This window comes from Streptomonospora mangrovi, assembly GCF_027604915.1.
Classification (GTDB): Bacteria; Actinomycetota; Actinomycetes; order Streptosporangiales; family Streptosporangiaceae; genus Streptomonospora; species Streptomonospora mangrovi.
Window position 1 is genome coordinate 1 of the sequence record NZ_JAJAQC010000052.1, and the last position, 54,612, is coordinate 54,612.

Genomic DNA, 54,612 nt, shown 5'->3' on the forward strand with positions numbered 1-54,612 from the left:
CTCCCCCGGCTCGGCGCCGGTCGCGGCGGAGCCGGGGCCGCCGCCCCCGGGCGGCGCGGCGGGCGCGGGCGAGCCGACCAGCTCGCCCAGGGCCACCACCAGCCGGGCCAGCGCGGGCAGGCAGCACGCCTGGGCGACCCACTCGCGCAGCGGCCCGCTCAGCAGCTCGGTGATGTCGTGGAAGGGGTAGTACAGCGCCAGGTAGGTGCCCGCGCCCAGGGAGAGCCCGGCGCAGGCCAGCGCCACCGCGACCGTCCAGGGGCCGGCCAGCAGGCCCAGCAGCCGCCCGCCGAGCGCGGGCCGCCCCGGCTGGGCGTGGCGCAGCGACCGCGACGGCGCGCGGCCCAGCCACCACACGAGCAGCAGCGCGGCGCCCACCACGGCGGCCCCGGCCGCGCCGCCCACCCACAGGCCGTAGAGCGGGCCGAGGCAGACCAGCAGCGGGCGCGGCGGCCGGGCGGGGCCGGCGGCGGGCAGCAGCGCGGCGCGCTCGGCCCGGGTGGGGCGCGGGGCGGGCGCGGCCCGGGGGCGCGCCGACCGGGGCTTGCGCGCCGACACCACGGCCGCCACCGCCACCGCCAGCGCGAACACCGCGCCCACGCCCAGGGCGGCGTGGTAGGCGGTGTCGGGGGTGTAGGTCAGCGTGACCTGGCCCGAGGCGCCGGCGGGCAGCCGCCACGCCTGCTTCCAGCCGTCCAGCCGCACCGGCTCCAGGGGCGCGTCGGCGCCCTCCAGTGTGGCCCGCCAGCCGTCGTTGAAGTTCTCGTTGACCACCAGGAAGCTGGCCTCGTCCACGGACACGTCGAACCGGCGCTCGCTGCGGCCCCAGCCGCCCATGGTGTCCACGGGTTCCGTGCGCACCGCCGCGCCGCCGTCGTCCCCGCCGCCGTTCGCGCCGTTCCCGTCGCCCTCGCCGGTCCCGAGCAGCGCGGAGTCGGCGCGGGCGAGCACCGCCGAGCGCACCTGGTACTGGTTGCCGGGGTCCACGGTGAGGCGGTTGCCGCCCTCGGCGACGGGCACCGGCGAGCAGCTCGCGAAGTCCAGCGGCTCGCCGCGCAGCCGGTCCTCCAGGGTGCCCGAGACGATGCGCGTCTCGACCCGCTCGCCGTTGACCCGCAGCACCGGCCCCAGGCCGCAGGCGGTGGCGGCGTCGCCGCCCTCCACGGGCGGCAGCGGGTCCACGTCGGGCAGGGTGATGCCGCGCACCTCCAGCGGCTGGCCCTCGGGCGGGTCGAAGGTGATGGTGAGGTCGCGCGCCGTCAGCGGGGCGAACCCGACCCAGCCGGTGCCGTCCAGCCAGCCCTCGCGCACGGCCCCGCCCGACTCCACGGTGATCCGGACCGGCCGGGTGACGCTGTCGGCGCGCGGGAACTCCACGCGCAGCCCGTCCAGCTCGGTGGCGCGGGGCAGGCCGACCTCCAGCCAGGGCCGCCGCTCGTCGGGGTCGGGGTACCAGACGGTGGCCGGGTCGTCGTCCAGGGCGTTGCGGCCCATGGCGGCGGGGTGCTCCACCGAGGTGGAGGAGGAGGTGACCGTGGGCTCGCCGGAGCCGGCGGCGCGGTTGGCGGCGTTCTCCGCGTCGTGGGGGTCGGTGAGCACCGCCTGCCCGGTGATGGTGTGGCGGCCCTCGGCGGCGGCGCCGCTGACCTCGAAGGAGCGGTCGAAGGTGTAGGCGTCCTCCCCCTGCACCGCCAGGCCGGGGTTGCACACCCACACCCGCGAGCCCTCCATGCAGCCGGGCACGGTGCCCACCGAGCCGGTGAACAGGAAGGCCCCGGCGTCGCCGGTGCCCGGGACGCGCAGGGTGCGCTCGGGCTGGAGGCCGGGCAGGGTGACGCCGGTGATGCCCACGCGGGTGCCGAACCGGTACTCCGGCTCCCAGGCCAGCTCGTCCACGCGGATGCGCAGGCGGGTGGTGGTGCCCTGGGGCGCGGTGAACTCCTGGGGGTCGGCGGTGGCGGCGACCGGCGCGGTGGTGCGGTCGTCGTCGGTGATGAGGCTGATGCGGGCGGGCGGCGGCTCGCCGGGGATCTGCTCGAAGGCGATGGTGAGGTCGCCGACCTCGCGCGGCTCGCTGAACTCCACCTCCAGCCACTGGCCGACGGCGCCGGTGAACCCGCTGGAGCGCCAGGAGGTGTCGGCGGCGTCGTCCAGGGCGGCGAACGGCATCCGGCCGGGGTCGCGGGTGGTGGGTCCGGCGTTGGCGCCGGACTCGGTGGAGGACGCGCGGACCCCGGCGATCCCGGTGTGCTCGGCGACTGCGGTGTAGTCGGCCCAGGCGGGGTCGACGATGTCGGGCGCGGGCGCGTCGCGCTCCAGCTCCTCCTCGGCGGTGAGCGTGTTGCTGATGTTGCGCCGGACGTCGGAGTAGACGATCTCGCGGCGCCGCGCGGTGTCGGTGACCACCGTGTCCTCGGGCGCGACCGCCTCGGCGCCGGGGTCGTCGCCGATGATGACGGGGCGGTCGTCGGTGAGCATGCCCTGCTCGGCGAGGCTGAGCAGCGCCTCGGGACCGCCGGTGACGCGCAGGGCGGTGTCGGCGGGCACGGTGCCCACGCGCGGCGCGGCGCCGTCGACGGTGTACACGTCGAGGGCGCGGTAGGGCTGGTCGTACCAGTCGGCGGCGCGCTGGACGTCGAGCGAGCCGACGTCGGGGCCGAAGGACACCGCGTGGGAGATCCCGGGCGAGGAGTTCAGCGCCTGGTGCACGCGCGCGGGCCAGCCGCCGTTGATGTTGTCGCGCTGGAGGTCGTTGCGGACCAGCAGGTGGGTGACGCCCATGCGGGCGAGGGTGTCGGCCAGCCCGGCGGAGCCGCGGCCCGAGGAGATGCGCTGGTCGATCTCCTGGTTGAGCCGGGACACCCCCGCCGAGCCCCACGGGATGATCTGGTGGTTGGTCCAGGCGCTCTCCATGAGCGGCTGCATGGGCTCGTCCATGGGCCGGCCCCACTCGTACTCGCCGCGCGCCGAGCCGGGCACGGCCATGGTGGTGCCCGAGCCGCTGTGCCGGTCCAGCCACTGGGCGGCCTCGTACCAGTAGCCGGGGACGCGCTCGAACCCGCCGGGGGTGGAGACCCCCACGGTGGCCAGCGGGGTCAGCGTGGCCAGCACCGCCAGGACGCAGGCGGCCGCGGCGACGCGGTGCGGCGCGGGCCACCGGGGAGCGGGCGCCCCGGTCGGCGCGGGCGGCGCGGCGGGCGGAGGGGGCGCGCCGCCGGGGGCGGAGGCGGCCTCGGAGGCGGGTGCGGCCCCGGGCGGGGGCGCGTCGCGGGCGGCGCGGCGCGCGCGGCGGTCGGCGGCGTCGCGGGCCACGGCGACGGGCAGCGCGGCCAGGCCCAGCACCACCGGCAGCCGGATCATCGCGTCGAACTTGTGGATGTTGCGGAAGGGGCTGAGCGGGCCGTCCAGCAGCGCGCGCATGGTCTCGGCGAAGGGGCCGGTGAGCGCGCCGGTGTAGCCGGCCGTCACGATCGCGGTCCCGGCGAGCAGGGTCGTGATGAGGAAGGCGCGCTCGGGGGTGCGCCGGTTGATGAGCCCGGCGATGCCCAGCCCGGCGACCAGGGCGGTGACCGCCACCAGCCACGGCTCGGTGGACAGCTCCGCGCCGGCGGGCAGCGCGGGCTGGCCGTGGCCGGGCACGTACCCCATCCAGTTGGAGGCGCCGCGCAGCGCGTTGGTGAGGGTGGTGACGCTGGTGGTGGTCGCGGCGTCCTCGGTGTAGGGCATGAACGAGAACACGTAGCGGCCCATGAGCAGCAGCGGGACCAGCCACCAGAAGGACACCAGGAACAGCGCGGTCAGCCACCACCCCAGCAGCCGCCACTTGCGCGGGCCGTTGGCGCGGGTGAGCAGGTACAGCAGCGGCACGACCAGCACCGCGAGTTCGGAGGCGGCGTTGGTGCCGCCGCACAGCAGGAACGCCAGGGCCGAGAGCAGGGCGGCACGCAGCGGCGGGCGGCCGGCGCGGGTGCCGTGGACCAGGGGGAGCACGATCCAGGGCAGCAGCATCATCGGCTGCAATTCGGCGGAGTTGTAGGAGAGCAGGGTGAGCACGCGCGGGGAGAGCGCGTAGGCGGCGCCCGCCAGCAGGCGGGTGTGCTCGGAGCCGATCCCCAGGGCCTCGGCCAGCTTGACGGTGCCCACGAACGCGGCGCACAGCAGCACGGCCATCCACACCCGCTGGACCAGCCATTCGGGCATGTCCAGGGCGATGAGCAGGGCGTGGAAGGGGCCGTTGGGGAAGAAGTAGCCGTAGGCCTGGTTCTGCAACTGGCCGAAGTAGGCGGGGTCCCAGAGGTAGAGCGCGCGGTAGAGGAACCCGAAGGGGTTGACCGTCAGGTCGATTTTTGTGTCGCCGACGATCATCGGCGGGTTGAGGCTGAGCGCCATCGCCCACAGCAGCAGGCAGACACCGAAGATCTTGAGCCGGCGCAGCAGGCGGCCGTCGGAGGCCGGGGCCGTGGCGGCGGCGGGCGCGGGGCGGGCGGGCGCGTGTGCGCGCTCGGCGGCGCCGTCGCCGTCCTCGTGCCCTGCGCGCCTGTCCCCGGCTTCGGGACGGGTCACGGGGCCGCCTTGGCGCGCGGCGGGCGGGCGCCGGCGTCGCGGGTGCGGGCCAGGGCCGGCGCGGCGGTGTCGGCGGCGGCCGGGGTGAGGGGCGCGGGTGCGGGGGCCGGGCGGGCCGGCCGCGGCGGGCGCACGGGGTCGGCGCCGGGCGCGGCACCCGGGGCGGCGGAGGCGGCCGGGGGCGCGGCGGCGGGCACGGGGCGGCCCGCGGCCTCGGCGACCAGCCGGGTCATGGCGGCGCCGCTGCGCTCCCAGGTGAAGCGCGCGGCCCACGCGCGGCAGTTGCGGCGGATCTGAGCGGCGCGGACGGGGTCGCTGAGTTCCGCCAGAGCCGCGGCGACGACGTCGGTCAGTTCCTCGCCCTCCCGTACCAGCCAGCCGGTCTCTCCGTGGCGCACCGAATCGCGGAGGCCGTCGACATCGTAGGCGACCGTGGGCACCCCCAGGCCCGCCGCCTCGATGACGGTCAGACCCCAGCCCTCGAACTCCGAGGCCGTGACGTGCAGGAGGGAGCTGGCCAGCACGGCGTTCTTGTCGGCCTCGGGCAGGAACCCGTGCAGGCGGACGTGGTCGGCGATCCCGTCGCGGCGGATCTGCGCGGTCAGGGTGGCGCTCTCGGGGCCGCGCCCCACGACGTGCACCCGCAGGTCGGGGTAGTCGACGCGCAGGTCGCGGGCGAGGTCGACGATGCGCGAGACGCGCTTTTGCACCACGAGGCGGCCGAGGCTGACGATGGCGGGCGCGCCCATCTCGGCCTCGTTGAGGCAGCGGTCGGGGGCGATGGGCTGGACGGGCGGGCTGCCGTTGTGGACGACGGTGATGGGGGCGCGCCAGCGCAGTTTCTCACGCATGGCGCGGCGGGAGGACTCCGAGACGGTGACCGTGGGGCAGGAGCGGTAGACGCGGCTGGCCACGGCGCTCTCGATGAAGCGGCCCAGCCAGGCCAGGGGGCGGTTGAAGTAGGCGTTGAACTGGAGGTCGTGGACGTGGTGCACGACGCTGATGACGCCGGTGCGGCGGGGCAGGACCAGGCGCGAGAAGAACGGGATGCCGTTCATGCAGTCCAGGGCGGTGTGGAACTCCCGGCGCCACAGCAGAAGCCAGAGCATGACCAGCGGGTAGACGGTGAACTTGCCGCCCATGCGGCGGATGACGATGCCGTCGCGGGTCTCGACGCGGGCCTGGCCGGGCTCGCGGCTGGTCAGGAAGGTGACCACGGCGCCCTGGCGGGCGAGGTGGCGGCTCATGCGCCAGGCGTACTCCTCGGCGCCGCCGGCGGCGGCCTGCCAGGGGTCGCGCCAGTTGATCATGACCACGCGCAGGCCGTCGAGGCGGGGCTGGGCGGGGTCGCCGCCCTCGGCGGCGGGCGCGGCGCCGGTACCGGGCTCCGGGCCGTCGGGGCGCCCGGAGGCGGGGGCGGCGGGGTGGTGCCCGGGGGCGCCGGAGCGGCCGGGAACCTCGGGGAAAAGGGGTATTTGCTGGTAGGCCACATGCACTCCTGTTCCGCCCGTTCCGCCTTGTCGCCCGGCGGCGGCTGCGTGCCCGCCGGGTGGGGCGCCCGGACGGTGGAACCGGAGCGGCGCACGGCCGGGGTCGATCGGGAGGCGCACCGGGGGTGCGCGGTGGGCGACCGCCGCGCGGGCGGGCCGGGGCAGGAGGGCCTGCCGCAGGGCGCGCGGGGGTGGGCGCCGAGCGCGGACGGCCCTGCCGAAGACGCCGGAGCGCGCCAGGTCAGGTCAGGGCCGTGGGCGCGGCGGGGTCAGCGGTCGCCGTAGTTGTAGAGGGACTGGTTCACGGGTTCGGTCGACGACGAACTCTGGGTGGCGAACGTGGTTCCCACCAGCGCCAGCCCGCCCGCCAGTGCCGCGCCGATGACGCAGGCGGCGACGATTTTGATCACGTGGAGCGCTCCTTCCGCGATTCCGCACCGGGGGTCGGGGCGGGACGCCTGGAAACGAGACTAGAACCTGATACAGCAATCGACCAGAGAATTGCCCCAACTGTAACGAACCAGGCTGCGGCTTCCAACCCCGACAGGGTGTCGTCTGTCGGAGCGACATGCTGATCCGGGAGTTCAAGCAGGGTGAGCCGGGTGCCGTCGTGCACGGTGGCCAGCCCGGCGGCGGCAAGCGAGAACCTGTTCTCGCCAGCGAGGGGGCCGAGCGCGGCGGCGGCATCGGGTCCAGCGGCGCCGGGGAGGACGTCGGCGCCCGGATCCCCGGGAAGCGCGGAGCGCTCCACCAGGACGTAGCGGACACCGAGGTCGCCGAGGGCGGCGGTGTAGGCGGCCAGGCCGGGGTCGGCGGCGTGCAGGCGGTCGACGCGCCGCGCGAGGGGGTCCTCGCCCTCGACCACGCGCACCGCGCCGCCGGCCTCGACGCGCAGGTCGTCGTTCCACACCGTGCGCCGGTCGAACAGCTTGGTGGCGGGGTCGAGTACGACGACTCTATGCCCGTCGCCGCGCCAGTCAAGGCCGCGGTAGGCGCTCCAGGGGAGGACGAGGACGCGGCCGGGGCGGTCGTCGGCGTTGACGATCTCCTGGACGTGCCGCCACTCCCGCGGATAGTCGAGGGGCGCCAGCCGCCCGGCGGCCCCCCACGCCAACCCGGGCAGCGCGGCCACCGGCGCCAGCGCCACGACCACCCCCACCGCCGCCCCGAGGAGCCGGGTGGCGGAACCGGGACCGGCCACAGGCCGGGCGCGGCGGGTCCGGGGCGCGCCGGGCCGGCCGGGCGCGGGAGGTTCGTCCATCCGGCGGCCTGGCACGCGACCGGGCTTCTTTGCCCCACCGCCCGGCGCGCGGTGGGGTTCGTCCGGCCGGTCCGACGCGGGACCGGGATCATCCGCCGCTTCGGGGTGGGGTTCGGGTTCGTCCGCCCGGCGCGCCGACGCGCGGCCTGGGTCATCCGTCCCAGCGCCCCGCGCGGGTTCGGGCGCGCCCCCACGGCCACGGGCACGGGGACCGGCGCCTCCGGTTGTCCACAGGCAGGGCAACCGGTGTGGCGCGGGGCGGTCCCGGTCGGCTTCACTTGAAATAAGGGGTTCCCCCGGGAGCCGCGCTTCGCCGTGCCCTTCCCCCTCCGCGCGCGCCGCCTGGTCGGCCTCGGCCGTTCGGCGCAGCCACATCAGCACCCCGGCCATCCCGGCGGCCTGCACCAGGGCCAGCGGCGCCACGTACAACTGGCCGTCGCGCAGCGGGCCGAACCCCGGCCACACCCCGATCAGGGCGGCCACCGCCGCGCGGCCCGGCTCGGTCACCCCGGCCAGCGCCACCAGCAGTCCGGCCCCCGCCGCCACCGACACCCCCGCCCCGAACCCCGGTGCGCCGCCGCGCCGCAGCAGCCACACCCAGCCGGCCCCGGCCGCCGCCGACAGCACCAGCCGGCCGGCCGCGAGCACCGGCACGCCGTACCACTCCGGCACCGCCTGGGCGTTCCAGATCCCGCCCAGCGACACCAGCGAGCCCACCGCGCCGAACGGGGTGTCGGCGCGCGCGGCGAACAGGTCCACGGCCGCAGGGTCGGTCCGCGCGCCGCTGCCCAGCGCCGGCACCAGCCACGGCAGGCTCACCAGCACCAGCGCGCCGGTCACCAGCCCGGCGCGCCGCAGCGCCCGCCCGGCCGGGCCGCCGCCCAGCAGCGCGGCGGGCAGCCCCACCAGCGCCGACAGCACCACCGAGGAGAACCCCCCGGCCGCCGCCGGAAGCAGCGCGGTGACCACCGAGGCCAGGCCGCGCGCGCCGGCGCGCCGCTCCCCCGCCGCGCCCGCCGCCCGGGCGGACCGGTCCGCCCGGTCCGCCCGGCTCAGCCGGGCCACCGCCGCCGCCACCCACGGCAGCCCGGCGTACCCCAGCAGCATCGCCCACTGCCCCAGCAGCAGCCGCTCGGCCACGAACGGGTTCCACGCGTAGAACAGCGCCGCCGCCACCCGCGCGCCGGTGTGCGCGTCGGGCACCAGCCGCCCCGCGCCCGCACCCGCCAGTGTGAACACCGCCATCAGCAGCAGCGCCTGCGCGGCGTCGCCCGGCAGCACCAGCCCCAGCGCGCCCAGCACCGCGTCGCTGGGCACCGCGCGCGGGAACCCGCCCCCGCCGCCCAGGGTCACCGCCGACAGCGGGGGCTCGGGCACGGCCACCATGTCGTAGCGCAGCACATAGCCCGGCCTCAGCGCCGGACCCAGCGCGAGCGCGCCCGCCGCCGCGCCCACCGCCCACGGCAGCAGCCGGCCGGCGGCCCCCGGCGCCGCCCGCCGGGGTCTCACTCCGGCACCTCGTACACCACCGTCGCGGAGTAGGCACCGGGCACGAAGTCGCGGTGCGCGCGCACCGCCAGCTCCCATCCGGGCGCGCCGTCGGGGGCGACGGTCCAGCGGCGGTCGCCGTTGACCACGGCCGCGCTCTGCCAGCCCGCGCCCTCGCCCGGCCCCTCGCCGTCCTGGGGGCGGCAGTCGGGTTCGCCCGCCGACCCGCCGCCGGAGGGGCCGTCGCCGGACGGTTCCCCCGGTGAAGGGCGCGGGCTCGGCGGGGCGCAGGAGAGCGGCCGCCGCCACACCTCGAAGTGCGTGGCGTCGGGCACCTGCGCCCACACCAGCGTGGTGCGGTCCTGCGCCAGCCGCACCCACTCCGGCGCGGGCGGCGGGTGGTCGCCGGCGGTGATCTCGACGGGGTCGGAGCGCACCCCGCCGTTGTCGCCCTTGAACGGCTGCACGACGAACTCGTAGGTGGCCCCGGCCAGCAGCCGGTCGATCGTGGCCGAGGGAGGGCCGCCGTCCTCCGGCGCCGCGACCTCCATCGGCAGCCGCACGAGGTCGTCGGGCTCGGGCCGCACCCGCCGCTGGAACACGTGGTAGCGGGTGGCGCCGGGCACGGGTTCCCAGGTCAGGCGGACGTCGCGGGCCAGGGCCTCGGCCTCGACCTCGGGCGCGCGGCGCGGACCCACGCGGACGTCGGGCAGCGGGCGCGGGTAGGGCTCGCCCAGGTGGAGGGTGGTGGCCAGGGCGTCGGCGAAGGCGGCGGCGATCTTGAGTTCGCCGCGCGCGTTGGGGTGGGTGCCGTCCCAGGTGTCGTCGGCCGGGGCGTAGCCGCGCGCGGTGCGGGCCACGGTGACCGGGGAGTTCTCGCCGGTGATCTCGGCGGCCAGGCCGGGCAGGGCGGCGTTGAACTCGGCGATCTCGGCGTTCATCCGCTCGGCGGCGGTGCCGCCCCATACAGGGGTGAGTTCGCCGATGACGATCTGGAGGTCGCCCCGGGCCACGCGGGCGGTGCTGACGGCGTCGCGGATGTCGGCGAGCGCGGTTTGGGCGGTGCCGCCGGAGACGAAGTCGTTGACCCCGGCCATGAGCAGGAGGTAGTGGGGGTCGTACTCGGCGACGTGCTCGCCGACGGAGTCGGCGACGTCGCCGGCGGTGCTGCCCCACAGCGCGGCGTGGTCGGTGTCGAAGTCGGGGTCGGCGTAGCGGGTGTCGCCCTGCGCGCCGGCGACCACGTCGAGCAGGGTGGTGTGGGGGCCGACGAAGTCGACCTCCACACCGGACTCCTGGCGCAGGTGCCGCCAGAGGCGGTAGCGCCAGGTGTAGTCGCCGCTGCTGCCCTGGGCGATGGAGTCGCCGGCGACCATGACGCGCGCGGTGCCCTCGGGCGGTGTGGCGACGTCCTCGGGCGCGCCGCCCGGCCCGGCGGCGGCCGGCGGCTCGTCGACCCGGAAGGGACCGGAGGCGAGCTGGATGAGCAGCAGCGTCGCGCACATGGCCGCTGCGGCGATCCCGAACAACCCCAGCGAGGTCGGCTGAAACCGCGCCCGCCGCCGCGTGCCGGGATCGGTGCCGGTGCCCGGGGCGCCGGTGCCATCGGTGGGGGCTCCCGCCGGGACGCCGGAGTCGGCGGCGTCGGCGGCGTCGGCAGCACTGGCGGCGGGGCCGTCCGGACCCACGGGAGCGGACCGCGCCGGACGGCGGCCCGCCCCCATCGCCGCGCCGATCCGACGCGCGGCGGCGCGCAGCCGCCCGTGGCGGGGCGCTTCCGGCGCACCCCCGCTCACCGCAGCCCTCCCCGGGTCAGCGGGCTGAGCGGCGGGGCGCCGCGTCCGTGGGGCGCACGCGCGGGCGGCCGCCCGCGCCGGGGGGCCTCTGTGGTTCGGCCGCCGCACCGCCTCCGTGTGTCCATTCCTCGATTGAACTCCACTCGGCGATGTGCCGCACTCGTCATCCACAGGGCGCACGGACTACGGGCGGTCCGCCCGGACGAACCGTGTGTGACGGTGTGCCCGGGCGGACCAAAGTGTCACTTGTCAGGCGATCGGCGGTTACTCCCAGATAACGCCGCCGGACTTTCCGTCGCCCCCGCCACGGTCGTGCCTCCGCATGTACATAGCCGTTCTCCTCGTCTTCGTCCGGTTCGGTTCACCTCATCGTGCGCGACCGAGGCCGTCGAACGCTCGCGACGCGCACTGCTCCAAGCGTGCATCCGCGCGCGGCGGCTGTCTCCCCCTCCGAGGGAACAGCCCTGTGCGGACCGCACCGGAGGCGGGGGCCATCAGCCCGAAAAGCCGCGTTTCCCGGCTTGCGTGACCGGAATCACTCCCGCGCGAACGCAAGGAGCCTCACGGGCGGAAGCGGCCACGGCCCGGGACCCGCCCGCCACCGCCGCACGGCCGCTGCGGTTTCCCGCTCCGCGACCAGGCGCGACGCCCGGCCGGTGCCCTCGCGGGCGCCGCCGAGGGGGCCGCCGGCGGCCCCCTCCAATCCGGCCGGAGCACGCCCGCACCCCTGGTGACCTGCGCGCCGGGCACGCCGAGTACCGGGCGGCCAGGCGGCGGGAGCGGCCGGGAGCGGCAGCGTAAACTAGAACGTGTTACAGGCGCGCGGCCGCCCACGCCCGCGCGCCACTCCACCGCTCAACCGCTCCACCGCCCCGTTGCCCCCTGCCCCACCGAAAGGCGGCGCCCCCGTGACAGGTCTGCTCGCCGCGCTGCTGTCGGCGGCGGTGTACTCCGTCGGGCTCACCATCGAGCAGCGGGCGCTGCACCGCGCCCCCGCCATCGGGGTCCACCGGCCGCTGCACCTGGCGCGCGTCCTGCTGGGCAACCCCCGCTGGCTCGGCGGGTGCGCGCTCGCCGCCCTGGGCAGCGTGGGGCTGATCGTCTCGCTGGGGCTGGCGCCGGTGTCGGTGGTGCAGCCCGCCTTCGCCGGGGGCATCTCCACGATGCTGCTGGTGATGGCGCTCGTCCTGGGCGAGCCCATCACCCGCGGCGAGCGCGTCGCCCTGGGCCTGATGCCGGTCGCGCTGCTGCTGCTCAGCCTCTCCCTGGACGCGGGCGGGCGCACCGGCACCACGCCGCACCTGCCGCTGCTGCTGGGCGTCAGCGCGGCGACGGTGGTGGGCTGCGTGATCGTCATGGCCGCCGCCGGGCGCGCCGGGCGCTACGTCTCCGCCGCCGCCATGGGCGCCGCCGCCGGGCTCGCCCAGGGGGTCGCCGGCCTCCAGGGCAAGGCCGTGGGCGGCCTGCTCGCCGAACTGGGGCCGCTAGCCGCGATCCCCGCCGCCCTCGCCTCGCCCTACCCCTACCTCTACGCCGTGGGCTGGGCGGTGGGGATCGTGCTGTTCCAGACCTCGCTCCAGCGCTCGCGCGCCGCCGTCACCGCGCCCGTGGCCAACGTCGTGGGCAACGTGTTCATGGTGGTCCTGGGCACGGTGGTGTTCGCCGAGGAGCTGCCCAACGACCCCGCCGCGCTCGCGCTGCGCGTGGCCGGGTTCTGCCTGACGCTGGTGGTGGTGGTGCTCATCCGCGGCAACGTCGCCCGCGCCGAGGCCGACACCGCCCGCAGCCGCGCCGAGGCCGGCGGCGCGGCGCCCGCGCCCCAGCGCCCGGCCGCCACCGACCGCTGAGGCGCCCGGCGCGGCCTACACCCGCACCGCCAGCGCCCGGGCCAGCGCCGGCGCCGCCACGTGCGCCCACGCCGGCACGACGCCCAGCGGGTGCTCCAGTTCGCGCCGGCTGACCAGCAGCCCGGGCTCCACCACCCAGGCGCCGAGGTCGGACAGCAGCACCCGCAGGTCGTCCTCGATGGTGCGGCCGTTGCGCAGGTCCTCGACCACCGCCATGGGCACGGCCACCCCGTGGCCCAGCCCCAGTTCGGGCAGCCGGTCGAGGAACACCTTCAGCAGGCCGGTGTAGCTGCCGTGCGCCTGGGGCGAGGCCACCAGCAGCACGTCGCTGCGGCGCACCGCCTCCAGCGCGGCGAGGAGGTCGCGCCCGGGGCGGGCCGCCAGCAGCGCGGGGCCGAGTTCGGCGAGGTCGACCACCTGCGCGGAGTCGGGCCGGGCGGGCGCCGGGGCCGGGCGGGCGCCGGGCGCGTGGGTCGCGCGGCCGCCGACGAGGCCGGCGAGGGTGTCGGCCGCCAGTACGGCGGCGCCGCGCACCGCGGAGCGGGGCTCCGGGGCGGCGACGAGCACGGTGAAACGTGTCATAGGGGTTCTCCTGGTCGGTACGGCCGGGCAGGACCACACTGCGCCGAGAACCGGCGCGAAGACGGATGCGGGAACGGCGGCGGGCGGCGCTCGACGGCGGCGGGCCGGGGTGGGCCCCCAGGGCTCCGCGGCGTCGCGGGGCGCGTGCTCGAAGGCGAAGGGCTGACGGCGGCGGGCGGCCGGGTGGGCGGTCACCGGGACCACCGGCTGGTCAGGGCCGTGACGACGGTGTCCGCGGTCCGGGTGCGCCTGCGCGGCGGGCGGCGTGGAGAAGGGGCCGCCTTCCGGTGCCGGGTCGGGCGGGGCCGTGCCCCGCGGCGCTATCTACAACAGAGCGCGCTGGCCTGCTGGCGCAGGTCGACGTGCAAGCGCTGGACGAGCAGCTCACCGGCGGACATGTTCTCCATAATGATCGGGGCGGCGGCTATCGTCAATGCGTGGCGGAGAGGGCCGCCGGCGCCCCTCGGGCGCCGCCCCGCCCGCCGCCGCGCCGGACCCCCGCACCCCGGTCGGCGGCGCCGGCCCGCCGACGTGGGCGGGCCGCACGGCGCGGTCCGCGCGTGCCCGCCGACCGGCGGCGCACGCGGCAGACGTGCGGCAGGCATGCGGCAGGCATGCGGCAGACATTGTGTTATCGGGCACAGGAGGACGCGCGACATGGGCCAGGGGCCGATCGGCACCACACTGACCAACGCTCGGCTGCTCACCCCCCACGGGGTCAGGACCGGGTGGCTCCGGGCCGAGGACGGCCGCATCACCGCGCTGGGCACCGGCGAGGCGCCCACGGGCGAGGCCCCCGAGCGCGACCTGGGCGGCAAGTGGGTGCTGCCCGGCTGCGTCGACATCCACATCCACGGCGGCGCCGGCGCGGCCTTCACCGACGCCGACCCCGAGCGCGCGCTGGAGATCGTCCGCTTCAACCGCGAGCACGGCGTCACCACGGTCGTGGGCGGCCTGGTGGCGGCCTCCCCCCGCGACACCCTGGACCAGATCGCGGCGCTGGCCGAGGTCGCCGACGCCGGCGAACTCGCCGGCATCTACCTTGAGGGCCCCTACATCGCCGCGAGCAAGTGCGGCGCCCACGACCCCGCCCTGCTGCGCGAACCCGACCTCGCGGAGTTCGCCGCCATGCTGAAGGCGGGCCGGGGCCACATCCGCATGATCACCGTCGCCCCGGAACTGCCCGGCGCGCTGGAGCTGATCCGCGCGGCCGCCGCCGAGGGCGTGGTGGCGGCGGTGGGCCACACCGAGGCCACCTACGACCAGACCCGCGCCGCGTTCGACGCCGGCGCCACCGTGGCCACCCACATCTACAACCAGATGCGCCCGCTGCACCACCGCGAGCCCGGCCCCATCGCCGCCGCGCTCAACGACGAGCGGGTGACCGTGGAGCTGATCAACGACGGCGTGCACGTCCACCCGGGCGCCGCCGCGATGGCGTTCGCCGCCGCCGGCGCCGAGCGGGTCGCGCTGGTCACCGACGCCATGGCCGCCACCGGGCTGGGCGACGGCGAGTACACCCTGGGCCGGCTGCGGGTGCGGGTGGTCGACGGCCAGGCGCGCATCCCCGAGACCGGGCAGATCGCCAGCAGCACCATCGTGCTGCCCGACGCGGTCCGCCGCGCGGTGCACACCGTGGGCGTGCGGCTGGAGACCGCCGCGCACGCCGCCACGGCGGTGCCCGCGCGGGCGCTGAACCTGGCGGGGGTGGGGTCGCTGACCGCCGGCAACCGCGCCGACCTGGTGGTGCTGGACGACAAGCTGGAGGTGGCGGCGGTGATGCACCGGGGGGCCTGGATCCGCGAGCCCTGATCGGGGTGCCCGGCCGGTGGGGCAGCGGCCGGACTCACCGGCCGAACCGGCTGACCGCACCGGGCACGCCGGGCGCCCGCCCGCACCGGGCGGGCGGCATCTACCCCTCCCGGACCGTGCCGTCCCAGCGCCACGCGCGCGGGCGCGGGCGGCCCGGGAGGTCGGCGCGCCCGGTGGACCACAGCAGGGCGGGCCAGGGGGGCGCGTCGGCGGGGGCGTGCGGGAAGAGCCGGGCCAGGGCGCCGGCGCACAGGTCGGCGGGCGGCTCCCAGGCCAGGCCGAGCCCCTGGGCCATGTCGTGGGTGTGGACCACGGTCTCGACCACCCCCATCGCGGCGAACCCTTCGGGGTCGGACAGGCCGAACACGTGGTGCGCGCGGGCCTCGGGCGGCGCGGTGCGCACCACGGCCGCCAGCAGCCCCCCGCACGCCTCCAGCACCTCCAGCAGCCCCTCGGGTCCGGCGGCGGGGTCGGCGTGCACGGTGTTGGCCGGACCTTCCGCCCGCCGCCGCGCGACCGCGAACGGCACCTCCCGGGTGCGCGGCGGCCGGCGCGGCCCGAGTTGGGCGGCGTAGGCGAAGAGGTCGTCGGCGAGGTGCTCGGCGGTCTCCCAGCAGGTCCACTCCAGCGCTCCGGCGGGGGCGCCCCAGGCGTCGGCGGGCGCCCGTCCCAGGAGGTCCACGGCGAGCCCCACGGCCCGTTCGACGTCGTCGGCGGTCATGGCACGACGCTACTCCCCGCCCGCCCCGGCGCCTCGGCTCCCCCTTCCCCCTCCTTCACCCCCTTGCTCCCCGCTCCTTTTCCGCGGCGAAAGCGCACGGCGGGGCAACCGGCGACGGTGGTTCGGCGTCTCTTCGCACGGGGGACCACCGAACACGTGCGGGCCCTGACGTAGGGTCGCCTCCGCCACGAGGGGTGAGACCCGCCCGCACGGGGGTAGTGCCGGGCCCATGCCACCATCGTGGAAGCCGGACACCGCCGCGCGGAGCGGAACTCGCGCCCTGACCTCCGCCGATCACCGGCGGGCTCGCGCCGAGCCGCGCGCGGGGGCTGATCTGGTGGCCCGGATCGCCTGTCGCCACCGTACGCGCGTCCGTCCGGCGCTACGATCAGCGAGACCAGAACCGCGCACCGTGAGACCCGGCCCCCCACCGAACCACGCCGAGCGCGCATTCACCCAGGGGGAACTGTATGGACATCGCCGTGTCAGTGGTCGTGCCGGCCTACAACACCGCGGCCGGCATCGTGCGCGGCATCGACTCCCTGCGGGCGCAGTCACTGCCGCGCGACCGCTTCGAGGTCATCTACGTCGATGACGGCTCCACCGACCGCACCGGCGAGATCCTCGACTCCGAACTCGCCGACGAACCCAACTTCACCGTCGTGCACATCCCCAACTCCGGTTGGCCGGGGCGCCCCCGCAACATCGGCGTCGACCACGCGCGCGGCGAGTACGTGTTCTTCATGGACGACGACGACCGCCTCGCGCCCGAAGCCCTCGAACGCATGCTGGCCACCGCCGAGCGCGACCGCGCCGACATCGTCATCGGCCGCGTCGCCGGGTTCGGCCGCAACGCGCCGCGCGAGGTTTTCCAGCGGCCGATGTCCAACGGCTCGCTGCGCACCCACCCCGTGCTGCTGAGCACGCTGACCGTGCAGAAGCTGTTCCGCCGCCGCTTCCTGCTCGACAACGGCCTGCGCTTCGCCGAGGGCCGGGTGCGCCTTGAGGACCACATGTTCATGCTGCGCGCCTACCTGGCCACCGAGCGGGTGTCGGTCGTGCACGACTACACCTGCTACCACTGGATCCGCAACCAGGGGTTCGGCAACATCTCCTTCGCGCCCAAGGAGCCGGCCGACTTCCTCGGCAGCGTCGAGCGCATCTTCGACATCATCGACGACGGCGTCGAGCCCGGCGCCTTCCGCGACCGCCTCATCGCCCACTGGTACCGCTCCAAGCTGCTGGGCCTGTTCCAGGGCCGCAAGTTCCTCCGCCAGGACCTCGACCGCGTCGCCGAGATGCAGGGGATCGCCGCCGACCTCGTCCGGCGGCGCGTCCCCGACTCCGCCGCCCGCCGGGTGAACGCCATCACCCGCCTGCGCGGCGCCGTGCTGCTGCACGGCGACCCCGCCATGCTGCGCGCCGTCGCCGAGTTCGAGGCCGACATCGCCCACCGCAGCCGCATCACCGGGTTCCGCTGGTCCGGCGCCGAACTCGGCGTCGAGGTGGAGTCCACGGTGGTGCGCTCCTCCACCGGCCGCCCGCTGCCCTTCCGCCGCGAGGGCGGCGCCGCCTACTGGGACCTGCCCGACGACCTGCTGGCCGTGCCCGAGATCCGGGCCGCCGCCGAGGTCAGCGGCGAACTCCCCCGCATCAGCCTGCGCGCGTTCGCCACCCGCTCCGGCGACCCCGCCGTGGTGCGGCTGCCGCTGGACCCTCAACACCACCAGGACCCCGCCGGCGACGGCCGGTTCCACGTCCGGCTGACCGGCACCGTGCGCGTCGACACCGCCGGCGGCAACCACGGCCGCCCCCTCACCGGCGCCTGGGGCTTCCACACCCGTGTCGACGTCGGCGGTGCCGCCGACAACGCCCACCTGGCCGCGCACACCGCCGAGGCCGAGGCCGGCCGCGCGCCCGCGTTCGTGCACTCCGACCTCGGCGGGCGCTTCCTCAACCCCTACTGGAACAACGAGGGCCGGCTGACGCTGTCGGACAAGGGCAGTTGGCGGCCGCTGCGGCGCGCCCTGCGCACCGGCGCCGCACCCGCCGTCACCCGCACGCCCGGCGGCCTGCGGCTGGAGATCCCGCTGGCCGTGCAGCCCGCCGACACCGCCGTGCCGCTGACCGTGCGCTGCGTCCGCGAGGGCCGCGACCCGGTCACGGTCGTGGGCCGGGTGGCCGCGCCCGAGCGGCGGGCGGAGCCGCCCCGGGCCGAGGGCGCCGAGCTTCCCATGGCGGTGCTCACCGCCACCGTTCCCGTGCCGCCGGGGCGGCTGGGCGCCTGGCACATCGAGGTCGGCGACGCCGGCCGCGTCACCCGGCTGGGCCCGGTGCTGGTGTGGGGTCCGCGCGGCTGGCGGATCGCCGCCGACTCCGGCCTGCGGCCGCTGGCGCACGGCGCCAAGCGCCAGGCGCGGCGGCTGCCCGCGCCCGTGCGGGGGCTGCTGCGCGGCGCCCGCGCCCTGGTGCGCGGCGGCGCCGGGCCGGCCGACGGCTCGGCGGGCGCAGCGGCGGGCTTGACGGGCCTGGGGGGCTCGACGGGCTCCGGCGGTTCGGGGAGCGCGGTGCCCGCGCCGCGCACCCACGCCGAGCGTCCCGAGGCCGCCGACGACGCCGCGCCCGCGCCGGTGGCCGCACCCGAGAAGTAGCCGCGCCGCCGCCCGGCACCGGCGGTGCGCGGGGCGGGCGGCGCGCGGTGCTGGGTGCGCCCGCCGCCCGCCGCCCGCCCCGCGCAAAACCGGGTGCCGGGTGCGGCCCGGTGGGGTAGGGTGCGGGGCGTGTCGAGTCCAGAGGCGTCCAAGAAGGGGCTTTCGGTCACCCCCGTCAGCCCCGTGAACCCCTGATTCCCCGGCCCTGAGCGCCGCCGCCCGCGCGGCTGCCCGCTTCCAGGGCGGTCGGGGTGGCTGGCCGTGCGGTGACCAGACGTCGTGTCCGGTCACTCACCACCTCGGAGCCACTCGATGCCCCTGCCCCTCTACCTCCTCGCCCTGGCCGTGTTCGCCATGGGCACCTCGGAGTTCATGCTCGCCGGCCTGCTGGCCGACATCGCCGCCGACCTCGGCGTCCCGCTGGCCACGACGGGCCTGCTGACCTCGGCCTTCGCCGTCGGCATCGGCGCCGGCGCCCCCCTCATGGCCGCCCTGTCGCGCACCTGGCCCCGGCGCACCGCCCTGCTGTGCTTCCTCGGGCTGTTCCTGGGCGCCCACGTGGTGGGCGCGCTCACCGGGAGTCTTGCGGTGCTGCTGGCCACCCGCGTCGTCGCGGCGCTGGCCAACGCCGGGTTCCTGGCGGTGGCCATGACCACCGCCGCCGGCCTCGTTCCGGCCGACCGCACGGGGCGGGCGCTGGCGGTCCTGCTCAGCGGCACCACCCTCGCCACCATCGCCGGGGTGCCCGGCGGCGCGCTCCTGGGCGCGCTGCTGGACTGGCGCGCCACGTTCTGGGCCGTCGCGCTGCTGTGCCTGCCGGCGGCGCTGGGCGTGCTGCGCGGTGTCCCGGCCGGTCCGCCCGCGCGCGGCGGCGCCGCCGGCCCGGCCCTGCGCGGCGAACTCGCCGAGCTGCGGCGCCCGCGCCTGCTGCTGGTCCTGGTGCTGGGGGCGCTGGTGAACGCGGCGACCTTCGCCACCTTCACCTTCCTCTCCCCCATCACCACCGGCACCGCCGGGCTCGGGGCGCTGTGGGTGCCGGTGGTGCTGGTGCTCTTCGGTCTGGGCTCCTTCGCCGGGGTCACCGCCGCCGGGCGGCTGGCCGACCGCCGCCCCGGCCTGGTGGTCGGGGTCGGCGGGCCGCTGCTGCTCACCGGCTGGGTCGCACTCGGCCTGACCGCCGCCCACCCGGCGGCCCTGCTGGTGCTGGTGTTCGCGCAGGGCGCGCTGTCCTTCGGCCTGGGCGGCACGCTGATCGCCCGCGTGCTCCACGAGGGCGCGGGCGCGCCCACCATGGCGGGCTCCTACGCCACCGCCGCCCTCAACGCTGGCGCCGCGATCGGCCCCGCCGTCGCCGGTGCGGCCCTGGGCGCCGGGGCGGCCGGGCTGGGGCCGGTGTGGGTCAGCGCCGCCCTGGTGGCGGCCGCGCTGTGCGTGGCGGCGCCGTTCCACCGCGCCCTCGCGGCCGGCGCCCCGGCGCGGCAGCGGACCTAGCCAGCGGCCTGCCGGCCGGGCCGCCTGGTGGCCAGGCGGTCCGGCCGCCGCGCGGCCGCACGGCCCGCCGGGTATCGGCGTGTCACGGCAAGGTTGCGGAGCGGTTCGGCCACCCAGGGTGACAATGGCCAGACAGCAGGGTCCCGCACCTCACCCGCACCGGCAAGGAGGCCACCGTGGTCGAGCCCCGTTCCGCCCAGTCCCGGCCCGCATCGCCCACGCTGCCCCGCTCCGCTGAACGCGGACACCTCTCGCGCCTGGCCACCGCCCTGGCCCGCTACGGCGTGTGGGCACGGGTCATCGACGACTCTGCGCCCTACCTGCGGGTGAGCAACCCCGCCTCGGAGTACGCGGTCGAGGACGTGCTGTGCGAGCGCCGCGCCCACGACCACGCGTTCCTGGCGTCCTTCGGTGTCTACCTGGGCAGCAGCGACAGCCTCGACCTCACCGCCCGCAAGGTCGCCTGGCTGGTCGGCGCGATCAAGGAGTAGCCGCCCGACCCCGCCGCATCCGGCGGGCCGAGCCCGGTCCGGGGGCGGCGACCACCGGCCGCGAAGGCGGATGAACACCGCCTCGGCGACCAACTCCGCACCACGGACACAGAAAACGACCCCGCCCGGTGGCCAGAGGCCGCCGGGCGGGGTCGTTCGACTGGTGGAGGTGGCGGGAATCGAACCCGCGTCCTTCGATGACGTACAAGGGCTTCTCCGAGCGCAGTCCGTGCTGCCGTTCTGCTCGGCTCCAGCGCTCCCACGAACAGGTCGCTGACGAGCCCAGCCACGAAAATGTCCCGCTCAGGCCCCGTGGCCTGATCTGAGCGGTAAGTCCCCTGAACGATGCCGGACACCGGGTCGAGGACGCACCCGGGCCGACAGAGTCGCTATCGCTTAGGCAGCGAGAGCGAACTCAGTGCGCTTGGAATTGGCACTTGTGTTTAGCGCGAAAGCAGGATTAACGAGGTTACTTCCGCAATCCTCGGCTCGCTTCCCCTCATACGGCGATCGAAGTCGAAACCGATCACCCCCTGTGCAGTTTTCAACGGGCCCAAGCCCGCGCGAGGAACCCCAGGGACTCCCCGTGTGGTTCCACGTTACCGCTACAACACGCATGCGGCCAAGCCGATTCCCGCCGTTGAGGCCCGATCGGGATCTTTCGCCTGCCGGACGGCGGCGGTCACGCTCCGCGAGCGGTCCGCCGGAGGGACAACACCCGGGGCCGCCCGGGTGTTCCGGACGCCTACGCCCCGGCCCGCGAACCGGCCCCGGACACGAAGAATCCCTCGCGGGCGCGGACGGGAACCATCGACGCTGCCCGCGAGGGCGGCCGGCAGGGTCGGGCCGGCCTTTCTCTTCGGCAGGGCCTCCCCCGAGACGAGGTCCTGCTTACTCAGACTGGTTCCGCAACCCCCTTTGCGGTCCCAGTCACCCGGAAAGACGCACCCGGGGCGCCCGAAGGTTGCCTCGGTGCCCGATTTTTTTCGAGGGGGTCTCGCACGGTGCCGGAGGGGCGTGCAGGGTCCCGGACAGGCCGTCCGGTGCGGTCCGGGCCGCACGCGGCCCCGGCCCCCGCCCGGACCCTCTCGGCCCCTACTGCGGCACGGCCTCCGTGCCGGGCGCCGGAACCGTCGGCGTCGCGCCGGCGCCGGGCTGCTCCTGGCCGGCCGTGTCGCCCTGCGGGGCGGTGTCGGCCGCGTCGGGCGCCTCCCCGCCGTCCTGGGCCAGGCCCTCGGCGTACCCGGCGGGCAGGGTCTGGAGGAAGGACCCGGCGGCGGTGACCGCGTACTGCTCCCACAGTTGGATGGAGGGGTCCACCTCGGCCACCACGGCGAACGCCAGCGGCCCCTGGTAGCCCACGAACCACTGCACCGCCGTGTTCTGGCCCCGCACCTTCTGCTGGGTGTTGGCCACCTGGCCGTGCACCGGCAGCGTGGTGCCGACGTTGGCGCCAGTGGCGCTCTGCTCCACCACCGCGCGCATCATGTCCTGGACCTGCCCGATCGCCTGCGGGTCGAGGTCGTGGGACTCCCCGCCCTGCACGTTGGCGGCGTCGTCGTCGGCCACCAGGCGCGGCGCGTGCCAGGTGCCGTCGGCCACGGCGCCGGCCACCATCGCCATCGACAGCGGGCTCACCCGCACCCGGTCGACGCCGGCCATGGCGGCGGCGGTGTCGGCCGGGGTCTCGGGCGTGGAGAAGTTGCCGTTGTAGGTGGGGACCGACAGCCGCCAGTCGCCGCCGATGCCGAACCGGGCGGCGGCCGACTCGATCGCCTCGGCGCCCACCTGCTCGCCCATCCGCGCGAAGGCGGTGGTGCAGGCGTAGGTGAAGTTGGTGGTGAGGTCGGGCAGTCCCGACAGCCCCGTGTTGTTGGGGGTGCGGAACGTGCGGTCGCCCACACGGGTCTGGTTCTCGCAGGCCATGGTGTCGGCCGGGCGCATGCCGCTCTCCAGCGCGGCGGTGGCCGACACGATGCTGAACGCCTCGCCGGGGCGGTACTCGGCGGTGAACGCGCCGGTGTCGTCGTCGCCGCCCTGGTTGCCCACGGCCGCCAGGATCTCGCCGGTGCGGGCGTCGAGGGCCACCAGGTAGCCCCGGCCGGGCAGGGCCGCCAGCGCGGACTCCCCCGCCTCCTGCGCGCGCAGGTCCAGCGTGGTGGTCAGCGACCCGCTCTCCATGCCGGGCCACGAGTGCAGGGTGCCGGTCTCCTGGCCCTGGGCGTCGACGGTGACCACCGCCGTGGTGGCGGTGCCGGCCAGCCGCTGCTGGAAGACGTTCTGCAAGCCGGTGAGGCCCACGGTGTCGCCGGCCTGGTAGGTGCCGGCCACGCGGGAGGAGACGTTGTGCTCGGCGGTGCCGGCGACCTGGCCGATAACCGCCTCGGCGGCGCGCGGGTTGAGCCGCATCTCCAGCTTCTGCGTCTGTACCCCCGGGATCTCCTTGGCGCGCCGCTCGACGTCGGCCCCGACGTCGCCCTGGCGCATCAGCACCAAGGGCTGGAACTCCTGCGGCGGCGCCGAGCGCACCCGGTCCAGCAGCGGGTCGGAGTCCTCGCCGAGGAGTTCGGCGAGGTCGGCCACGCCGCGCTCCATGTCGCGCATCTCGGCGGGGACCACGCCGAAGGCGGTGACGGCGTCGGTGCCCACGAGCGGCTGGTCGTTGCGGTCGAGGATCTGGCCCCGGTCGGGCACGTCGTAGCTGACGGCGATGCGCTCGTCTTCGCCGAGTTCGGGGTGGATGACCGAGGGCGACCACTCGATGGCCCACCCCGCCGGCCCGCGCGCCAGGTTCATGGAGCCGTCGAAGTTCCACACGGGGTCGCCGATGCCGAGGTCGGCCTGCCCCTCGAACGCGGCGGTGGCGGTGTCGCCGTCCTGGCTGATCTTGCCCAGCGAGAACCGCAGTCCGGCGAGGTCGAGCTGGCGGTGGGTGTCCTCCAGCGCCTCGGCGACCTCCTCGGGGTCCCCGTCGGTCTGCTGGGCGGCGGCCGCGTACTCGCCGGCCTGCCAGTTCAGCAGGAACGTGCGGACCGCGACCTCGGGGCTGGGCTGGGTGGTGCAGCCGGTGACGACGGCCGCGGTGGCCAGCCCGGTGCCCGCTGCGAGGAGTCGGCGGAGGTGACGGGGGGACACCCTGGTGTTCCTTTCACACGGCCTCAGCGGCGGCGCCGGAGCGCGCGCTCGATGTCGCGTTTGGCCTCGCGCTCGGCGATGTCTTGGCGTTTGTCGTAGCTGCGCTTACCGCGGGCAAGCGCGATCTCCACCTTGGCCCGGCCCTCGCTGAAGTACAGCGAGAGCGGGACCAGCGTGCGGCCGGGCTCGGCGGTCTTGCCGATGAGCCGGGAGATCTCCTCGCGGTGCAGCAGCAGCTTACGGGGTCGGCGCGCGGCGTGGTTGGTCCAGGTCCCGTGGGCGTACTCGGGGATGTGGACGTTCTCCAGCCACACCTCGCCGTCCTTGACCTGGGCGAACCCGTCGACAAGGGAGGCGCGTCCGGCCCGCAGCGACTTGACCTCGGTGCCGGTCAGGACGATGCCCGCCTCGTAGGTGTCGTCGATGTGGTAGTCGTGCCGGGCCCGCCGGTTCTGCGCGATGAGCTTGCGCCCCTTTTCCCGTGCCACAGGTGTCCCCTTCCTCAGCCGCTTCCTCGGCCGGACGCGTGCGCGCGCCCGGTCAGACCCGCAGGTAGCGCCGCAGCGTCAGGAACGACGCGACGGTGCACAGCAGCACGCCGAGGATCAGCGAGACGCCGATCACCGACAGCAGGGAGCCGGTGGAGAGGGTGACGTCGAACTGGAACCACTCCTGGATCCGGCTCAGCAGCAGGAAGCGCGCCGCGACGATGAACCCGGAGGCGATGATGCCGCCGATGAGGCCGGCGATGGCGCCCTCCAGGAGGAACGGCAGTTGGATGTAGAAGTTGGACGCACCCACCAGGCGCATGATGCCGGTCTCCTTGCGGCGGCTGTAGGCCGCGAGGCGGACGGTGTTGCCGATGAGCAGGGCGGCGGCGGCCAACTGCACGAACGCGACGGTGAGCGCGGCGGCGGTCAGGCCGTCGAGCAGGCCGAAGAACTGCTCCAGCACGGCCTGGTCGTCGTAGATGGAGTCGATGCCGGGGCTGCCCTCGATGTTGCTGGACACGGCCTCGTACTGGCTGGGGTCGACCAACTGGACCCGGAAGTTGTCGGGGATGTCACCCTCGCGGACGGCCTCGACCATCGCCTCGTTGTTGGCGAAGCGCTCCTGGAAGTCCTGGAAGGCGTCCTCGGCGCTGATGTACTCGACGCTGCTGACCTCGTCCATGCTTTCCAAGGCGCTCTGGACGTCCTGGCGCTGCTGGTCGGTGGCCGGACCGTTCTCCTGACACGTGTTGGAGGTGGAGATCTCCGTGCACATGTAGACGGTGAGGGTCACGCGCTCGTCCCAGTACTGGCGCATCTGCGTCACCTGCTGGTTGATCAGCAGGCCGCCGCCGAACAGGGCGAGCGAGATGGCCACCGTGACGATGACCGCGACGGTCATCGTCAGGTTGCGACGCAGACCGATCCAGATCTCGGAAAGAACGAATTGAGCTCGCATGAGAGTTAAGGGTCCATCCTCGTGGGCTTCGCCGCGCTGCACTGACCAACGCAGGAGCGCTGGCAGGCCCGTGCGTCAGTACGCCTGGCCGTAGACGCCGCGGGACTGGTCGCGCACGACCTCGCCCTCTTCGAGCTCGATGACGCGCTTGCGCATCGAGTCGACGATGGCGGCGTCGTGAGTCGCCATGACAACGGTCGTCCCGGTCCGGTTGATTCGGTCCAGCACCTTCATGATGCCGATCGATGTGGCGGGGTCGATGTTTCCCGTCGGCTCGTCGGCCAGCAGGATCTGCGGCCGGTTCACGAACGCGCGCGCGATGGCGACCCGCTGCTGCTCGCCGCCCGACAGTTCGTCGGGCATGCGGTCGGCCTTGCCTTCGAGGCCGACGAGTTCGACCACCTCCGGGACGACCTTGCGGATGAACCGCCGGGGCTTGCCGATGACCTCCAAGGCGAACGCGACGTTCTCGAAGACGTTCTTGTTCGGCAGCAGCCGGAAGTCCTGGAACACGCAGCCGATACGCCGACGCAGGTGCGGCACCTTCCAGTTGGACAGGCGCGCGAGGTCCTTGCCGGCGACGTGCACGCGGCCCCGCGTGGGCTTCTCCTCCTTGAGGACAAGCCGCAGGAAGGTCGACTTGCCCGACCCCGAGGGGCCGACGAGGAAGACGAACTCCCCCTTGTCGACGTCGATCGTAACGTCCTCCAACGCAGGGCGCTTCTGGGTCGGATAGACCTTGGTGACGTTCTCAAAGTGGATCACAGCGGCATCACAAGGTTCTCAGAGGTTGGGGCGCCCCAGCGGATGTCGGGATCCGCAAAAGGCAGTACCGGCCACACGGCCAATCGTCAGTGTAGAGGTGATCGCAACCTGGAATGTCCCATTTCGACCCGCAACCTCAGCGGAGGTGCCCCGAACGCGGGCGGGATGCATGGGAGACGCGATCCGACACAGCCGACCGGCCTGGGTCGTCCCGGCGGACAACCGACACGAGCATATCGGAACTGTCAACCGGCGGTAACGCTCACATATACCGCGTAACGGACGCACCGCCGGTTTGCTATCGCGGAGAACCCCGCGCGACCCCTACCCCTCGGCCGCCTCCTGGCTGCGCATCCAGCGGATCTCGGCGTCGATGAACGCGTCGATCTCGCCGTCGAGGATCGCACTGGGATTGCCGGACTCCGCGCCGGTGCGGACGTCCTTGACGCTCTGGTAGGGGTGCAGCACGTAGTTGCGCATCTGGGTGCCCCAACTGCTGACGCTCTCGCCGCGGAGTTCGTCCAGCTCGGCGCGCTCCTCGCGGCGCTTGCGCTCCAGCAGCTTGGCCTGGAGCATCGACATGGCCGTGGCGCGGTTCTGGATCTGGGAGCGCTCGTTCTGGCAGGAGGTCACGATCCCGGTGGGCAGGTGGGTGATGCGCACTGCGGAGTCGGTGGTGTTGACGCCCTGGCCGCCGGGGCCGCTGGAGCGGTAGACGTCGATGCGGAGTTCGCTCTCGTCGATGTCGATGTGGTCGCTCTGCTCCACGACCGGCACCACGTCCACGCCCGCGAACGAGGTCTGGCGGCGGTTCTGGTTGTCGAACGGCGAGATGCGCACCAGGCGGTGGGTGCCGTGCTCGCCGCGCAGGGTGCCGTAGGCGAAGGGCGCCTTGACGACGAAGCTGGTGGACTTGATGCCGGCTTCCTCGGCGTAGGAGGTCTCGTAGACCTCGGTGGGGTAGCCGTGGCGTTCGGCCCAGCGGAGGTACATGCGCTGGAGCATCTGCGCCCAGTCGGCGGCGTCGACCCCGCCGGCCTGGGAGTTGATGGTGACCAGGGCCTCGCGTTCGTCGTAGGGGCCGTTGAGCAGGGTGCGGACCTCAAGCTCGCCGATGTCGCCGCGCAGGGAGTCGAGTTCGGAGTCGGCCTCGGCGAGGGTGTCGGCGTCGTCCTCGGAGGCGGCCAGCTCGTAGAGCACGCTGAGGTCGTCGAGGCGGCGCCGGATGCTGCCGACCTTGCCCACGGTGGATTCGAGGTTGGAGAGCCTGCGGGTGACCTTCTGCGCCTCGCCGGGGTCGTTCCACAGCTCGGGGTCGGCGGACTGCTCGCGCAGCTCCTCGATCTCGCGCTGCTTGGCGTCGAGGTCGAGCACGGCCTCGACGCTCGCCAGCGTCGACGAGAGTTCCTTGATCTTTTCCGCGGGGTCTAGGTCTGCCACAGGCTCAAGTCTAGGGTCTGCGCACGCTGTTTCCGGACGGCGGCGGCTAGTCGGCCGACAGCAGCGAGCGCACCGACCGCAGGGCCACCGACAGGGTGGCGAGGTCCCACTGGTCGGCCTCGCGGATCTCGGTCAGGGTCTGCTCGGAGCGCCCCACCGCCACGGAGTTGCGCTCCAGCCACCGCTCGCGCAGCGTGTCGGGGTGCTCGCCGGCCTCGCCGCACAGCAGGACCTCGCGGGTCAGCTCGGCGTGGGCGGCGTAGAGGTCGTCGCGCAGCGCCGCGCGGGCCATGGTCAGCCAGCGGTCGGTGCGCGGCAGCGCGATGATGCGCTCGCGCAGGGTGCCGATCTGGAGGCTCTCGGCGAGGTCGAAGTAGACCTCGGCGACGTCCAGCAGGGAGCGCCCGGTGCGCTGGGCCACGGTGATCACGTCGAACGTGGAGTAGGCGGGCACCATCGCGGCGACGCGCTCGGCCAGCTCGGCGGGCACGCCCTCCTTGGTGAAGCGGTCGCGCCGGTCGGCGAAGGACCGGCGGTCGCGGCCGTTGACCAGCTTGGGAAGCTGCGGGACGAGTTCGGCCACGCCGTCGGCGAACGCCGCGATCTCGTCGCCCAGGTCGAAGGGCGACTTGCGGTTGCGCAGCAGCCAGCGGGCACCGCGCTCGATGAGCTTGCGCGCCTCCAGCAGCATGGCCAACTGCACCCCGGCGTCGACCCAGTGGTCCAGGCCCTCGACCGCGCGCCAGAAGTCGCCCAGCCCGAACACCTCGCGCACCACCAGGTAGGCCCGCGCGATGTCGGCGGGCGCGGCGCCCAGCTCCTCGTTGACGCGGAAGGCGAAGGTGGTGCCGCCCCGGTTGACCATGTCGTTGACGATCTGGTTGGTGATGATCTCGCGGCACAGCGGGTGGCCCGGCATGGCCTCGGCGAACCGCTCCCGCAGCGCCGTGGGGAAGTAGTCGACCAGGGTGCGCCGCAGGTAGGGGTCGGAGGCGAGGTCGGAGGCCGCGATCTCGTCCTTGAGGGTGTTCTTGGTGTAGGCCAGCACGGTGCCGAACTCCGGCCCGGTCAGCCCCTGGCCGGCCTGGCGGCGGGCGGCGATCTCCTTGTCGTCGGGCAGGGTCTCGAGCTTGCGCTTGAGCCGGCCGTCGCGTTCGAGCTTGCGCAGGTAGCGGGCGTGGACGTGCATCATGGCGCCGGCCTGGCGGCGGGCGGCGGCCAGCACGACGTTCTGCGCGTAGTTGTTGTCCAGCACCAGGTCGGCAACCTCGTCGGTCATGCTCAGGAACAGCTCGTCGCGCTCGGGCTTGGTGAGCCGGCCCTCGCGGACCTCGCGGTCGAGCATGATCTTGATGTTGACCTCGTGGTCGGAGGTGTCCACGCCGGCGGAGTTGTCGATGAAGTCGGAGTTGACCCGGCCGCCGGCCTTGGCGAACTCGATGCGCCCGGCCTGGGTGAGGCCGAGGTTGCCGCCCTCGCCGACGACCTTGCAGCGCAGGTCGGCGCCGTTGACCCGGACGGGGTCGTTGGCCTTGTCGCCGACGTCGGCGTTGGACTCCGCGGCGGACTTCACGTAGGTGCCGATGCCGCCGTTCCACAGCAGGTCCACCGGCGCGGTGAGGATGTGCCGGATCAGCTCGAAGGGCGGCAGCGCGGTCACGCCGTCGTCGATGCCGAGGGCCTCGCGGACCTGCGGGGTGATGGGGATGGACTTGGCGGTGCGCGGGTGCACGCCGCCGCCGGCCGAGATCAGCGAGGTGTCGTAGTCGGCCCAACTGCTGCGCGGGAGGTCGAACAGGCGCCGGCGCTCGGCGAAGGACCGCTCGGGGTCGGGGTCGGGGTCGAGGAACACGTGGCGGTGGTCGAACGCCGCGACGAGCCGGGTGTGGCGCGACAGCAGCATGCCGTTGCCGAACACGTCGCCGGACATGTCGCCGATGCCCACGGCGGTGAAGTCCTCGTTCTGGATGTCCACCCCCATCTCGCGGAAGTGGTACTTCACCGACTCCCAGGCGCCGCGCGCGGTGATGCCCATGGCCTTGTGGTCGTAGCCGACCGAGCCGCCCGAGGCGAAGGCGTCGCCCAGCCAGAAGTCGCGCTCCACCGAGATGCCGTTGGCGATGTCGGAGAAGGTGGCGGTGCCCTTGTCGGCGGCGACCACGAGGTAGGAGTCGTCGGCGTCGTAGCGCACGACGCCCTCGGGGTGCTGGACCTCGCCGCCGACGAGGTTGTCGGTGACGTCCAGCAGGCCGCTGATGAACTGCTTGTAGCAGGCCACGACCTCGGCCATGACGGCGTCGCGGTCGCCGCCGGCGGGCAGCCCCTTGCAGACGAACCCGCCCTTGGCGCCGCTGGGCACGATGACGGAGTTCTTCACCATCTGCGCCTTGACCAGGCCCAGGATCTCGGTGCGGAAGTCCTCGAAGCGGTCGGACCAGCGCAGGCCGCCGCGCGCCACCGCGCCGAAGCGCAGGTGCACGCCCTCGAAGCGCGGCGAGTAGACGTACATCTCGAACCGGGGCCGGGGCGCCGGGAGGTCGGGGATGCGCTGGGGGTCGAGCTTGTAGACCAGGTAGGGCTTGGCGCCGTCGGCGCGGCCCTGGTAGTAGTTCGTGCGCAGGGTGGCCTCGATGGCGGCGAGGAACCAGCGCAGGATCCGGTCCTGGTCGAGGCTGGCGACCTGGTCCAGCTCGCCGCGGATCTCCTCGGTGATGGCCTCGGTGCGTTCGGCGCGGCCGGTGGCGTGGTCGGGGTCGAACCGGGACTCGAACAGCCGCACCAGCAGGTTGGCCACGTGCACGTTGGCCACCAGCACGTCGGCGATGTAGGCGGGGCTGAACGTGCTGCCGGTCTGGCGCAGGTACTTGGCGTAGGCGCGCAGGATGGTGAGCTGGCGCCAGTCGAGGCCGCCGCGCACCACCAGGGCGTTGAACCGGTCGGACTCGCCGCGGCCGTGCCACAGCGCGGTGAACGCCTCCTCGAAGAGGTGCTTGAGGCGGTTGGCGGGGAGTTCGACGGCGTCGGTCAGCGGCGCCAGGCCGAAGTCGTAGATCCAGGCGCGGCCGGTGCGGGGGCCGGCGACCCCGTAGGGGCGCTCGTCGTTGACCTGCACGCCCATGTGCTCCAGCAGCGGCAGCACCCGCGACAGCGAGATCGGCTCGCCCTTGCGGTAGACCTTGAGCCGCCACTCGCCGGGCTCGGCGGCGGCCGGGCGGTAGAGGTTGACGGCGAGTTCGTCGTCGCCGAGCTGGTCGAGGCGGTGGAGGTCGTCCACGGCGGTGGCCGCGGGGGTGTCGACCTTGTAGCCCTCGGGCAGTGCCCCGCCGTAGGTGTCGAGGAGTTCGGCGGCGCGGGCGGCGCCGAAGCGGGCGCGCAGCTCGTCGGAGAGGTCGTCGGCCCAGGAGCGGGTGGCGGCCACGACCTCGGCCTCCAGGGCGGCGTGGTCGTACTCGGCCAGCAGCCGGCCGCGTTCGGCGCGCACCACCAGGTAGAGCTGGGCGAAGGGCGCGGAGCCGACCATGACGCTGTGGTCCATGGTGGCGCCCTCGAAGGCGCGGGCCAGCACGCGCTGGATGTCGAGGCGGACGTCGGTGTTGTAGCGGTCGCGCGGCATGTAGACCAGGCACGACATGTAGCGGCCGTAGGGGTCGCGGCGCAGGAACAGCTTGGTGCCGCGCTTCTCGCGCAGCCGCAGCACGCTGAGCACGATGTCGTGCAACTGGTCGACGGGGGTCTGGAGCAGCTCCTCGCGGGGGAAGCCCTCGAGGATCTCGGTGAGGTCCTTGCCGTCGTAGCTGTCGGGGTCGAACCCGGCGGTCTGGAGGATCTCGGCGTGCTTGCGCGCCAGGATCGGGATCTCGGTGATGCTCATGGTGACCGCCTCGTGGGTGTAGAGACCCAGGAAGCGGTACTCGCCGACGACGCGGCCCTCGCTGTCGAACCGCTTGACGCCGAGGTAGTCGAGGTACTTGCGGCGGTGCACGGTGGCGCGGGAGTTGGCCTTGGTCAGCACCAGGACGTGGGGTTCGCGGGCCTTGGCGCGGGCCTCGGGCGGCAGCAGCGCGAAGCTCTCGGAGACCGCGGAGTCGCCGCGCAGCAGCCCCAGGCCGGTGCCGGTGCGCGGGCTGAGGCCGAGTTCGGCGGAGTCGGCGGCGTCGGCGGGCTCGCCCGACCTGGTGACCAGGCGGTACTCGCGGTAGCCCATGAAGTGGAAGTGGCGGTCGGCGGCCCAGCGCAGGAACGCCACGCTCTCGCGGATCTCGGCGGGGTCGACCCCGCCGGCGGCGATGGAGTCGGCGGTGCGCTCCAGTTCGTCGGCGAGCAGGCGGGCCTGGCGGCGCATGCGGTCGGTGTCCTCGTCCACGTTGTGGACGTCGGCCAGCACGCGTTCGAGGTCGGCCGCCAGCTCCTTCTGCGCGGTGGGGTCGGGGCGGCGGTCGATCTCCAGGTGCATCCACGACTCCTGGAGGGGCACCAGGCCGTCGGGGTCGAAGTCGGGGCCGGGCTCGATCTCGCGGAGGTCGCCGGCGACGTCGCGGGCCACGCGCACCTGCGGGTGGATGACCACGGCGTAGCCGATGCCGCGGCGGTCCAGTTCCATGGTGACGGAGTCGACGAGGAAGGGGGCGTCGTCGGTGACGACCTCGACAACGGTGTTGCCGTTGTCCCAGCCGTCGCGCTCGACTGTGGGGGTGTAGACGCGCACCTTGGCCCGGCCCTGGGGCCGGTGCCGGGCGAAGGCCAGGTGGGCCGCCGCCGGGCCGCAGATCTCGGCCGGCTCGCGCTCCCTCAGCTCCTCGACGGCGACGTGGCGGTAGTAGAACCCGAGGAACCGGCGGGTGCCTTCGGGGCCGCCGGGGGCGTCGGCGAGAAGAGGCCAGTCGGAGCACTGCTCGACGGAGTCGCGCAGTAGGTGGTCCATGACATCGGCGTGCTGCCCGGACATGGTGCGATCTCACTCCCTTGTGAGTCGTTGGGGGGCCGGCTCGGGGCCGGTGGGCCCGGAAAAGGGTCGTATGACGGCTATGAAGTTGTGCGCCGGCGGCGCCCGCGGGGGCGCGGTCGGCGGGGGCCGCCCGGGGAGGGGCGGGGCCTGTGCGCACAGGGGCGGGTGTCCGGCCGGACGGCGTTGTCCGGCCCCCGCCTGCGCCCAGGCTAGCGGGTGGGCTACCCCGGATTCGCGATCAACACCGTTAACTGTGCGTTTAGCTTGTTTAGCGGCGCATTGCGGTACCCGGCGTTCGGCGCGTTCCCCCGTACACGGTACGCGGCGGGCGCACCGGCACAAGAGGGCGGCCGGGACCGGCCGTCAGGTGGCGGCGGCGGTGGCCTGCCGCAGGGCGCTGAGCAGGCGGTCGGTGTCGGTGAGGTCCTCGAGGACGTGCTGGGCGCCGGCGGCGCGCAACTGGGACTCGGTGGCCGAGCCGCTGACGACCGCCACGGGGGTGGCGTGGCCGATGACGGCGGCCTCGACGTCGCGCGGGGACTCGGTGATGTAGACGGTGGCGGCCTCGGAGAACGCGGCGTTGCGGGCCTCGGCGGCGCGCATGCGGGTGAACTGGATCAGGCTGGCCTTGGGGTAGTGCTCGGAGCCGAACCCGCCGATGCTGAGGTCGAGGTAGCGGTCCAGGCCGAAGGCCGACAGCTTGGCCACGGCGTTGGCCATGATGGTGCCGGTGACCACGGTCTGCACGGTGTCGTCCAGGGCGGCGACGGCGGCCAGCGCCTCGCGCGCGCCGGGCATGGCGCGCCCGCGCACGGTCAACTGGTCGCGGCGGCGGGCGAAGGACTCCCCCAGCGCCTCGATGAAGTCGGCCAGGGGTTCCTCACCGGGGTCGAGGCGGACGTCGTTGCGCGCCAGGAACTCGAAGAAGACCTCGGAGTCGGTGCGGCCGCTCGTGGAGGCGAGGTAGACCAGCGGCGCGCCGGTGACGCGCTCGAACGCCTCGGCGTAGGCGGCCCGGGTGACCTGGGCGACGTCCACGAGCGTGAGGTCGATATTCCACAACACCAGCCGGCTGATGGGAGGCTCCTTGAGGGGTGGGTGTGCGGGTGTTCGCCCCCTTATTTTGCCCCACGCCGGGCGCCCGGGGGCCTGCACCGCGGTTTGGCCGCCGCTCGCGATGGAACGCCGCCGCCCCCGGGAGCGTCAATGCCGCTGAACCCCCTGAGCCCCGAGGACGGCCCCGTGGTCAACAACCTGAGCAACAGCTTCTTCGGCAGCGACAACAGCTTCGGCGGCCGGATCGCCGACCAGCGGCAGAACGAGGCCATCCACGACCTCGACGCGCGCCTGGCGAGCACCCACTCGCGCCTGAACTCCGAGATGCGGCGCATCAGCGGCAGCCTGGAGCAGCGGCTGGACCGCCTGGCCACCTCCTTCGACGCCTTTGTCGAGTTGAGCGACGTGCGGGCGCTGCTGGCGATGTTCCCCGAGGCCGCCGTGGCGCGCTACCGCACCCACCGGATGCTGGCCGGGGAGGCGGCCGACGACGGCGACCGCGACGACGTCGCGGGCTACTGGCTGTGCCCGGCGGCGCGCGGCCTGGCCGCGGCCGTGCGGGGCGACTCCGCGGCGGCCCGGCGGCGGGTCGGCGAGGCGGCGGCGCTGGACGCGCTGCGCGCGGGCACGTTCGCGCTGCTGGCCGCGGCGACGGCGGCGCCCGACGAGGCGCCCGCGCTGGCCGACTGGATCCTGCCCAAGATCCTGCCGGAACTGCCCGACGAGGTGGCCCGCCACCAGCGGGCGCTGTGGCTGCTGGCGGCCGACGGCCTGCTGGGCGGCCCCGCCCGCGAGTACGTGCGCGCCCTGGCCGCCGACGCGGTGCGCCGCGCCGAGGAGGGAGGAGGCGGCGCGGAGGCGGCGGCGGACTTCTGGGCCACCGTGGCGCCCGCCTCGACCCCGGCCTCCGGCGCGCGGGTGCTTGAGGGGGGCGGCGGCGCCGCCCACGCCCGGGTGGTGGCGGCGAGCCGGCTGGCGGCGCTGCGCGCGTGGCTGGAGGAGGCGCTGGCGCCGGAGGCCGGGGACGGGGCCGGGGCCGGGTCGGCGGGCGCCGGCGCGGGCGGCAGCGGGCCGGGCGCCGTGCGGGTCGCCCCCGAGGCCGCCGAGACGCTGCGGCTGCTGGTGGACGAGGGCAGCACCGAGGAGGCGCCCCTGCTGGCGCGCGCCGCCCAGTTGCGCGCGGTCGTGGAAAGCAGCGGCGGCGCCTCGCCGGAGGACCCGGTGGCCGCCTGGACCGACCCGGCGGGGTCGGCCGCCGACCTGCTGCGCGCCGACGCCGCCGCCTCGGCGCCGGCGTCCCGGCGCGCGCTCGCGGTGGCGGTCCAGGCGCCGGCCGTCCTGGCCGCCGCCCAGGACCTCGCCCGGCGGGCGGGCGAGCCCGTGCCCGACGAGGCCCAGGTCACCCACCACGGCCGCCGGGTGCGGGTGACCTCCGCCTGCCCCGACCCCGCGTCGCTGTCGGCGGCCGACGCGGCGCTGGCCGCCGCCTACGCCCGCGACCGGGGTGACCGGATCAGGGCCGCCGCGGCGGGCGGGGTGGCCGTGCTGGCGGCGGTGGCGGCGCTGCTGGGCACCGCCGTGCTGTGGGTGGTCGCGGCGGCGGGACTGGCGGCGGCGGGCGGGTTCGCCTACCGCGACCGCGCCGGCGCCCGCGCCGCGGCGGCGTCGGTGGCCGACGCGCGGCGGGCCCTGCGCGCCAAGGCCGACACCGGCGTCCGGGAGTGGCGCGCGGAGCTGGCCGCGGCCGAGGACGCGGCGGCGCGGGCGCAGGACGAACTCGCGAAGGTGCGGCGACTGCTGGCGGGCTGACCGCCCGGCACGCCGGCACCGGGCGGGCGGTCCTCAGCCCATGTGCGGGTAGCGCCAGTCGGTCGGGGCGGCGAAGGTCTCCTTGATGGCGCGCGGGCTGACCCAGCGGGCGAGGTTGAACACCGACCCCGCCTTGTCGTTGGTGCCGCTGGCGCGGGCGCCGCCGAAGGGCTGCTGGCCGACGATGGAGCCGGTGGGCTTGTCGTTGACGTAGAAGTTGCCGGCCGAGAAGCGCAGGGCGGTGTCGGCGGCGGCGATGGCGGAGCGGTCGCGGGCGATGACCGCGCCGGTGAGCGCGTAGGGCGCGACGTCGGCCATCTGCGCGAGCACGTCGTCGTAGCGGGAGTCGTCGTAGACGTGCACGGCCAGCAGCGGGCCGAAGTACTCGGTGCGGAACACGTCGTCCTCGGGGTCGGCGCACTCCATGACGGTGGGCTGCACGAAGTAGCCCTCGGAGTCGTCGGCGCCGCCCCCGGCCAGCACGGTGATGGAGTCGGTGTCGGCGGCCCGCTTCAGCGCGGCGGCGTTCTTGGCGAAGGCGCGGTCGTCGATGACGGCGCCCATGAAGGTGGAGAGGTCGCCGGTGACGTCGCCCATGGTCAGCGACTCCACCTCGGCCACCAGGTCGTCGCGCAGCGTCCGCCACACGCTGCGCGGCACATAGGCGCGCGAGGCCGCCGAGCACTTCTGGCCCTGGTACTCGAAGGCGCCGCGGATCATGGCGGTGCGCAGCACGGCGGGGTCGGCGCTGGTGTGGGCGACGATGAAGTCCTTGCCGCCGGTCTCGCCGACGATGCGCGGGTAGGCGCGGTAGTCGGCGATGTTGGCGCCCACGGTGCGCCACAGGTGCTGGAAGGTGCGGGTGGAGCCGGTGAAGTGGATGCCGGCGAGGTCGGGCTGGGCCAGGGCGACCTCGGAGACGGCGGCGCCGTCGCCGGTGACCATGTTGACGACCCCGGGCGGCAGGCCGGCCTCCTCCAGCAGCCGCAGCAGGAAGTAGGCGGAGTAGGTCTGGGTGGGCGAGGGCTTCCACACCACGGTGTTGCCCATCAGCGCGGGCGCGGTGGGCAGGTTGCCGGCGATGGCGGTGAAGTTGAACGGGGTGATGGCCAGCACGAACCCCTCCAGCGGGCGGAACTCCTGGCGGTTCCACACGCCGCGCACCGAGATCGGCTGCTCGGTGTAGAGGCGGCGGGCGAAGGCGACGTTGAACCGCCAGAAGTCGATCAGCTCGCAGGCGGCGTCGATCTCGGCCTGCTGCACCGACTTGGACTGGCCCAGCATGGTGGCGGCGTTGAGGGTCTGCCGCCAGGGGCCGGCCAGCAGGTCGGCGGCGCGCAGCAGCACGGCGGCGCGCTCGTCGAAGGGCATGGCGCGCCAGGCGGGCGCGGCCGCGCGGGCGGCGTCGACGGCGCGGGCGACCTCGGCGGCGGTGGCGTTGGTCATGCGGCCCAGGACGCGGCCGTGGCGATGGGGCCGCACGGCGGCGATGGGCTCGCCGGCGCCCAGGGCGGTCTGGCCGCCGATGGTCTGGCCGAGGTCGACCTCCTGGGCCGACAGCCGCGCGATCTCGGCCTCGACCGCCGCGCGCTCCGGGGTCCCCGGCGCGTAGGTGAGGTTGGGTTCGTTGACGGGCTCGGGGACGTTGGTGACGGCGTCCATCGCACTGCCTCCCGGTCGGGGTGGGGCGTGGCCTGGGCGGCGCCGGGCCGGGTGCGGGCCGGCGCCGGTCTCCACGCGGTCATGCATACCCGGGGGCGCGTGTGCGGTAATCGTCCGGCGCGCGGGTGCGCCGGCGGGGCGGGGCGCGCGGGCGCGCCTCAGCGGCGGCCCAGCAGGTCGGGCAGCTCCTGGACGGCGTACCAGAGCAGTTCGTGGTCGTCGTCGTGCCCGGCGGCGGGGTCGGCGGCGGCCGCGGCGATCGCGTCGGCGGCCTCGGGGGCGTCGACGTGCAGGGCGGCGACGCGCTTGAGCGGCACCGTCCCTGCCACGGTGACGGCGGCGGGGTCGTCGGCCTCCGGCGCGGCCGCCACGGCGGCCTCGGAAATCTCGGCGGCGACCACGGCGCGCCGGCGCGGGGCGGCGGGGTCGGCGGCCAGTAGCCGCACGCTGGCGCGGGCGGCCCCGCGCAGCGCCTCGTACTCCAGTTCCTCGTCGTCGGCCGGGCGGTCGCCGCCGCTGAGGTGCGGGGTGACGGCGTAGGCGCGCAGCGGGGCGCCGCCGATGTGCCCGTCGTCGAGGAGGGCGGCGAGGCCGGTGAAGGTGCTGGGAAGGTAGATGCGCATCCGTGGCTCTGGTCGAATCGGCGGGTCGGGCGGGTGGACGGGGGGCGGCCGGGCGCGGGCGGCGGGCCGGTGCGCGCGGCGTGCCAAGTGTGCCAGAGCCGCCGGGCGGTGCGCCCGGCGACTCGGCGGCCGGCGGTCAGGAGGCCCGGGGCCGGGTGGGCCGGGGCGGGCTGGGCGGGGTGGGCAGGGGGTCGAACTCCACGCCGCAGGTCTCGGCGAGGCGCTGGCGGGTCTCGGCCGGGTCGGTGTGCAGGATGCCGGTCATGCCCAGTTCGACGGCGGCGCGCACGTTGTGCTCGATGTCGTCGATGAACACGCACTCCTCGGCGGGCACGCCCGTCAGTTCGACGGCGTGGCGGAAGATCTCGGGTTCGGGCTTGCGCATGCCCACCTCGCCGGAGATGACGACGGCGTCGAAGGTGTCGGCGAAGCGCTCGTGGGGGTAGCCGTTGCCCCAGGAGTTGGACAGCAGGCAGGTGCGCACCCGCCGTGTGCGCGCCTGGCGCAGCAGCGCGTACATCTCCTCGACGGGGTGGAACCCGGAGAACATCCGGGTGATGAGCCCTTCGGCGGGCACCGGGCCGCCGTCGAGCAGGCGGAGTTCGGCGGCCAGCAGCCGCTCGAACTCGGCGACGGCGACCTCGCCGCGCTCCAGGGCGTGGATGGGGTTGGCGCCGGCCGGCCCGCCGGCGTAGGCGCCCTCGACCCAGGCGCGCATGACCGCGCGGTAGCCCTGGCGGTCGATGCCGTCGGCCACCAGCCAGGCGTCGATGGTCTCGCGTAGGGGGGAGGTCAGCACGCCGCCCCAGTCGGTGATGATCGCACGGCACTGCTTGGCCATGTACTGCCTCGCCTTCGCTCGTGGGCGCCCGCCGCCGTGCGCCGGGCCGGCGCGCGGCCCGGCGGCCCCGCCCGCGGCGGGGCGCCCGTCGTCGCCGCAGGCCCGGGGCGGGTTTGTTCCCGCGCCGGGGCGCGGCCAACCGTCGCGGCGGCGGACCGCCACCACCCGGACCACACGGTACCGACCAGTCGGTCGGATGGCATACTGCGGTACATGGACTTCGACCCCAGCCCCACCGCGCGGGAGTACCTCGCCACCCTGCACGAGTTCATGGACCAGCACGTCTACCCCGCCGAACCCGTCTACCACCGGTGGCGGGCCGAGGCCGGGCACGACAACCACGACCTGCCGCCGGTCATGGAGGAGCTGAAGGCCGAGGCGCGCCGCCGCGGCCTGTGGAACCTGTTCCTGCCCGACGTGAGCGGGCTCAGCGTCACCGACTACGCCGCCCTGGCCGAGGTCACCGGACGCTCGCCGGTGCTGGCGCCCCAGGCGCTGAACTGCTCGGCGCCCGACACCGGCAACATGGAGGTGCTGCACATGTTCGGCACCCCCGACCAGCGCAAGCGCTGGCTGGAGCCGCTGCTGGAGGGCCGGATCCGCTCTGCGTTCGCCATGACCGAGCCCGACGTCGCCTCCTCCGACGCCGCCAACATCGCGACCTCCATCGTGCGCGACGGCGACGACTACGTGATCAACGGCCGCAAGTGGTGGATCAGCGGCGCGGCCGACCCCCGCTGCGCGGTGTTCATCGTCATGGGCAAGACCGACCCCGACGGCCCGGCCCACCGCCAGCAGTCGATGATCCTGGTGCCCCGCGACACCCCCGGCGTGGAGGTCGTGCGCTCGCTGCCGGTGTTCGGCTTCCAGGACCAGGAGGGGCACTGCGAGCTGCGGTTCACCGACGTCCGGGTGCCGGCGGCCAACCTCGTCTCCGGCGAGGGCGACGGGTTCATGATCGCCCAGGCGCGGCTGGGGCCGGGCCGCGTGCACCACTGCATGCGCGCCATCGGCATGGCCGAGCGCGCGCTGGAGCTGATGGTGCGCCGCGCCAACGAGCGGGTGGCGTTCGGCAAGCCGCTGGCCGCCCAGGGCGTGGTGCAGCAGCAGATCGCGGAGTCGCGGCTGGCGATCGAGCAGGCCCGGCTGCTGGTGCTCAAGACCGCCTGGCTGATCGACAACCACGGCACCAAGGAGGCGCGCACCGAGATCTCGGCGATCAAGGTGGCGGCGCCGCGCACGGCCGTGGAGGTGATCGACCGCGCCATCCAGGTCTACGGCGGCGCCGGGGTGAGCGACGACTTCCCGCTCGCCCAGATGTACGCCCACGCCCGCGCCATGCGGATCTTCGACGGCCCCGACGAGGTGCACCTGCGGGCGCTGGCCCGCCAGGAGACCAAGCGGCACGCCTGAGCGCCCGGCCCGCCCGCCCGGCGGCGCCAGGGCGGCTCCGCCGGGCGGGCGGCGCGGGCCGGTCCCGCCCGCCGGGGACGCCCGCGGCACCCCGGGGCGGGCGCAGCCGCGGGGTGCCGCGACCACTACTGCGGGATCAGTACTCCAGGCCGTCGCCGAAGCGCAGGTCGGTGCCGGGGATGTCGACGGGCAGCCGGCCCGAGGGCGCGACCTCGCCGGCGATGACCCGGGCCGCCGCCGCGCGCGAGGGGTCCACCGCGGAGTAGGTGGCCAGGTAGGCGTCGGCGTCGGGCAGGTCGGCGATGTCGTAGGGGTTGCCCTGGGCCACCACCGCCACCGGGGTGCCCGAGGCGGCGGCGGAGGCCACCAGGGCGGCCTGGCCGGCGTCGCCGCGCGCGTTGAGGGTGCCCACGACCGCGAGGTCGGCCCCGGCGGGGTCGGCGGTGACGGTCAGCCCCAGCCGCTCCAGCTCCGCGCCGATCTCCTCGGCGCCGGTGCCGGTGACGCTGACGGTGGCGCCCTCGGCGGCGGGCAGCGCGCCGCCCTCGTTGCGCAGCAGGGTCACCGACCGCTCCGCCAGCTCGGCCGCCGCCGCCCGGTGGTCGTCGGTGCCCAGGGCGCCGGCGGCGGCCTGGACGTCGGCGGGTTCGGCGTCGAACAGGCCGCGTTCGGCCTTGACCTTGAGGATGCGGCGCACGGAGGCGTCGAGCCGGTCCTGGCTGATGCGGCCGTCCTCGACGGCGGCGCGCAGCGCGTCGACGGCGGCCTGGGGGTCGGGCGGCATGAGAAGCTGGTCGACCCCGGCCAGCACGGCGCGCACCGCGACCTCGCCGTCGTCGTGGGTCTGGCGCACGCCCTCCATGTTGAGGGCGTCGGTGGTGACCATGCCGTCGTAGCCGAGTTCGCCGCGCAGGACGTCGCGCACCACGCGGGGCGAGAGGGTGGCGGGCTCGCCGGAGTCGTCCAGCGCGGGCAGGACCAGGTGGGCGGTCATGACGGCGTCGACGTCGGCCTCGACCGCGCGGCGGAACGGCGGGAGGTCCTCGCGCTCCCACTCCCGGCGGGTCTTGTCGACGACGGGCAGCCCGGTGTGGCTGTCGGCGGCGGTGTCGCCGTGGCCGGGGAAGTGCTTGACGACCGGCACCACGCCGGCGTCGGCGAACGCCTCGGCCTCGGCGGCGGCCAGGTCGGCGACCAGGTCGGGGTCGGAGCCGAACGAGCGGATGCCGATGACGGGGTTGGCGGGGTCGGAGTTGACGTCGGCGTCGGGGGCGTAGTCGAGGTTGATGCCCAGCGCGGCCAACTCCTCGGCGGTGACGCGGGCCAGGGCGGCGGCCTGGTCGGGGTCGCGGGTGGCGCCCACCGCCATGGCGTCGGGGAACCGGGTGCCGATCTCCAGCCGCGACACCATGCCCTGCTCCTGGTCGATGCCCAGGAACAGCGGCACCCCGGCGCCGTGGTCGGCGGCGGCCCGCTGGAGGCCGTTGGACATGCGGGCGATCTGCTCGGCGCCGGTGAGGCTTTCGGGGAAGTAGATGAGCCCGCCGGGGCGGTAGCGCGAGACCAGGTCGGCGCTGTCCTGGGCGGTGGTGCCCTCGGCGGTGAGCACCAGGAGCTGGCCGATCTTGTCGGCGGTGGACATGCCGGCCAGGACCTCCTCGGCCTTCTCCTCGGCCAGGCGCTCACGCTCGCGCTCCCGCCGGCGTTCCAGCTCCTGGGCGTCGGGCGAGGACTCCGCGTCTGAGGGCCGTTCGGCACCGCCGGGTGCGCAGGCGGAGGTGAGGACCAGGGCGAGGGCGCCCAGGAGCGCGAGGATGCGGCAGGGGTGCATGGCGGACCTTCCGAGGACGGCGGCGGAGGCGGCGCGGCGGGCGAGGCTGCGGGCGGCCGGCGCTGCGGGGCCGGAGGGACCGAAGAGGCCGCCGCGTGCGTGCGCGGCGCGGGCGGGTGCCCCGGCGGACCCACAATAACGTTTCGCGGCCCGGCGGGCGGCCGTTGTCCACAGCCCCGCCGGCGTGCCGCGCGGGCGCCCCGCAGAGCGCGCCGGCCCGCTCCCCCGCGCCGGTCCCCCTTCCCGCGCCGGCCCCGCCCCCGGAGAACGCGGCGGGGGCCGCGGGAACCCCCGCGACCCCCTCGCCCGCGTCGGGGCGGACCTTTATCGGCGCCGGCGCTACAGCCCCAGCTCGGCCAGGCCGGGCAGGGCGGCGGCGGCCGCCGCGCGCGCCTCCTCAGGACCGCGCGCGGCCAACGCGGCGGCGGCGGCCGCCCGGCACTGGGCCAGCTCGACCCGCGCCAGCGCCGCACGCACCAGCGGCAGCGCCGAGGCGCCCATGGACAGGCTGGTCACGCCCAGACCGGTCAGCACGCACGCCAGCAGCGGGTCGGCGGCGGCCTCGCCGCAGACGCCGCAGGGGCGCCCCGCCTCGGCGGCGGCCGACGCCGCCACCGACACCAGGTCCAGCACGCCCGGCTGCCAGGGGTCCTGGAACCGGCCCAGGCCGCCGGTCTCGCGGTCGGCGGCGCAGGTGTACTGGGTGAGGTCGTTGGTGCCGATGCTGAAGAACGCGGCGGAGGCGGCGATGTGGCGGGCGCGCAGCGCCGCCGCCGGGACCTCGATCATGACCCCGGCCTGCTCCACCCCGGCCTTGGCCGCCGCGGCGGCGAACCAGTCGGCGTCCTCGGCGTCGGTGACCATCGGCGCCATGACCTGGAGTTCGGCGTCGGTGCCGCGCTCGGCCTCGGCGAGGGCGGCCAACTGGGCGTCCATGGTCTCGGGGAAGCGGCGCATCATCCGCAGCCCCCGCTCCCCCAGCGCCGGGTTGGGCTCGGCCGCCGGGGCGGGCAGGAACGCCAGCGGCTTGTCGGCGCCGGCGTCCAGCGTGCGCACCACGACCTTGCCGCCCGGGAACGCCTCCAGCACCGCGCGGTAGGCGGCGACCTGCTCGTCGTGGCCGGGCGCGTCGGCGCGGTCCAGGAACAGGAACTCGGTGCGGTAGAGGCCGACGCCCTCGGCGCCGTTCTCCAGGGCCGCCGGGAGGTCCTGGGGGCCGCCGATGTTGGCCAGCAGCGGCACCGGGTGGCCGTCGGCGGTGCGCCCGGGTCCGCTGCTCTGCGCGGCGGCCCTGGCGCGGGCCGCAGCGGCGGTGGTGGCGGCCTCGACGGCGGCGGGGTCGGGGTCGGCCACGACCTCGCCGGTGGCGCCGTCGACCAGCAGCAGGGTGCCCTCGGCGATGGCGTCGGCGCCCGCGCAGGCCACGACGGCCGGCAGCCCGAGGGACCGGGCGAGGATGGCGGTGTGGCTGGTGGGGCCGCCCTCGCGCGTCACGAACGCCACGACCTGGGCGGGGTCCAGGACGGCGGTGTCGGCGGGTGCGAGGTCCTCGGCGACGAGCACGAACGGGCTGTCGGAGTCGGGGATCCCCGGGATCGGCGCCCCCATGAGGCGGGCGACGATGCGGTCGCGCACGTCGTCGAGGTCGGCGACGCGCGCGGCCAGGTACTCCCCCGCGCTCGCGAGCATGTCGCGGTAGACCGCCATGGCCTCCGACACCGCCCGCGCGGCGTCGGCGCCCTCGCCCACGCGGCGGCGGACGTCGTCGGCCAGGGCGGGGTCGCGGGCCATGAGCGCCTGGGCGCTCAGCACCTCGGCGGCCTCGCCCCCGGCCCGCTCGCCGCGCGCGGTGAGGTCCTGGGCGGTCTGCTCCATCGCGGCCACGGCGCGCCGCGCCTCGGCCTCGGCGTCGCCTGCGTGGCGGGCGTCGGGGGCGGGCTGAGGCACCTCGCGGGTCAGGCGCTTGACGGGGCCGTAGCCCGCGCCCGGGCTGACCCCGGCCCCTCGGTAGGTCTGCGCCATGTCGTCCCCCACCTAGTCGGCGTTCGCGATCTCGGCGAGGCGGTCGAGCAGGGCGTCGGCCTCGGGACCCTCGCCCTCGACGTCGATGACGATCTCGTCGCCGTTGCGGACGTCCAGGCCCATCACGGCGAGGATGCTCTTGGCCGACACGGGGGTGCCCTCGCCCTTGGCGACGGTCACCTGCCCCTCGGCCTTGGACGCGGCCTCCACGAACATGGCGGCGGGGCGGGCGTGCAGGCCGACCTTGGACTCGACTGTGACTCGGCGTTGGGCCACGAGGCACCTACTTTCCGGGTAGCTGGGATGTGGTTCGGGGTGGTCAGGCGGGCGGTGCGGGGTCAGGCGGGGGTGCCGGGGCGGTCGACGCGGGCCAGCCGGGGCCAGTCGACCTCGGTGAGGTGGTCGACGATCAGGTCGGCCCCGCTCAGCACGGCGGGGTCGTGCGTGGTCGTGATGGCGACCACGCGCATCCCCGCGCGCCGGCCCGCCTCGATCCCGGCGGGTGTGTCCTCGAACACGACGATGTGCTCGGGTGCGTATCCCAGCAGATCGGCTCCGGCGAGGTAGCCCTGGGGGTGGGGTTTGCCCTCGGTCACGTCGGCGGCGGTGATGAGCCCCTTGAACATGGAGCGCACCCCCAGCCGCTCCAGGGCGATCTCGGCCCACTGCGGGCCGGCCGAGGTGACCAGCGCGAAGGGCACTCCCTCGGCGTGCAGGCGGCGCACGAACGCCGCCGACTCCGGGAGTTCGCGGGTCTCGGGCAGGTCGGGGGCGGACTGGATGACCTGGAGTTCGGCCAGCAGGACGTCCCAGGTCACGCCGGGGAAGAGGGAGGGGTCCTCCTCCAGGACGTCGGTGCCGCGCCGCCCCATGAAGCGGTGCAGGGTGGCTTCGTCGTGGGGGATGTTGTGCAGGTCCAGCAGCCGCGACCAGACCTCCATGGAGCGCGGCTCGGAGTTGATGAGGGTGCCGTCGAGGTCGAAGAGGGCGGCGCGGGGCAAGGTGTCGTTCTGGTGGCTCATGCCCACCTGAACAACGTGTCGCCCGCCGCGACTTCCCCGGCGGCGGGGTCGGCGACCGCGTCGGCCCGGGCCTCCAGCGCCACGACCGGCACGATCGCGGACATGCCCTGGCGCTCCACCTCGGCGGGGTCCCACCGGATGACGGGGGTGCCGGGCTCGACCTCGGCGCCCTCCTCGACCAGGGTGGCGAAGCCGGCGCCGTCGAGCTTGACGGTGTCGATGCCCAGGTGCACCAGGACGCCCCGCCCGCCCTCGCCGAGCACGAGGAAGGCGTGGGGGTGGAGCTTGACGACGCGCCCGGCGATGGGCGCGACCGCCTCCTGGGGCCGGGGGGCGGGCCGCACGGCCACGCCGGGGCCGACCATCCCCTGCGCGAAGACGGGGTCGTCGACCTCGCTCATCGCGACGGCGGTGCCGGGGACGGGGGTGAGGACGGTGAGCACGGCCACCTCCTTGTCGAACGGGGCGCTGCGGGCACAGGGTGCCGGCCGCGCCGGTGGCGGATGTCGGTGCGCCGGGGAGGGCGCGGTCGCCGGTCCGCGCGCCCAAAGGCGCCGACCGGCGCGCGGCCTCAGCCCAGCAGGTCCTGGATGTCGTCGGTGAGCGCGTCGGCCTCGGGGCCCACCACCACCTGCACGACGTTGCCGGAGATCAGCACGCCGTGCGCGCCGGCCGCCTTGAGCGCCGGTTCGTCGACCTTGCCGGGGTCGCCGACCTCGGTGCGCAGCCGGGTGATGCACGCCTCGATGTCCTCGATGTTGTCGGCGCCGCCGAGCCCGGCGACGATCGCCGCTGCCTTGTCGGCCATGGGTTCCTCCAGTTGTGTGCTAGGAGCGCCGGCGCGCCGGGCGGGGGCCCGCGCGGGCGCGCGGGCCGGTGCCGCCGGAGGCGGGCGCTGGGGATTCTCCGAGCTTACGGCCCGGTGGGAGCGGCGCCTAGGAGGTCTGGGTGACCTTGCCGAGGCCGCGCGGGGCGTCGGGGTTGTAGCCCAGGCGCCGGGCGAGCCGCTCGGTGATGAGCTGGGCGGGGACGATGAGGCCGATGGGGGCCAGCCACTCGGGCAGGTCGGGCACCGGCACGGAGAGGTCGCAGGCGCCGGCCAGGGCGGCGCCGCCGCCGATGCCGAAGGCGGGCGCGCCGGCGGCGGTGACCCGCTCGGCCAGGGCGACCGTGCCCGCCAGGGTGGGGCCGCTGTTGGCGGCGGTGAGCAGGGCGGGGGTGGTGGAGTCGACCACCGCGATGGGGCCGTGCAGCAGGTCGGCGTAGGACAGGCCCATGGCGTGCAGGTAGCACGCCTCCTTGAGCTTGAGGGCGGCCTCCAGGGCGGTGGAGAACGCCATGCCGCGCCCCGACACGACGGCGCCCTGGACGCCCACCAGGCGCTCCACGATGGCCTCGACGTCGTCCTGGGGCTGGGCGAGGAGCTGGTCGACGGCGTCGGGCACCCGGGTCAGCTCGGCGGGGTCGAGGTCGGCGCCCAGCCCCAGCGCGAGGACCGCCAGCGCGGCGAGCTGGGTGGTGTAGGTCTTGGTGGCGGGCACGGCGAGTTCGGTGCCGGCGCGGGTGAGGAGCGCGACGTCGGCGGCCTCGGCCAGGGGGGAGCCCTCGCCGTTGGTGACGGCCACGGTGCGGGCGCCGCAGTCGGCGGCCCACGCCATGGTCTGCACGATCTCCTCGGTGCGCCCGGACTGGGAGATGGCCACGGCCAGCACGCCGTCGAGGTCCACCCGGGCGCCGTAGGTGGTGGCGATGGAGGGCGAGGCGAGCGTGGCCAGGCGCCCGCTGTGCGCCTGGAGGAGGTAGCCGCCGTAGACGGCGGCGTTGTCGGAGGACCCCCGGGCGATGAACAGCACCTGGCGGGTCTGGCGGCCCAGGGCGGCGATCTCCGAGGTCAGCGGCAGCAGGGTGTCGAGCGTGGCGCGCAGCGCCGCCGGCTGCTCGGCGATTTCAGCGCGCATGACGCTGGTGGTGGTTGTCATCGTGTCTTCCCTTGGTTCTCCAGCCGCGCCGGTGCACCGCTGACCTGCGACGACGGCGCCGGGCAGGGGGGCGGTCCGGATGCGGGCGTCCACATGTTGACACACCGAGCCGACCTGTGGTCTAGTCCGGCCTATACCAGTCATACCAGAATGTCACACGACGGAACAGGCACGCCCATGGCGATCGACCCCACGAGTCCGGTCCCGAAGTACTCCCAGCTTCGGGACATCCTGCTGGACTGGATCGTCGAGACGGGCCTGTCGGTGGACGACCCCATCCCCTCCGAGCGCGAACTGGGCGTGCGCTACGGCCTGTCCCGCATGACGGTGCGCCAGACCATCGACCTGCTGGTCTCGGAGGGCAAGCTGTACCGGGTCCCCGGCAAGGGCACGTTCCTGGCCCGGCCCAAGATCCAGATGTCGCTGGCGCTGGCCTCCTTCACCGAGGACATGCGCGCCCGCGGCTTCCGGCCCGGCTCCCAGGACCTGCTGCGGCGCGTCGTCCCCGCCAGCGGCGGCACCGCCCGCGCCATGGGCCTGGCGCCCGAGACCCCGGTCCACCACATCGAGCGGCTGCGCACCGCCGACGACGAGCCCATGGCCGTGGAGCGCTGCACCATCCCCGTGGACCTCGCGCCCGACCTGGAGCGCCACTCCCTGACCGGCCGCTCCCTGTACTCCGTCCTGGAGCAGGAGTACGGGATCATCCTCGACTCCGGCGAGCAGACCATCGAGGCCGGGGTCTGCGACCCCGCCGACGCCAAACTGCTCGGGCTGCCCCAGGGCAGCCCGGTGCTGTCCATGCGGCGCCGCAGCTACGCCAACGGCCGCTGCGTGGAACTGGCGGTCTCGCGCTACCGCGCGGACCGCTACACCCTCCACTCCCGCCTCGATCCCCGACGTCCGAGCGGCTCCTGACCAGCGCCCGGATCCCCGCGCACGCCTGCCGTGCATCCACCACATCCGACCCGTACACCAGTGGGAGGAACCGTGAGTTCCACTTCGACCGCCGCCGGCGGTCAACCCCAGACATCATCGGGATCGTCCTCGGCGATCCTGGGCGTGCTCCAGCGCATCGGCCGCAGCCTGATGATGCCCATCGCCGTCCTGCCGGCCGCCGCCATCCTGCTGCGCCTGGGCCAGGGCGACATGCTCGGCTCCAACGGCGCCGACCCCGGCGGCCTCGCCGACGTCGGCGGCTTCGGCTGGATGGCGCCGGTGGCCGGCGTCATCGGCACCGCCGGCGACGCCCTCTTCCAGGCGCTGCCGCTGCTGTTCGCGGTGGGCGTGGCCATCGGCTTCGCCCGGCGCGCCGACGGCTCCACCGCCCTGGCCGCGGTGGTGGGTTACGTGGTGTTCGACCGCGTGACCCGCTACATGTTCTTCAACTTCGACCCCAGCGGCGAACTGCGCGAGGCGGTCACGACCTTCGACGCCGAGGGCGCCGAGGCCATCAACTGGGGCGTCAAGAACCCCACCGACGTCCTCGGCGGCATCGTCATCGGCCTGCTGGCGGCGCTGCTGTGGCAGCGCTACTACCGGGTGAAGCTGCCGGCCTGGCTCGGCTTCTTCGGCGGCCGCCGGTTCGTCCCCATCATCACGGCTGTGGCGGCCCTGGTGGTGGCGGTGGTCTTCGGGTTCGTATGGCCCACGGTGGGCGGCTGGATCAACGGCCTAGGCGAGTGGATCGTGGGCTCGGGCGCGGTGGGCGCCGGCGTCTACGGCGTGGTCAACCGGCTGCTGCTGCCCTTCGGCCTGCACCACATCGTCAACTCGGTGGTGTGGTTCGTGTTCGGCAGCTACACCGACCCGGCCACCGGCGACGTGTTCCACGGCGAGATCAACCGCTACCTGGCGGGCGACCCCACGGCCGGCGGCTTCCTGTCCGGCTTCTTCCCGGTGCTGATGTTCGGCCTGCCGGCGGCGGCCCTGGCCATGTGGCGCGCGGCGCACCCCAGCCAGCGCCCGGCGGTGGGCGGCATCATGATCTCGGCGGCGCTGACGGCGTTCGTCACCGGTATCACCGAGCCGATCGAGTTCGCGTTCATCTTCATCGCGCCGGTGCTCTACGTGGTGCACGTGGTGCTGACCGGTGTGTCGATGGCGGTGCTCAACGCGCTCGACGCCCACCTGGGCTTCGGCTTCTCGGCGGGCCTGATCGACCTGCTGCTCAACGCGTTCAAATCCAACACCACCGGGCTGGTGTGGATCCTGCTCATGGGCGTGGTCTACTTCGCCCTGTACTACGTGATCTTCTACTTCCTGATCACGCGGATGAACCTGCCCACGCCCGGGCGGGAGCCCATCGAGGAGAAGGCGTCGGTGGCGGCCAACCCCGACGCCGCGCCGGCTGAGGCGGGCACCGGCACCGCGACCGGCACGGCCGACAAGGGCGGCACCACCGGCACGGGCGGCGAGGGCGGCACCCCGCCGCCGGCCGCGCCCTAGGTCCACCGGCACCACCTCAAGGGGCGGGTCCCGCGCAGGCGGGGCCCGCCTTTTCGTCTGGCGCGCCCTCCCCCGCCGGCGCCCGCCCGGCGCGGCGGGGTGCGTGGGGGCGGCGGTCGCGCCCCGAGACCCCCGGGAACGCCGACGGCGGCCGGAGGGGAACCCTCCGGCCGCCGTCGCGGCGCGCGGACCCGGCCGCCCAACCGTCAGCGGTTGCGCGGGTCTCCGTGGCAGCGCTTGAACTTCTTGCCCGAGCCGCAGGGGCACGGGGCGTTGCGGGAGGTGCCGGCGTAGGCGTCCTCGACGGTCTCGGTGCGGGTCTCGACCCCGCCGCCCTCGGCCGGCGCGGAGTACTGCAACCGGCTCGGGCGGAGGTCGGCCAGGCCCTCTACCTCAAGGTCGTCCGCGCCGTCCGCGCCGGACTCCACCGGTTCCGCGGCGGCCTCCTCGGAATCGGCTTCCGCGGGGGCCGCGGCGGCGGAGTCGGCCGCCGCGCCCGAGGCGGTGTCCTCATCGGTCTCCTCGGTGGCGGTGTCCGAGGGCGCGGTGGCCAGGACCGCGCCGCGTGCGCCGGCGGTGGCGGCGGCGCTGGCCGCGGTCACCGCGGTGCGCGCCGACCGGACCTCGGCCCGGAACAGGGTGCTGGCGGTCTCCTCCTTGATGGCCTCCAGCATCTGCTGGAACATGTCGAAGCCCTCGCGCTGGTACTCGATCAGCGGGTTGCGCTGCGCCATGGCCCGCAGGCCGATGCCCTGCTGGAGGTAGTCCATCTCGTAGAGATGCTCCTGCCACTTGCGGCTCATCACCACGAGGATGACCCGCCGCTCCAGCATCCGCATGTTGTCGGCGCCCAGCGCCTCCTCGCGGGCCTCGTAGGCGGTGTGGGCGTCCTCCAGCACGCGCTCGGCGATGAGGTCGGGCGTGAGGTTGGCGAGTTCGCCGCCGTTCTCCTCGATCAGCTCGTCGATTGTGAAGCTCACCGGGTAGACCTGCTTGAACGCGGTCCAGAGCTTGTCGAAGTCCCAGTCGCCGGGGTCGCCCTCGGCGGTGGCGGCGCGGACGTAGCCGTCGAGCACGTCGTCGACCATGCCCAGCGCCTGGTCCTTGAGGTCGGCGCCCTCCAGCACCTTGCGGCGCTCGGCGTAGATGACCTTGCGCTGGCGGTTGAGGACCTCGTCGTACTTCAGGACGTTCTTGCGGATCTCGAAGTTCTGCTGCTCGACCTGGGCCTGCGCCGACTGGATGGCCTTGGTGACGACGCTGGACTCGATCGGCTGGTCGTCGGGGATGTTCAGCCGGTCGTAGATCATCTCGACCCGCGCGCTGTTGAACAGGCGCATGAGGTCGTCCTCGAGCGAGAGGTAGAACCGCGAGACGCCGGGGTCGCCCTGGCGGCCGGAGCGGCCGCGCAACTGGTTGTCGATGCGCCGGGACTCGTGGCGCTCGGTGCCCAGGACGTAGAGCCCGCCGGCCTCGACCACCTGCTCGTGCTCGCTCTCGACCTCCTTCTTGGCCGCCTCCAGCGCCTCAGGCCACGCCTTCTCGTACTCCTCGGGGGTCTCCAGCGGCTGGAGGCCGCGCTTCTGCAACTCCTCGTCGGCCATGAACTCGGGGTTGCCGCCGAGCATGATGTCGGTACCGCGGCCGGCCATGTTGGTGGCCACGGTGACGGCGCCGAGCTTGCCGGCGCGGGCGATGATCGCGGCCTCACGTGCGTGGTTCTTGGCGTTGAGGACCTCGTGCGGGATGCCGCGCCGCTTGAGCATCTTGGACAGCAGCTCGGACTTCTCGACGCTGGTGGTGCCCACCAGGACCGGCTGGCCCTCCTCGTGCCGCTCGGCGATGTCGTCCACGACGGCCTCGAACTTGGCGTCCTCGCCCTTGTAGATGACGTCGCGCTCGTCGGTGCGGACCATCGGCTTGTTGGTGGGGATCGGCACCACGCCGATGCCGTAGGTCTGGTTGAACTCCGCGGCCTCGGTGGCGGCCGTACCGGTCATGCCGGCCAGCTTGTCGTAGAGGCGGAAGTAGTTCTGGAGGGTGATCTTGGCCTGGGTCTGGTTCTCGTCCTTGATCCGGACTTTTTCCTTGGCCTCGATCGCCTGGTGCATGCCCTCGTTGTAGCGGCGCCCGCGCAGCACACGGCCGGTGAACTCGTCGACGATGAGCACCTCGCCGTCCTTGACGATGTACTCCTTGTCGCGGCGGTACAGCTCCTTGGCCTTGATGGCGTTGTTCAGGAAGCTGATCAGCGGGGTGTTGGCCGACTCGTAGAGGTTGTCGATGCCCAGGTAGTCCTCGACCTTGGCGACGCCGCTCTCGGTGATGCCGACGGTGCGGTGCTTCTCATCGACCTCGTAGTCGACGTCGGGGCGCAGGCGCGGCGCGATCTTGGCGAACTCCGCGTACCACTTGGAGTTCTGCTCGGCCGGGCCGCTGATGATGAGCGGGGTGCGGGCCTCGTCGATGAGGATGGAGTCGACCTCGTCGACGATCGCGAAGGCGTGGCCGCGCTGGACGGTCTCCTCCAGCGACAGCGCCATGTTGTCGCGCAGGTAGTCGAAGCCGAACTCGTTGTTGGTGCCGTAGGTGATGTCGGCGGCGTAGGCCGCGCGGCGGTCGGCGCCGCGCATGTCGGGGGACAGCACCCCGACCTCCATGCCGAGGAACTGGTAGATGCGGCCCATGTTCTCGGCGTCGCGCTTGGCCAGGTAGTCGTTGACCGTGACGACGTGGACGCCCTTGCCCGACAGGGCGTTGAGGTAGACCGCGAGGGTGGAGGTCAGGGTCTTGCCCTCACCGGTCTTCATCTCGGCGATGTTGCCGAGGTGCAGCGCGGCGCCGCCCATGAGCTGGACGTCGAAGTGGCGCTGGCCCAGCGTGCGCTTGGCGGCCTCGCGGACGGTGGCGAACGCCTCGGGCAGGAGGTCGTCGAGGGACTCGCCGTCCTTGTGGCGCTCGCGGAACTCCTCGGTGAGCTCGCGCAGCTCGGTGTCGCTGAGATCGACGAAGTCGTCCTCGATCGAATTGATCTGGTCCCTGAGTTTCCGCAGCTTGCGCAGGATCTTGCCTTCGCCCGCGCGGAGGACCTTGTCGAGTATGCCTGGCACTTGCTATGCGCTCCTCGCAGATCTGGGCCCGCGTCCGGAGGCGGGACGGATCCTTGACCCCCAGCTTTCCATCGTAGGCGACCCTATTGCCTCGCCGTACACGCACGCGTCGTCACTGTGGATGGCCGCCGGGCGTGCCGCCGCCGGTTGTCCGCCGTTTACTTCGCAGGTGGCGGGGATACCCGAAGGAGGAAGACGGAAAGGACGCAAGGACCCGAGCCGAAAACGGCAGCGCGTGCCAGGAGCACGCCGATTGGTACCGGGGGTGCCGAAATGACCGAACCGAAAGGCCGCGACACCGGATACGACGACCCGAGCACCGGCGGCGGCGAGTTCGAGCGCGACAAGAAGCAGGAGCACCGCTACGTCCGGGGCTACCAGGGCGAGGGCGGGCAGTTCGCGCCCACCCAGAGCCACCGCGGGCGCCTGGGGTCCTGGCTGGCGGTCGGCGTGATCGTCGTGGGGTTCGTGCTGGGCGGCCTGGGGATCGCGCTGGGCCTCAACTGGTGGCTGATCGGCGCCGCGCTGGTGCTGATGGCCGTGGGCGGTGTGCTCTGCTTCGTCACCGACATCTTCACCGACGTCGTGCTGGACTCCCCCCACCACGAGTCGGAGGAGCCGCACAACACCCCGCTGCACCGGATCAAGTCCCACGACCGCGCCCAGGCCGAGCTGCGCGACGGCCACCGCGCCGCCACCGACGGCTAAAGCCGGCCCGGTCCGTTCCCACCCCAACCGACGCCCCGACCCGACGCCCCGGCCCGCGTGCCGGGGCGTCCGTGTGCGCCCGTCCGGGCTCGCGGGGGTGCGGGGACGGACGGCGCGGAGGGGACGGGCGGGACGGTCGGGGCCGCGGGTGTCGCGGCGGTGTGCACACGCGTGGTCCCGGAGCGGCCGAACCGCTCCGGGACCACGCCAACGCACCCGCCGGGCGGGGTCAGTCGACCAGGCGGAGCACGCCGTAGTCGAAGCCCTTGCGGCGGTAGACCACGCTGGGGGCGTCGCGGTCCTCGTCGTGGAACAGGTAGAAGTCGTGGCCGACGAGTTCCATCTCCAGGAGGGCCTGGTCGATGGTCATCGGCTTGGCCGAGTGGAACTTCTCGCGGACGATCACGGGCCGGCCGCCCTGGGTGTCGAGTTCGACGAACTCGTCGGCGAACTGGTCGTCGACGGCGGCGCCGTCGAACTCCTCGGGCTCCTCGGCCGGACGCGGCACCGCCGGGGGCTCGGCGACCTCCCCGAGGGGACCGGGGCCGCCGTTGGCGAGGCCGGCGGTGGCGGCGGCCACCGACACCGGGGCGCGGTTGCCCTTGTGGACCTTCTTGCGGTCGGCGAGTTTGCGCAGCCGCGCCTCGATGCGGTCGACCGCCTGGTCGAGGGCGTTGTAGCGGTCGGGGGCGCACGCCTCGCTGCGGATCACCGGGCCGGCGGAGCGGATGGTCAGCTCGACGCGTTCGCACTCGTCGGCCATCCGGGGATTCCGCTCCTTGGACACCTCCACATCGACGGTCATGCCTTTCTTCTCCCACTTGGAGAGCTTGCTCAGCTTGTTCTCGACGTGCTGCCGGAACTTGTCGCTGACACCCGTGCGGCGACCTTTGACGATGATGTCCACTAGACCCCCTTCAACGCGTGGCCATCGCAGGTGATGGCCTTCTTAGCTGGCGTTTCACCGCAGCGCGCCGGCGGCGCGAAGCGGCTCGACGTCTCCGCGTGCCTCCTCTCCGAACCGCCCGCCGCGTCGGAGAGGCGAGCGCGGGCGGCTGAGTCGGTCCTGGTGCGTCTGGTGTTGTGGCTCTCCGTATACCCACAAGATCACGGCTCGTATCCGGGTACGGGGCGCCAATCGCGCGGCGGCGCGGGCCGCGCCGGCCACCGGGGGCGCCGGCCGCGCGAAGGGCACGGCGGACGGCCGCGCGGCGCGGGCGGCGGCAGCGGGTGGGGCGAGCGAGGCCGGTGGGGCGGCGCGCGGGGACGCGGCACAGCGGCCGGCGGCGCGCGGGCACGGCGAAGAAGCATGCCACCCGTCCGGCCGACCTGGTCTTCGTCCCCACATCCGCCTGCTGAGGGGGTCGCCGCGCTTGAGTGCGACTACTGCCCTTCTCCCGCCAGCGAGGGACATCGGGTCCCTCCGCGGGGCAGGACTTACCTCTAAGCCGCACCGTGATCGGTCGACGAAAAGTCGCCTTACGTGGGCCGTTTCGCCTGCGGCTGGCATCGGCTTGCCGGATCCGCGCCCCCGCGAGGGGGCGCTGTACCCGGCGCAACCACGGACCCGGACGGGTGCCATGCCCTGAACGCTAACCCGAGTTCCCTCAGATGTCAGGTCGTGATCGTGCTCCGTACGGCCTCGGCGGGCACGTGAACCGCGGTGAACCCGCCGATCAGGCGGGAAATCACGGACAAAGGTAAAAAATCGCCGCAGGTGTGCCGCACGGGCTCCCCGGGGGCTCACCGGCGCTCGCTCAGCACTGCTCCGCCCACCACCCGCGCCCCGGCGGCGCGCAGCGCCCGCGACGCCTCGGCCAGGGTGGCGCCGGTGGTCAGCACGTCGTCGACGACCACGACCACGGCGCCGCGCAGGTCGCCCGGGTGGGCGCGCGCACCGGCCCGGCCGGGCGCGGCCGAAGGCCCGGCGCGGACCGCCAGCGCGCCGGTGAGATTGGCCCGGCGGCCCCGGGAGTCGAGCCCGACCTGGTCGGCCACGCGCCGCCGGTGGGCCAGCAGCGGCGCCACCCGGTGGGCGCGGGCGACCGGGGCGCGCGCGGCGGCGCGCAGCAGCAGGGCGACGGGGTCGTAGCCGCGCCGGCGCAGCGCGCCGGGCCGGGCGGGCACCGGCACCAGCAGCACGCCCCGGCGCCGCCCGGCC

Annotated in this window: 37 protein-coding genes and 1 other RNA gene; 10 read left to right on the plus strand and 28 right to left on the minus strand. The window is 74.7% G+C overall.

Going from position 1 to position 54,612, the window contains the following annotated elements:
* From LG943_RS23265 to LG943_RS23285, 5 genes are all read right to left on the minus strand, one after another.
* Positions 1–4,389: alpha-(1->3)-arabinofuranosyltransferase domain-containing protein (locus tag LG943_RS23265; RefSeq protein ID WP_270074522.1), on the minus strand; the 4,389-nt coding region annotated here is incomplete at its 3' end.
* A 170-nt stretch (positions 4,390–4,559) separates the two neighbouring features.
* Positions 4,560–6,053: a glycosyltransferase family 4 protein gene (locus LG943_RS23270; protein WP_270074490.1), complete on the minus strand. Its 1,494-nt coding sequence runs from the start codon at positions 6,051–6,053 to the stop codon at positions 4,560–4,562.
* 269 nt (positions 6,054–6,322) lie between these two features.
* Positions 6,323–6,463 (minus strand): hypothetical protein, encoded by a 141-nt coding sequence (locus LG943_RS23275; RefSeq protein ID WP_179767462.1) that lies wholly within the window; start codon positions 6,461–6,463, stop codon positions 6,323–6,325.
* Positions 6,460–8,823 carry a hypothetical protein gene (locus LG943_RS27710; RefSeq protein WP_333486430.1) on the minus strand — a complete coding sequence of 788 codons (2,364 nt, stop codon included), beginning with the start codon at positions 8,821–8,823 and terminating at the stop codon, positions 6,460–6,462. Before LG943_RS27710 ends, LG943_RS23275 begins: the two co-directional genes overlap by 4 nt.
* Positions 8,820–10,490 carry a GDSL-type esterase/lipase family protein gene (locus LG943_RS23285; RefSeq protein ID WP_270074491.1) on the minus strand — a complete coding sequence of 557 codons (1,671 nt, stop codon included), beginning with the start codon at positions 10,488–10,490 and terminating at the stop codon, positions 8,820–8,822. Before LG943_RS23285 ends, LG943_RS27710 begins: the two co-directional genes overlap by 4 nt.
* Before the next feature lie 1,016 nt (positions 10,491–11,506).
* Between LG943_RS23285 and LG943_RS23290 the strand changes: the two genes are divergently transcribed.
* Entirely contained in the window at positions 11,507–12,445 is a 939-nt protein-coding gene (locus LG943_RS23290) for a hypothetical protein (RefSeq protein ID WP_270074492.1), read from the plus strand.
* 15 nt (positions 12,446–12,460) lie between these two features.
* On the opposite strand, the gene LG943_RS23295 is transcribed toward LG943_RS23290, so the two are convergent.
* Positions 12,461–13,027 carry an NADPH-dependent FMN reductase gene (locus tag LG943_RS23295; RefSeq protein ID WP_270074493.1) on the minus strand — a complete coding sequence of 189 codons (567 nt, stop codon included), beginning with the start codon at positions 13,025–13,027 and terminating at the stop codon, positions 12,461–12,463.
* Positions 13,028–13,684: 657 nt separating this feature from the next.
* Here LG943_RS23295 and nagA point away from each other — a divergent pair.
* A complete protein-coding gene (gene nagA / locus LG943_RS23300) occupies positions 13,685–14,839 on the plus strand; it encodes an N-acetylglucosamine-6-phosphate deacetylase (RefSeq protein WP_270074494.1) in 1,155 nt (384 codons plus the stop codon).
* A gap of 100 nt (positions 14,840–14,939) precedes the next feature.
* Here nagA and LG943_RS23305 read toward each other — a convergent pair whose 3' ends face one another.
* Positions 14,940–15,560 (minus strand): DinB family protein, encoded by a 621-nt coding sequence (locus tag LG943_RS23305; RefSeq protein WP_270074495.1) that lies wholly within the window; start codon positions 15,558–15,560, stop codon positions 14,940–14,942.
* A gap of 470 nt (positions 15,561–16,030) precedes the next feature.
* Between LG943_RS23305 and LG943_RS23310 the strand changes: the two genes are divergently transcribed.
* From LG943_RS23310 to LG943_RS23320, 3 genes are all read left to right on the plus strand, one after another.
* Complete coding sequence (locus tag LG943_RS23310; protein ID WP_270074496.1) at positions 16,031–18,211, plus strand: glycosyltransferase family 2 protein; 2,181 nt, start codon at positions 16,031–16,033, stop codon at positions 18,209–18,211.
* Between the two features lie 312 nt (positions 18,212–18,523).
* Positions 18,524–19,702 (plus strand): Cmx/CmrA family chloramphenicol efflux MFS transporter, encoded by a 1,179-nt coding sequence (locus tag LG943_RS23315; protein ID WP_270074497.1) that lies wholly within the window; start codon positions 18,524–18,526, stop codon positions 19,700–19,702.
* A gap of 176 nt (positions 19,703–19,878) precedes the next feature.
* The gene (locus tag LG943_RS23320) at positions 19,879–20,193 is read left to right on the plus strand and encodes a hypothetical protein (RefSeq protein ID WP_270074498.1); all 315 of its coding nucleotides are present in this window, start codon (positions 19,879–19,881) and stop codon (positions 20,191–20,193) included.
* Positions 20,194–20,354: 161 nt separating this feature from the next.
* Here LG943_RS23320 and ssrA read toward each other — a convergent pair.
* From ssrA to LG943_RS23360, 8 genes are all read right to left on the minus strand, one after another.
* Positions 20,355–20,727: a transfer-messenger RNA gene (gene ssrA, locus LG943_RS23325) on the minus strand.
* Positions 20,728–21,288: 561 nt separating this feature from the next.
* Positions 21,289–23,328, minus strand: a complete 2,040-nt coding sequence (locus LG943_RS23330; RefSeq protein WP_270074499.1) for a penicillin-binding transpeptidase domain-containing protein — start codon at positions 23,326–23,328, stop codon at positions 21,289–21,291.
* Positions 23,329–23,351: 23 nt separating this feature from the next.
* Entirely contained in the window at positions 23,352–23,816 is a 465-nt protein-coding gene (gene smpB / locus LG943_RS23335) for an SsrA-binding protein SmpB (protein WP_270074500.1), read from the minus strand.
* Between the two features lie 52 nt (positions 23,817–23,868).
* Positions 23,869–24,777, minus strand: coding sequence for a permease-like cell division protein FtsX (gene ftsX / locus LG943_RS23340; protein WP_270074501.1), 909 nt, complete (start codon positions 24,775–24,777; stop codon positions 23,869–23,871).
* 75 nt (positions 24,778–24,852) lie between these two features.
* Positions 24,853–25,542 carry a cell division ATP-binding protein FtsE gene (gene ftsE / locus LG943_RS23345; RefSeq protein WP_270074502.1) on the minus strand — a complete coding sequence of 230 codons (690 nt, stop codon included), beginning with the start codon at positions 25,540–25,542 and terminating at the stop codon, positions 24,853–24,855.
* A 324-nt stretch (positions 25,543–25,866) separates the two neighbouring features.
* Complete coding sequence (gene prfB, locus LG943_RS23350) at positions 25,867–26,982, minus strand: peptide chain release factor 2 (RefSeq protein WP_270074503.1); 1,116 nt, start codon at positions 26,980–26,982, stop codon at positions 25,867–25,869.
* 46 nt (positions 26,983–27,028) lie between these two features.
* Positions 27,029–31,927, minus strand: a complete 4,899-nt coding sequence (locus LG943_RS23355) for an NAD-glutamate dehydrogenase (protein WP_270074504.1) — start codon at positions 31,925–31,927, stop codon at positions 27,029–27,031.
* 363 nt (positions 31,928–32,290) lie between these two features.
* Positions 32,291–32,989, minus strand: a complete 699-nt coding sequence (locus LG943_RS23360) for an HAD family hydrolase (protein ID WP_270074523.1) — start codon at positions 32,987–32,989, stop codon at positions 32,291–32,293.
* A gap of 144 nt (positions 32,990–33,133) precedes the next feature.
* Here LG943_RS23360 and LG943_RS23365 point away from each other — a divergent pair, with 144 nt between their 5' ends.
* A complete protein-coding gene (locus LG943_RS23365; protein ID WP_270074505.1) occupies positions 33,134–34,792 on the plus strand; it encodes a hypothetical protein in 1,659 nt (552 codons plus the stop codon).
* Positions 34,793–34,825: 33 nt separating this feature from the next.
* Here LG943_RS23365 and pruA read toward each other — a convergent pair whose 3' ends face one another.
* From pruA to LG943_RS23380, 3 genes are all read right to left on the minus strand, one after another.
* A complete protein-coding gene (pruA, locus tag LG943_RS23370; RefSeq protein ID WP_270074506.1) occupies positions 34,826–36,454 on the minus strand; it encodes an L-glutamate gamma-semialdehyde dehydrogenase in 1,629 nt (542 codons plus the stop codon).
* Between the two features lie 158 nt (positions 36,455–36,612).
* Positions 36,613–37,077, minus strand: coding sequence for a DUF6912 family protein (locus LG943_RS23375; protein ID WP_270074507.1), 465 nt, complete (start codon positions 37,075–37,077; stop codon positions 36,613–36,615).
* A 136-nt stretch (positions 37,078–37,213) separates the two neighbouring features.
* Positions 37,214–37,918, minus strand: a complete 705-nt coding sequence (locus LG943_RS23380; RefSeq protein ID WP_270074508.1) for an HAD family hydrolase — start codon at positions 37,916–37,918, stop codon at positions 37,214–37,216.
* A gap of 213 nt (positions 37,919–38,131) precedes the next feature.
* Here LG943_RS23380 and LG943_RS23385 point away from each other — a divergent pair, with 213 nt between their 5' ends.
* A complete protein-coding gene (locus LG943_RS23385; protein WP_270074509.1) occupies positions 38,132–39,331 on the plus strand; it encodes an acyl-CoA dehydrogenase family protein in 1,200 nt (399 codons plus the stop codon).
* Positions 39,332–39,467: 136 nt separating this feature from the next.
* On the opposite strand, the gene LG943_RS23390 is transcribed toward LG943_RS23385, so the two are convergent.
* From LG943_RS23390 to LG943_RS23420, 7 genes are all read right to left on the minus strand, one after another.
* Positions 39,468–41,162 (minus strand): glycoside hydrolase family 3 protein, encoded by a 1,695-nt coding sequence (locus LG943_RS23390; protein WP_270074510.1) that lies wholly within the window; start codon positions 41,160–41,162, stop codon positions 39,468–39,470.
* A 339-nt stretch (positions 41,163–41,501) separates the two neighbouring features.
* Complete coding sequence (ptsP, locus tag LG943_RS23395) at positions 41,502–43,184, minus strand: phosphoenolpyruvate--protein phosphotransferase (protein ID WP_270074511.1); 1,683 nt, start codon at positions 43,182–43,184, stop codon at positions 41,502–41,504.
* A 12-nt stretch (positions 43,185–43,196) separates the two neighbouring features.
* A complete protein-coding gene (locus LG943_RS23400) occupies positions 43,197–43,460 on the minus strand; it encodes an HPr family phosphocarrier protein (RefSeq protein ID WP_270074512.1) in 264 nt (87 codons plus the stop codon).
* A 62-nt stretch (positions 43,461–43,522) separates the two neighbouring features.
* Complete coding sequence (locus tag LG943_RS23405) at positions 43,523–44,206, minus strand: HAD family hydrolase (RefSeq protein ID WP_270074513.1); 684 nt, start codon at positions 44,204–44,206, stop codon at positions 43,523–43,525.
* Positions 44,203–44,649, minus strand: coding sequence for a PTS sugar transporter subunit IIA (locus LG943_RS23410; protein WP_270074514.1), 447 nt, complete (start codon positions 44,647–44,649; stop codon positions 44,203–44,205). Before LG943_RS23410 ends, LG943_RS23405 begins: the two co-directional genes overlap by 4 nt.
* Positions 44,650–44,777: 128 nt before the next feature.
* Positions 44,778–45,026 (minus strand): PTS glucose/sucrose transporter subunit IIB, encoded by a 249-nt coding sequence (locus LG943_RS23415; protein ID WP_270074524.1) that lies wholly within the window; start codon positions 45,024–45,026, stop codon positions 44,778–44,780.
* Between the two features lie 115 nt (positions 45,027–45,141).
* Positions 45,142–46,185: an SIS domain-containing protein gene (locus LG943_RS23420; RefSeq protein WP_270074515.1), complete on the minus strand. Its 1,044-nt coding sequence runs from the start codon at positions 46,183–46,185 to the stop codon at positions 45,142–45,144.
* 177 nt (positions 46,186–46,362) lie between these two features.
* On the opposite strand from LG943_RS23420, the gene LG943_RS23425 reads away from it, so the two are divergent.
* Together LG943_RS23425 and LG943_RS23430 are read left to right on the plus strand one after the other, a co-directional pair.
* Positions 46,363–47,103, plus strand: coding sequence for a GntR family transcriptional regulator (locus LG943_RS23425; RefSeq protein ID WP_270074516.1), 741 nt, complete (start codon positions 46,363–46,365; stop codon positions 47,101–47,103).
* A 72-nt stretch (positions 47,104–47,175) separates the two neighbouring features.
* Positions 47,176–48,633 (plus strand): PTS transporter subunit EIIC, encoded by a 1,458-nt coding sequence (locus LG943_RS23430; protein WP_270074517.1) that lies wholly within the window; start codon positions 47,176–47,178, stop codon positions 48,631–48,633.
* Between the two features lie 206 nt (positions 48,634–48,839).
* Here LG943_RS23430 and secA read toward each other — a convergent pair whose 3' ends face one another.
* On the minus strand, positions 48,840–51,743 hold the full coding sequence (secA, locus tag LG943_RS23435; RefSeq protein ID WP_270074518.1) for a preprotein translocase subunit SecA: 2,904 nt from the start codon (positions 51,741–51,743) through the stop codon (positions 48,840–48,842).
* 273 nt (positions 51,744–52,016) lie between these two features.
* On the opposite strand from secA, the gene LG943_RS23440 reads away from it, so the two are divergent.
* On the plus strand, positions 52,017–52,451 hold the full coding sequence (locus tag LG943_RS23440) for a hypothetical protein (RefSeq protein WP_270074519.1): 435 nt from the start codon (positions 52,017–52,019) through the stop codon (positions 52,449–52,451).
* A gap of 229 nt (positions 52,452–52,680) precedes the next feature.
* On the opposite strand, the gene hpf is transcribed toward LG943_RS23440, so the two are convergent.
* Positions 52,681–53,358 carry a ribosome hibernation-promoting factor, HPF/YfiA family gene (hpf, locus tag LG943_RS23445; RefSeq protein WP_270074520.1) on the minus strand — a complete coding sequence of 226 codons (678 nt, stop codon included), beginning with the start codon at positions 53,356–53,358 and terminating at the stop codon, positions 52,681–52,683.
* 836 nt (positions 53,359–54,194) lie between these two features.
* On the minus strand, positions 54,195–54,612 hold a 418-nt coding region (locus tag LG943_RS23450; protein ID WP_270074521.1), incomplete at its 5' end, for a ComF family protein.

Bases quoted from the DNA above. Each gene is read 5' to 3' on its own strand.
- pruA (WP_270074506.1), bottom strand. From the start codon at position 36,454: ATGGACGCCGTCACCAACGTCCCCGAGCCCGTCAACGAACCCAACCTC.
- LG943_RS23310 (WP_270074496.1), top strand. From the start codon at position 16,031: ATGGACATCGCCGTGTCAGTGGTCGTGCCGGCCTACAACACCGCGGCC.
- LG943_RS23375 (WP_270074507.1), bottom strand. From the start codon at position 37,077: ATGCGCATCTACCTTCCCAGCACCTTCACCGGCCTCGCCGCCCTCCTC.
- LG943_RS23295 (WP_270074493.1), bottom strand. From the start codon at position 13,027: ATGACACGTTTCACCGTGCTCGTCGCCGCCCCGGAGCCCCGCTCCGCG.
- ftsX (WP_270074501.1), bottom strand. From the start codon at position 24,777: ATGCGAGCTCAATTCGTTCTTTCCGAGATCTGGATCGGTCTGCGTCGC.
- LG943_RS23425 (WP_270074516.1), top strand. From the start codon at position 46,363: ATGGCGATCGACCCCACGAGTCCGGTCCCGAAGTACTCCCAGCTTCGG.
- LG943_RS23315 (WP_270074497.1), top strand. From the start codon at position 18,524: ATGCCCCTGCCCCTCTACCTCCTCGCCCTGGCCGTGTTCGCCATGGGC.
- LG943_RS23440 (WP_270074519.1), top strand. From the start codon at position 52,017: ATGACCGAACCGAAAGGCCGCGACACCGGATACGACGACCCGAGCACC.
- LG943_RS23365 (WP_270074505.1), top strand. From the start codon at position 33,134: ATGCCGCTGAACCCCCTGAGCCCCGAGGACGGCCCCGTGGTCAACAAC.
- LG943_RS23385 (WP_270074509.1), top strand. From the start codon at position 38,132: ATGGACTTCGACCCCAGCCCCACCGCGCGGGAGTACCTCGCCACCCTG.
- LG943_RS23380 (WP_270074508.1), bottom strand. From the start codon at position 37,918: ATGGCCAAGCAGTGCCGTGCGATCATCACCGACTGGGGCGGCGTGCTG.
- LG943_RS23305 (WP_270074495.1), bottom strand. From the start codon at position 15,560: ATGACCGCCGACGACGTCGAACGGGCCGTGGGGCTCGCCGTGGACCTC.
- LG943_RS23405 (WP_270074513.1), bottom strand. From the start codon at position 44,206: ATGAGCCACCAGAACGACACCTTGCCCCGCGCCGCCCTCTTCGACCTC.
- LG943_RS23355 (WP_270074504.1), bottom strand. From the start codon at position 31,927: ATGTCCGGGCAGCACGCCGATGTCATGGACCACCTACTGCGCGACTCC.
- LG943_RS23390 (WP_270074510.1), bottom strand. From the start codon at position 41,162: ATGCACCCCTGCCGCATCCTCGCGCTCCTGGGCGCCCTCGCCCTGGTC.
- ptsP (WP_270074511.1), bottom strand. From the start codon at position 43,184: ATGGCGCAGACCTACCGAGGGGCCGGGGTCAGCCCGGGCGCGGGCTAC.
- nagA (WP_270074494.1), top strand. From the start codon at position 13,685: ATGGGCCAGGGGCCGATCGGCACCACACTGACCAACGCTCGGCTGCTC.
- LG943_RS23420 (WP_270074515.1), bottom strand. From the start codon at position 46,185: ATGACAACCACCACCAGCGTCATGCGCGCTGAAATCGCCGAGCAGCCG.